The 53,610-nt window shown below is 68.5% G+C and carries 60 protein-coding genes, 1 tRNA gene and 1 riboswitch (1 of these 62 only partly in view); of the genes, 38 read left to right on the forward strand and 23 right to left on the reverse strand.

Annotation, left to right across the window (positions count from 1 at the left end):
- Positions 1-186 precede the first annotated feature (186 nt).
- On the forward strand, positions 187-1,002 hold the full coding sequence (locus tag K7W41_RS08695) for a DUF4384 domain-containing protein (RefSeq protein WP_224606974.1): 816 nt from the start codon (positions 187-189) through the stop codon (positions 1,000-1,002).
- 199 nt (positions 1,003-1,201) lie between these two features.
- On the opposite strand, the gene K7W41_RS08700 is transcribed toward K7W41_RS08695, so the two are convergent.
- The gene (locus K7W41_RS08700) at positions 1,202-2,431 is read right to left on the reverse strand and encodes a cytochrome P450 (RefSeq protein ID WP_224606976.1); all 1,230 of its coding nucleotides are present in this window, start codon (positions 2,429-2,431) and stop codon (positions 1,202-1,204) included.
- Positions 2,432-2,503: 72 nt separating this feature from the next.
- Between K7W41_RS08700 and K7W41_RS08705 the strand changes: the two genes are divergently transcribed.
- Complete coding sequence (locus tag K7W41_RS08705; RefSeq protein WP_224606977.1) at positions 2,504-3,157, forward strand: winged helix-turn-helix domain-containing protein; 654 nt, start codon at positions 2,504-2,506, stop codon at positions 3,155-3,157.
- 282 nt (positions 3,158-3,439) lie between these two features.
- Here K7W41_RS08705 and aguB read toward each other — a convergent pair whose 3' ends face one another.
- The gene (gene aguB, locus K7W41_RS08710) at positions 3,440-4,330 is read right to left on the reverse strand and encodes an N-carbamoylputrescine amidase (RefSeq protein WP_224606980.1); all 891 of its coding nucleotides are present in this window, start codon (positions 4,328-4,330) and stop codon (positions 3,440-3,442) included.
- 81 nt (positions 4,331-4,411) lie between these two features.
- Between aguB and K7W41_RS08715 the strand changes: the two genes are divergently transcribed.
- Positions 4,412-4,858 carry a hypothetical protein gene (locus K7W41_RS08715; protein ID WP_224606983.1) on the forward strand — a complete coding sequence of 149 codons (447 nt, stop codon included), beginning with the start codon at positions 4,412-4,414 and terminating at the stop codon, positions 4,856-4,858.
- A 43-nt stretch (positions 4,859-4,901) separates the two neighbouring features.
- Here K7W41_RS08715 and K7W41_RS08720 read toward each other — a convergent pair whose 3' ends face one another.
- The 4 genes from K7W41_RS08720 to K7W41_RS08735 all read right to left on the reverse strand — a co-directional run bounded on the left by K7W41_RS08720 (position 4,902) and on the right by K7W41_RS08735 (position 8,488).
- Positions 4,902-5,504, reverse strand: a complete 603-nt coding sequence (locus tag K7W41_RS08720) for a response regulator transcription factor (RefSeq protein WP_224606986.1) — start codon at positions 5,502-5,504, stop codon at positions 4,902-4,904.
- A gap of 97 nt (positions 5,505-5,601) precedes the next feature.
- Positions 5,602-6,714 (reverse strand): sensor histidine kinase, encoded by a 1,113-nt coding sequence (locus K7W41_RS08725; RefSeq protein WP_224606989.1) that lies wholly within the window; start codon positions 6,712-6,714, stop codon positions 5,602-5,604.
- A gap of 65 nt (positions 6,715-6,779) precedes the next feature.
- On the reverse strand, positions 6,780-7,589 hold the full coding sequence (locus tag K7W41_RS08730) for an ABC transporter permease (RefSeq protein WP_224606992.1): 810 nt from the start codon (positions 7,587-7,589) through the stop codon (positions 6,780-6,782).
- Entirely contained in the window at positions 7,586-8,488 is a 903-nt protein-coding gene (locus K7W41_RS08735) for an ABC transporter ATP-binding protein (RefSeq protein WP_224606995.1), read from the reverse strand. The genes K7W41_RS08730 and K7W41_RS08735 overlap by 4 nt, the downstream gene beginning before the upstream one ends.
- Positions 8,489-8,607: 119 nt before the next feature.
- Between K7W41_RS08735 and K7W41_RS08740 the strand changes: the two genes are divergently transcribed.
- From K7W41_RS08740 to K7W41_RS08750, 3 genes are all read left to right on the forward strand, one after another.
- On the forward strand, positions 8,608-9,582 hold the full coding sequence (locus tag K7W41_RS08740; RefSeq protein WP_224606996.1) for a potassium channel family protein: 975 nt from the start codon (positions 8,608-8,610) through the stop codon (positions 9,580-9,582).
- Positions 9,583-9,614: 32 nt separating this feature from the next.
- Positions 9,615-10,253 carry a DsbA family oxidoreductase gene (locus K7W41_RS08745; protein ID WP_224606998.1) on the forward strand — a complete coding sequence of 213 codons (639 nt, stop codon included), beginning with the start codon at positions 9,615-9,617 and terminating at the stop codon, positions 10,251-10,253.
- A 160-nt stretch (positions 10,254-10,413) separates the two neighbouring features.
- The gene (locus K7W41_RS08750; protein WP_224607000.1) at positions 10,414-11,298 is read left to right on the forward strand and encodes a VOC family protein; all 885 of its coding nucleotides are present in this window, start codon (positions 10,414-10,416) and stop codon (positions 11,296-11,298) included.
- A 261-nt stretch (positions 11,299-11,559) separates the two neighbouring features.
- Here the strand turns inward: K7W41_RS08750 and K7W41_RS08755 are convergent, their stop codons facing one another.
- Positions 11,560-12,723 carry a GNAT family N-acetyltransferase gene (locus K7W41_RS08755; RefSeq protein WP_224607002.1) on the reverse strand — a complete coding sequence of 388 codons (1,164 nt, stop codon included), beginning with the start codon at positions 12,721-12,723 and terminating at the stop codon, positions 11,560-11,562.
- Positions 12,708-13,766: an agmatine deiminase family protein gene (locus K7W41_RS08760; protein ID WP_224607004.1), complete on the reverse strand. Its 1,059-nt coding sequence runs from the start codon at positions 13,764-13,766 to the stop codon at positions 12,708-12,710. Before K7W41_RS08760 ends, K7W41_RS08755 begins: the two co-directional genes overlap by 16 nt.
- 113 nt (positions 13,767-13,879) lie before the next feature.
- Between K7W41_RS08760 and K7W41_RS08765 the strand changes: the two genes are divergently transcribed.
- Positions 13,880-14,344 carry a hypothetical protein gene (locus tag K7W41_RS08765; RefSeq protein WP_224607006.1) on the forward strand — a complete coding sequence of 155 codons (465 nt, stop codon included), beginning with the start codon at positions 13,880-13,882 and terminating at the stop codon, positions 14,342-14,344.
- Between the two features lie 9 nt (positions 14,345-14,353).
- Here K7W41_RS08765 and K7W41_RS08770 read toward each other — a convergent pair whose 3' ends face one another.
- The 3 genes from K7W41_RS08770 to K7W41_RS08780 form a co-directional block, all read right to left on the reverse strand.
- The gene (locus K7W41_RS08770) at positions 14,354-14,914 is read right to left on the reverse strand and encodes an orotate phosphoribosyltransferase (protein WP_224607008.1); all 561 of its coding nucleotides are present in this window, start codon (positions 14,912-14,914) and stop codon (positions 14,354-14,356) included.
- A 2-nt stretch (positions 14,915-14,916) separates the two neighbouring features.
- Positions 14,917-15,186, reverse strand: a complete 270-nt coding sequence (locus K7W41_RS08775; RefSeq protein WP_224607009.1) for a hypothetical protein — start codon at positions 15,184-15,186, stop codon at positions 14,917-14,919.
- Positions 15,187-15,386: 200 nt separating this feature from the next.
- Positions 15,387-16,772: a ribonuclease catalytic domain-containing protein gene (locus K7W41_RS08780; RefSeq protein ID WP_224607012.1), complete on the reverse strand. Its 1,386-nt coding sequence runs from the start codon at positions 16,770-16,772 to the stop codon at positions 15,387-15,389.
- Positions 16,773-17,087: 315 nt separating this feature from the next.
- Between K7W41_RS08780 and K7W41_RS08785 the strand changes: the two genes are divergently transcribed.
- The 4 genes from K7W41_RS08785 to K7W41_RS08800 all read left to right on the forward strand — a co-directional run bounded on the left by K7W41_RS08785 (position 17,088) and on the right by K7W41_RS08800 (position 19,345).
- Positions 17,088-17,972 (forward strand): DUF4097 family beta strand repeat-containing protein, encoded by an 885-nt coding sequence (locus K7W41_RS08785; protein ID WP_224607015.1) that lies wholly within the window; start codon positions 17,088-17,090, stop codon positions 17,970-17,972.
- Positions 17,972-18,208, forward strand: a complete 237-nt coding sequence (locus K7W41_RS08790; protein ID WP_224607017.1) for a hypothetical protein — start codon at positions 17,972-17,974, stop codon at positions 18,206-18,208. Before K7W41_RS08785 ends, K7W41_RS08790 begins: the two co-directional genes overlap by 1 nt.
- Complete coding sequence (locus K7W41_RS08795) at positions 18,205-18,876, forward strand: SHOCT-like domain-containing protein (protein WP_224607019.1); 672 nt, start codon at positions 18,205-18,207, stop codon at positions 18,874-18,876. Before K7W41_RS08790 ends, K7W41_RS08795 begins: the two co-directional genes overlap by 4 nt.
- A 115-nt stretch (positions 18,877-18,991) precedes the next feature.
- Positions 18,992-19,345, forward strand: a complete 354-nt coding sequence (locus K7W41_RS08800; protein ID WP_221091052.1) for a DUF2089 domain-containing protein — start codon at positions 18,992-18,994, stop codon at positions 19,343-19,345.
- Positions 19,346-19,463: 118 nt separating this feature from the next.
- Here K7W41_RS08800 and K7W41_RS08805 read toward each other — a convergent pair whose 3' ends face one another.
- Complete coding sequence (locus K7W41_RS08805; protein ID WP_224607021.1) at positions 19,464-19,994, reverse strand: GNAT family N-acetyltransferase; 531 nt, start codon at positions 19,992-19,994, stop codon at positions 19,464-19,466.
- Positions 19,995-20,209: 215 nt separating this feature from the next.
- On the reverse strand, positions 20,210-20,905 hold the full coding sequence (locus K7W41_RS08810) for a Crp/Fnr family transcriptional regulator (protein WP_221091054.1): 696 nt from the start codon (positions 20,903-20,905) through the stop codon (positions 20,210-20,212).
- A gap of 233 nt (positions 20,906-21,138) precedes the next feature.
- Here K7W41_RS08810 and K7W41_RS08815 point away from each other — a divergent pair, with 233 nt between their 5' ends.
- The gene (locus K7W41_RS08815; protein WP_224607023.1) at positions 21,139-22,971 is read left to right on the forward strand and encodes an acyl-CoA dehydrogenase C-terminal domain-containing protein; all 1,833 of its coding nucleotides are present in this window, start codon (positions 21,139-21,141) and stop codon (positions 22,969-22,971) included.
- Positions 22,972-23,031: 60 nt separating this feature from the next.
- On the opposite strand, the gene K7W41_RS08820 is transcribed toward K7W41_RS08815, so the two are convergent.
- Positions 23,032-23,697 (reverse strand): winged helix-turn-helix domain-containing protein, encoded by a 666-nt coding sequence (locus tag K7W41_RS08820; RefSeq protein ID WP_224607025.1) that lies wholly within the window; start codon positions 23,695-23,697, stop codon positions 23,032-23,034.
- Positions 23,698-23,773: 76 nt separating this feature from the next.
- Entirely contained in the window at positions 23,774-24,253 is a 480-nt protein-coding gene (locus K7W41_RS08825; protein WP_224607027.1) for a hypothetical protein, read from the reverse strand.
- Positions 24,254-24,397: 144 nt separating this feature from the next.
- Here K7W41_RS08825 and K7W41_RS08830 point away from each other — a divergent pair, with 144 nt between their 5' ends.
- The gene (locus K7W41_RS08830) at positions 24,398-24,874 is read left to right on the forward strand and encodes a GreA/GreB family elongation factor (protein ID WP_224607028.1); all 477 of its coding nucleotides are present in this window, start codon (positions 24,398-24,400) and stop codon (positions 24,872-24,874) included.
- A 101-nt stretch (positions 24,875-24,975) separates the two neighbouring features.
- Here the strand turns inward: K7W41_RS08830 and K7W41_RS08835 are convergent.
- Positions 24,976-25,051 (reverse strand) — tRNA-Ala (locus tag K7W41_RS08835).
- A 108-nt stretch (positions 25,052-25,159) separates the two neighbouring features.
- Here K7W41_RS08835 and K7W41_RS08840 point away from each other — a divergent pair.
- The 3 genes from K7W41_RS08840 to K7W41_RS08850 are packed head-to-tail and all read left to right on the forward strand — an operon-like array spanning position 25,160 to position 26,999.
- Positions 25,160-25,912 carry a hypothetical protein gene (locus K7W41_RS08840; RefSeq protein WP_224607030.1) on the forward strand — a complete coding sequence of 251 codons (753 nt, stop codon included), beginning with the start codon at positions 25,160-25,162 and terminating at the stop codon, positions 25,910-25,912.
- The gene (locus K7W41_RS08845) at positions 25,909-26,091 is read left to right on the forward strand and encodes a hypothetical protein (protein WP_224607033.1); all 183 of its coding nucleotides are present in this window, start codon (positions 25,909-25,911) and stop codon (positions 26,089-26,091) included. The genes K7W41_RS08840 and K7W41_RS08845 overlap by 4 nt, the downstream gene beginning before the upstream one ends.
- A gap of 20 nt (positions 26,092-26,111) precedes the next feature.
- Positions 26,112-26,999, forward strand: coding sequence for a TAXI family TRAP transporter solute-binding subunit (locus K7W41_RS08850; protein WP_224607037.1), 888 nt, complete (start codon positions 26,112-26,114; stop codon positions 26,997-26,999).
- Between the two features lie 60 nt (positions 27,000-27,059).
- On the opposite strand, the gene K7W41_RS08855 is transcribed toward K7W41_RS08850, so the two are convergent.
- From K7W41_RS08855 to K7W41_RS08865, 3 genes are all read right to left on the reverse strand, one after another.
- A complete protein-coding gene (locus K7W41_RS08855; protein WP_224607040.1) occupies positions 27,060-27,458 on the reverse strand; it encodes an excalibur calcium-binding domain-containing protein in 399 nt (132 codons plus the stop codon).
- 75 nt (positions 27,459-27,533) lie between these two features.
- Positions 27,534-27,971: a nucleotidyltransferase gene (locus K7W41_RS08860; protein ID WP_224607042.1), complete on the reverse strand. Its 438-nt coding sequence runs from the start codon at positions 27,969-27,971 to the stop codon at positions 27,534-27,536.
- A gap of 153 nt (positions 27,972-28,124) precedes the next feature.
- The gene (locus K7W41_RS08865; protein ID WP_224607045.1) at positions 28,125-28,442 is read right to left on the reverse strand and encodes a hypothetical protein; all 318 of its coding nucleotides are present in this window, start codon (positions 28,440-28,442) and stop codon (positions 28,125-28,127) included.
- Between the two features lie 59 nt (positions 28,443-28,501).
- Here K7W41_RS08865 and K7W41_RS08870 point away from each other — a divergent pair, with 59 nt between their 5' ends.
- Both K7W41_RS08870 and K7W41_RS08875 read left to right on the forward strand, forming a co-directional pair.
- The gene (locus K7W41_RS08870) at positions 28,502-28,744 is read left to right on the forward strand and encodes a ribbon-helix-helix domain-containing protein (protein WP_224607048.1); all 243 of its coding nucleotides are present in this window, start codon (positions 28,502-28,504) and stop codon (positions 28,742-28,744) included.
- Complete coding sequence (locus K7W41_RS08875) at positions 28,729-29,076, forward strand: type II toxin-antitoxin system PemK/MazF family toxin (protein ID WP_224607050.1); 348 nt, start codon at positions 28,729-28,731, stop codon at positions 29,074-29,076. The genes K7W41_RS08870 and K7W41_RS08875 overlap by 16 nt, the downstream gene beginning before the upstream one ends.
- Positions 29,077-29,171: 95 nt before the next feature.
- On the opposite strand, the gene K7W41_RS08880 is transcribed toward K7W41_RS08875, so the two are convergent.
- Both K7W41_RS08880 and carB read right to left on the reverse strand, forming a co-directional pair.
- Entirely contained in the window at positions 29,172-29,363 is a 192-nt protein-coding gene (locus K7W41_RS08880) for a hypothetical protein (RefSeq protein ID WP_224607053.1), read from the reverse strand.
- A 131-nt stretch (positions 29,364-29,494) separates the two neighbouring features.
- A complete protein-coding gene (gene carB, locus K7W41_RS08885; RefSeq protein WP_224607056.1) occupies positions 29,495-32,584 on the reverse strand; it encodes a carbamoyl-phosphate synthase large subunit in 3,090 nt (1,029 codons plus the stop codon).
- 124 nt (positions 32,585-32,708) lie between these two features.
- On the opposite strand from carB, the gene K7W41_RS08890 reads away from it, so the two are divergent.
- From K7W41_RS08890 to K7W41_RS08905, 4 genes are all read left to right on the forward strand, one after another.
- Complete coding sequence (locus K7W41_RS08890; protein ID WP_221091071.1) at positions 32,709-32,930, forward strand: DUF433 domain-containing protein; 222 nt, start codon at positions 32,709-32,711, stop codon at positions 32,928-32,930.
- Positions 32,927-33,280 (forward strand): DUF5615 family PIN-like protein, encoded by a 354-nt coding sequence (locus K7W41_RS08895; RefSeq protein ID WP_224607059.1) that lies wholly within the window; start codon positions 32,927-32,929, stop codon positions 33,278-33,280. The genes K7W41_RS08890 and K7W41_RS08895 overlap by 4 nt, the downstream gene beginning before the upstream one ends.
- A gap of 184 nt (positions 33,281-33,464) precedes the next feature.
- Positions 33,465-34,682, forward strand: coding sequence for an MFS transporter (locus tag K7W41_RS08900; protein WP_224607062.1), 1,218 nt, complete (start codon positions 33,465-33,467; stop codon positions 34,680-34,682).
- Positions 34,679-35,491, forward strand: a complete 813-nt coding sequence (locus K7W41_RS08905; RefSeq protein ID WP_224607065.1) for a DUF5984 family protein — start codon at positions 34,679-34,681, stop codon at positions 35,489-35,491. The genes K7W41_RS08900 and K7W41_RS08905 overlap by 4 nt, the downstream gene beginning before the upstream one ends.
- On the opposite strand, the gene K7W41_RS08910 is transcribed toward K7W41_RS08905, so the two are convergent.
- Positions 35,477-36,094 (reverse strand): LysE/ArgO family amino acid transporter, encoded by a 618-nt coding sequence (locus tag K7W41_RS08910; protein ID WP_224607068.1) that lies wholly within the window; start codon positions 36,092-36,094, stop codon positions 35,477-35,479. The two genes, K7W41_RS08905 and K7W41_RS08910, sit on opposite strands and share 15 nt — an antisense overlap.
- Positions 36,095-36,165: 71 nt before the next feature.
- On the reverse strand, positions 36,166-37,254 hold the full coding sequence (locus K7W41_RS08915) for a GGDEF domain-containing protein (RefSeq protein ID WP_224607071.1): 1,089 nt from the start codon (positions 37,252-37,254) through the stop codon (positions 36,166-36,168).
- 266 nt (positions 37,255-37,520) lie between these two features.
- Between K7W41_RS08915 and K7W41_RS08920 the strand changes: the two genes are divergently transcribed.
- The 16 genes from K7W41_RS08920 to K7W41_RS08995 all read left to right on the forward strand — a co-directional run.
- Entirely contained in the window at positions 37,521-37,997 is a 477-nt protein-coding gene (locus K7W41_RS08920; protein WP_224607074.1) for a hypothetical protein, read from the forward strand.
- Between the two features lie 299 nt (positions 37,998-38,296).
- Positions 38,297-39,541, forward strand: coding sequence for an argininosuccinate synthase (locus K7W41_RS08925; RefSeq protein WP_224607077.1), 1,245 nt, complete (start codon positions 38,297-38,299; stop codon positions 39,539-39,541).
- 2 nt (positions 39,542-39,543) lie between these two features.
- Positions 39,544-39,984, forward strand: a complete 441-nt coding sequence (locus K7W41_RS08930) for a DinB family protein (protein WP_224607079.1) — start codon at positions 39,544-39,546, stop codon at positions 39,982-39,984.
- Complete coding sequence (locus K7W41_RS08935; protein ID WP_224607081.1) at positions 39,981-40,466, forward strand: GNAT family N-acetyltransferase; 486 nt, start codon at positions 39,981-39,983, stop codon at positions 40,464-40,466. Before K7W41_RS08930 ends, K7W41_RS08935 begins: the two co-directional genes overlap by 4 nt.
- Positions 40,463-40,951, forward strand: coding sequence for a GNAT family N-acetyltransferase (locus K7W41_RS08940; protein ID WP_224607082.1), 489 nt, complete (start codon positions 40,463-40,465; stop codon positions 40,949-40,951). Before K7W41_RS08935 ends, K7W41_RS08940 begins: the two co-directional genes overlap by 4 nt.
- Positions 40,948-41,145, forward strand: a complete 198-nt coding sequence (locus K7W41_RS08945) for a hypothetical protein (protein ID WP_224607084.1) — start codon at positions 40,948-40,950, stop codon at positions 41,143-41,145. The genes K7W41_RS08940 and K7W41_RS08945 overlap by 4 nt, the downstream gene beginning before the upstream one ends.
- A gap of 7 nt (positions 41,146-41,152) precedes the next feature.
- Entirely contained in the window at positions 41,153-42,547 is a 1,395-nt protein-coding gene (gene argH / locus K7W41_RS08950; protein WP_224607086.1) for an argininosuccinate lyase, read from the forward strand.
- A 4-nt stretch (positions 42,548-42,551) separates the two neighbouring features.
- Entirely contained in the window at positions 42,552-43,037 is a 486-nt protein-coding gene (locus K7W41_RS08955; protein ID WP_224607088.1) for an HIT family protein, read from the forward strand.
- Positions 43,038-43,090: 53 nt separating this feature from the next.
- On the forward strand, positions 43,091-43,579 hold the full coding sequence (locus K7W41_RS08960; protein WP_224607090.1) for a GNAT family N-acetyltransferase: 489 nt from the start codon (positions 43,091-43,093) through the stop codon (positions 43,577-43,579).
- Positions 43,580-43,693: 114 nt separating this feature from the next.
- The gene (locus K7W41_RS08965; RefSeq protein WP_224607092.1) at positions 43,694-44,146 is read left to right on the forward strand and encodes a GNAT family N-acetyltransferase; all 453 of its coding nucleotides are present in this window, start codon (positions 43,694-43,696) and stop codon (positions 44,144-44,146) included.
- A 91-nt stretch (positions 44,147-44,237) separates the two neighbouring features.
- A complete protein-coding gene (locus K7W41_RS08970) occupies positions 44,238-44,765 on the forward strand; it encodes an N-acetyltransferase (RefSeq protein ID WP_224607095.1) in 528 nt (175 codons plus the stop codon).
- A gap of 50 nt (positions 44,766-44,815) precedes the next feature.
- On the forward strand, positions 44,816-46,489 hold the full coding sequence (locus K7W41_RS08975) for a hypothetical protein (RefSeq protein ID WP_224607098.1): 1,674 nt from the start codon (positions 44,816-44,818) through the stop codon (positions 46,487-46,489).
- A gap of 83 nt (positions 46,490-46,572) precedes the next feature.
- Positions 46,573-47,757, forward strand: a complete 1,185-nt coding sequence (carA, locus tag K7W41_RS08980) for a glutamine-hydrolyzing carbamoyl-phosphate synthase small subunit (protein WP_221090221.1) — start codon at positions 46,573-46,575, stop codon at positions 47,755-47,757.
- Positions 47,758-47,913: 156 nt separating this feature from the next.
- Positions 47,914-47,999, forward strand: a riboswitch (cyclic di-GMP riboswitch).
- Positions 48,000-48,258: 259 nt separating this feature from the next.
- Positions 48,259-50,253 (forward strand): DUF11 domain-containing protein, encoded by a 1,995-nt coding sequence (locus K7W41_RS08985; protein ID WP_224607101.1) that lies wholly within the window; start codon positions 48,259-48,261, stop codon positions 50,251-50,253.
- 147 nt (positions 50,254-50,400) lie between these two features.
- Positions 50,401-53,337, forward strand: coding sequence for a DUF7933 domain-containing protein (locus K7W41_RS08990; RefSeq protein WP_224607104.1), 2,937 nt, complete (start codon positions 50,401-50,403; stop codon positions 53,335-53,337).
- On the forward strand, positions 53,338-53,610 hold the beginning of the coding sequence (locus K7W41_RS08995) for a hypothetical protein (RefSeq protein ID WP_224607107.1). 4,572 nt of this gene lie beyond the right edge of the window; the window shows 273 of its 4,845 coding nt (coding positions 1-273); its start codon is at positions 53,338-53,340; its stop codon lies off the right edge, out of view.

Below are 53,610 nucleotides of genomic sequence, written 5' to 3' on the forward strand. Positions count from 1 at the left end.
TGGCCGCTGAGCACGCTCCCCCTCTCAGCCTCCCCCGCAAGGGGCGAGGGGCAAGAACAGCGTGGTCGTCGCGCCACTCTCTGCGCATTGCTCACCAGTCCCAACCGTTGACCAACGGCCCTTCCCTTAAGCCCAGCTGACCAGCCAGTCAGACTGGCGTCAAGCGGCGGCGTCAGTCTGCCCCTCATGAAAGTGTTCAAATTTTCCATTTCGCTGCTGCTGGCCCAGGCTGGAAGCGCTACCGCCGCGCCGCAACTCAGTGCCCAGAGCATCATCGTGAACCCGGCGCCGAGCGGTCTGCAGGTGAGCGTGCGCACCAACCGCGACCAGTCCGGCAACGGCACGCCCCAGTACCGCCCCGGCGACCAGCTGGAGTTCTACACCCGCGTGAACAAAAGCGCCTACGTGTACCTCTTCAACATTGACCCCCAGGGCCGGGTGAACCTGCTGGCGTCCAATGGCCTGCAGGCGAAGGGCAATTTCGTGAAGGCCAACACCACCCGCGTCTTTCCGCGCAAGGGCGACCGCTCCACCTTCCCGCTGACCCTGCCGCAGGGCCTGAACCGCGTGCTGGCGGTGGCCAGCCCCAAGCCGCTGAGCCTGGAGCAGATCGCGCAGGTGAAAGACACCCAGGGCGGCGCCGTGCCCCTGACCGTGACGGGGCAGCAGGGCCTGGCCCAGGCGCTGAGCATCGTGGTGACCCCGGTGCAGGGCTGGACCAGCGACGTGGCCCAGTATGAGGTGACCCGCCGCGCCCTGGGCACCCTGCCCGTGCTGGACCCCGCCGCGCGGCAGGCCCAGGTGCGCTTTACCAAGGACGCGCGCCTGAGCGAAATCTACGTGGCCTACGCTGATCGCCTGCGCGCGGCGGGTTACCGCCCCGTGAAGGCCCAGTACGGCGAGCACCGGGCCAGCGGCACCTTCGTGTCGGGGAGCCGCCAGCTCACGCTGGACGTGCGCAAGTCGGGCCAGCGCTTTGATGTGAAGCTGGTGCGCAAGTAAGGCGGGACTCACTTGATTGCACACCAGGCCGCGCCACGCGGTGGCCCCCTCACCCTTCCGTCGCTGCGCTCCTCCTTCCCTCTCCCACCAGGGGAGAGGGGGACACAGCAAGCGATCAGGTGAGCAGCAAGGCATTTGCAGCCCGGATAAGGGCAGCTTGATCAGACTGGCCCCTTCCATGCGAAGGGGCCGGTGTGCCTTAGCCCTCCAGCCACACCCGCAGCCGGGCCGGGCCGCGCAGGCCCGGATTGGGCTTGAAGGGCGGCGCCGGTTCCACCCGCAGGTGCGGAAACTGCTCGGCCAGGGCCGCGAACACCTCTGCGATTTCCAGCCGCGCGAGGCTGGCGCCCAGGCAGTAGTGTGGCCCGGCGGCAAAGGCGAGGTGGCGCGCACTGTTCGGGCGGTCCCAGTCCAGGCGGTCTGGCTCGGGAAAGACCTCGGGGTCGCGGTTGGCCGCCCCCAGCAGGAGCTGCGTGAACGCGCCCGCTGGGAGCGTCTGCCCCGCCACGGTCAGCGGCGCGCTCAGGGCGCGGCCATCCACCTGCACAGGCGAGACCACGCGCAGCAGTTCGTCGGCCACGCCGGCGTGGCGGGGCTGCGCGACCAGGGCCGCCCAGGCGTCCGGCTGGCGCGAGAGTTCCAGCAGGCCGCCCGGAATCAGGTTGCTGGTGGTTTCGTGCCCGGCGGTCAGCAGCAGCACCGCGTTGGCCAGCAGTTCGTCGCCGCTCAGGCGCTCGCCGCCGTCTTCCACCGCCGCCATCGCCGAGAGCAGACCCGGGCGGGGCCGGGCGCGCAGTTCGCCGGCCAGATCGCGGAAATACGCGCGCATCTCGCGGGCGTCAGCGTCAATGCGGGCCATCAGTTCGGGGCTCTGGCTGGCGCTGCCCAGCAGATCGGCCACCGACGCCGACCAGCGCACGAACCGCGCCTCGTCCTCGCCCGAGAGCCCCAGCATCCCCATGATCACGCGTGCGGGCAGCGGATTGGCCAGCCCCGCCACCAGATCGGCCCCCGGTCCCTGCGCCCGCAGCCCGGTCAGGAGTTCGGCGATCAGGGCGCGCACCAGTTCGCGCTGCTCTTCAATGACGCGCGGGGTAAAGGCCGCCGACACCAGCCCCCGCAGGCGGGCGTGCGCGGCGCCGTTGCGGAAGATCATCATGGGTTGCAGCAGCCGCAGCCCGTCCGAGAGCGCCACCGCCCCTTCCATCCCGCCGCCGCTGATCGCCCCAGGGAAACGCAGCACCGCGCTGTTCACCGCGTGGCCGGTAAGGTACAGGCCCACCCAGGTGCCGTGGTCCAGCCGCAGCACCCCGCCCTGGCTCAGGGCGCGCACCCGCTCGTAGGCGGGGTAGGGGTTGGGAATGTTGTCTGGGTGCCACAGCGCGGCGGCGGCGTCCTGAGCAGCGTGGGGCGGCGTGGGCTGGGTCATGGCCCCAGCGTGCGCCCTGTCTACTCGGCACACAAGGGCCGCTGCCGAGTAGAGGCGGCGTACCCTGAGGGCGTGACCCAGGTCTTCCAGCATGTCACCCACCCGGAAGCGGTCAAGGTGTTTCTCAACCTGACCTACCTGCCGGTGCTGGCGGCGCTGATGGCCCGCGAATGGACGGTCTCGGCGCTGGCCGCGCACCTGGGGCTGGCGGTGAACGCCACGCACCACCGGGTCCGGCGCCTGGTGGCCGTGGGACTGGCCCAGGAAATCCGGCTGGAAGCCCGGCGCGGGCGACCACTGCGCCATTACCGCGCGCCACCGGCGCTGCTGGTGCCCTACCACTGCACGCCGCTGGACACGCTCGAAGACCTGATTGGCCTGCACGAGGACAGCTTTCAGGTGGCTTTTCAGCGGGCGGTGGTGCGCGCGGGTCTGGCGCTGGTCGAGAACCGCAACGATATTGGCCTGCGCCTCTACCTGGACGGCGAAGAGGTGGTCTCGGACATCACGCCCACGGCCGGGGCCTTCAGTTTCCGCGACCTGCTGCGGCCCGACGCCCCCGCCCTGCTGGCCAACCGGGGCCTGCTGCACCTGACCCGCGAGGACGCCAAGGCCCTGCAAACCGAATTGAGCGAGGTGCTGACCCGCTACCTCCAGAAGACTGGGCCAGAGCCCTACCTCTTCCGCGTTGGTCTGGCGCCGGATCTGCCGGGCGGCGCAGGTTAGAGCGGTTGAGAAAAGAACCCCCTCACCCCTCGCTGCGCGAGGCCCTCTCCCACGAGGGGAGAGGGTCAAGAATCAACATCATCTTTATGTCAACTGCTCTAGGACGGCCCACCCTCACGGGGCCAGATTCACTGGGAGAGCCGGCACCTTCGCAGGACCAGCGAGGTCATCGCCTGCTTCACGCACCTTTGCAAACGCGTCCCAACGTCACCCCACACTGCGCGGGCAGCCAGAACGCCTTTCCCACTCCCCACTCCCCACTCCCCACTGCCCACTTCCCACTTACCCCCGGCGCGTCACGCCGTCGGTGGTCAGCAGGGCGCCGTACAACTCCGGGCGGCGGTCACGGAAAAACCCCATGCCAGCGCGGAACTTGCGGGCTTCGCGCAGGTTCAGGTCGTGCAGCAGTGGGCCTTCCTCGGTTTCGCCAAATTCGGCCACCAGTTCCCCGGTGTAGTCGGAAATAAAGGAGTGCCCGTAGTACGTCTGGGTCAGGTCGCCCACCGTTTCGGTGCCAATGCGGTTGGCGGCGCCCACGTAGCTGGAGTTGCTGACCGCGTGGCCGATCATGGCGCGCTGCCACATGTGATGGCTGTTGGGGGTTTCCACCTCGGCGGGCTCGGTGCCAATGGCGGTGGGGTACAGCAGGAAATCGGCGCCCAGCAGCATCATCACCCGGGCAGTTTCGGGGTACCACTGGTCCCAGCAGATGCCCACGCCCACACGGCCGTAACGGGTGTCCCAGACCTTGAAGCCGGTGTCGCCGGGGTTGAAGTAATACTTTTCCTCGTAGCCGGGGCCGTCGGGGATATGGGTTTTGCGGTAGTTGCCCAGCACGCGGCCGTCGGCGTCCAGGCACACCAGCGAGTTGTAGTGCGCCTGCCCGGCCCGCTCGAAGTACGACAGCGGCAGCACCACGCCCAGTTCGCGCGCCAGATTCTGAAAGCGGCCAATGAATGGGTGGCCTTCTTGCGGGTGGGCCAGGGCAAAGTAGTCCTCGCGCTCCACCTGGCAGAAGTACAGGTTCTCGAACAGTTCGGGCAGCAGGATGACCTGCGCGCCCTGTTTGGCGGCGTCCCGCACATGGGCCTCGGCGCGGGCCACGTTGTCGTCTAACTGGTCGGTGACGTGCATCTGCACGACGGCGAGTTTCACAGTCTCCGGGGTGCTCATGCGTCCCACGCTACCGGATGAAGGGGCAGGCAATGGTGGTGCGGGGCCTGGGCACCGGGCCGGGCCGCTTACAGTGGGGGCATGACCCTTGCCCTGGCCCGGCCCCTTGCCTTTCTGACCCTGCTGGGCAGTGCCCTGGCGTACGGGGGGGGCGCGCCCGGTGTGGCCCGCGCGGTGGACGTGGACGTGACCCAGCCGCAGACCACCGTGACCGTGCGCCCCGGCGACACCCTGCGCCTGCACCTGTTCGAGGACACCGTCGAGAGCCCGCTGACCTGGACCATCTGGATGGCCCCGGGGGCCGCCACCCCGCCGGCCCTGACCCTCCTGGACACCCAGCGCACCTCGGCCGGGGACCACGGCCCGGCCATGCTGCGCTACGACGTGGTGTACAGCTTGAAGGTGGGCCCGGCCGCCGGCCTGAGCGCGCCGCTGCTGTTCGTGCAGGACGCCCCCGCCCTGAACAGCGACCTGCGCCTGCGGTTTCCCCCGGTGCTGCGCACGGTGAACGTCCGGGTCGTGCGCTAAGTCAGCGGGCCGCGCCCTGGTCCCGGTTCTGCTCGGCCTGCCCCTACAGCCAGCCCTTCTCGCGTGCGGTGCGGGCCGCGTCCACGCGGTTCTCGGCGCCCAGCTTGCCAATGGCTTCAGACAGGTAGTTGCGCACTGTGCCTTCCGAGAGGCCCAGCGCGGCGGCGATGGCGGCGGTGCTGGCGCCTTCCTCGGCCGCGCGCAGCACCTGGCGTTCGCGCTCGGTCAGGGGGTCGCGCTCGCCCCAGGCTTCGGCGGCCAGCCCCGGGTCCACCGCCCGCCCCCCGGCATGGACCCGGCGAATGGCGTCGGCCAGGTCGCTGGCAGGGGCGTCTTTGAGCAGGTAGCCGCGCGCCCCCACCTCCAGCGCCCGGCGCAGGTAGCCGCCGCGCCCGAAGGTGGTCACGATGACCACCCGCGTCTGCGGGGCCTGCTGCGCCACCCGCGCCGCAAGGTCCAGCCCACTCAGGCGCGGCATCTCGATGTCCGTAACCAGCACGTCGGGGCCCAGGTTCTGCACCAGCGCCCACGCGGCCTCGCCATCGGGGGCCGCCCCCACCACCTCCAGGTCCTCTTCCAGCGACAGCAGCGCCGACAGGGCCCCGCGCACCAGGGCCTGGTCTTCGGCGAGGAGAACGCGAATCATGGGGCGCCTGCGGCGCGGTGATGGTTGAAGGGTAATGGTGGATGGAGGAGAGACGGGTGGTGATCCATCAACCATCTCCCATCACCTCTCAACCTCCTCACGCCGTCACCAATCCCCGGCCCGCCTCCGGCCCCCCCACGGGCCCAGGCAGGGTGGCCGTCAGCGTGGTGCCGGCCCGGCCGTCGCGGTGGAGGTGGCCGCCAATGGCGCGCAGGCGTTCGCGCATGCCGGTCAGGCCGCTGCCTTCGGGGCCAGCGCCGCCCACGCCGTCGTCGTGGATGGTCAGGCGCCAGCCGCTACCTGCCGGGTCCAGGCTGACCTGCACGGTGCGGGCGCGGGCGTGGCGCACCACGTTGGTGACGGCCTCGCGCAGCAGCAGGGCCGCCGTGTGTTCGGTCTCGGGGGGCAGGGGCGGCAGGGCGCCCAGCACCTGTAGCCCCACCCCCGCCGCGTCCAGCGCCACCTTGGCGCGGGCCAGTTCGGCGCCCAGGCCGCTGCCCTGGTAGCCGCGCACGGCGGCGCGGACCTCGTGCAGGGCTTCTCTGGAAATGCGCTCCACCTCGCGCATCTCGGCCCCGGCGCGTTCGGGGTCGCGGGTGGCCAGTTTGCCCGCCAGTTCGCTTTTCAGCACGATCACGCTCAGGGTATGGCCCAGCAGGTCGTGCAGGTCGCGGGCAATGCGCTCGCGTTCGGCCTCGGCGGCCAGGCGTTCCTGCTCGGCGTGGGCCTGGGCCAGGCGCACGTCCGCCACCCGGCGCCGGTAAGAGGCGTGGTTGCCGTAGGCCGCCACCAGGGTGAACAGGGCGTTGGGACCCAGCCAGGCCAGGTCGTCCACGTGGTAGGTGCTGTTCCACAGCGGCGCGGCCATGATCAGCACGTTCAGAAAGCTCAGCGACACGGTCAGGGCGGCGCGGTTCTGGTAGCCAATCAGGCTGCCGCCGTAAATCAGAAAGGCGCTGGCGGTGCCGCCAATGCGGGGCCACAGCAGGGCGTAGGCCAGCAGGCACACCCCCCAACCCACCACCGGCCAGCGCGCACTGGGCCGGCCCCAGAACACCCGCAGAAACACCGCCGTGAAGCCCAGCACCAGCCCCCAGAACAGCAGGCCGTCGCCCAGGGGCCGGGGGTGCTCCAAGAACCCCGTGACCGGGTAGCCCAGAAACAGCAGCCACACCAGTGGGAAGAACTTCCAGGCCGTCGTGTGCGCCATGCCCCAGCGTACTGCCAGGGACCGGGCTTGTAGGCCCAGTCCCTGGTTTGCCCCGCCGCCCGCGCTCATCCCTCGCGGGCTTCGTCGCGGCGCATGGCCCAGGCGGCGATGAGCCCGAAGACAGCGGCAAACGCGGCCAGCGTCAGCCAGTGCCCGCTCTCGCCCGCCGTCTGCCCCGCCACCGTGCCGCGCGCGATGGCCCCCAGGTGAGACGCGGGCAGGTACGGCGCCACCTTCTGAATAAAGGCGGGCATCTGGTCCAGGGGGGTAAACAACCCCGAGGCAAAGGACATCAGCACACTGACGATGTTCGCGGTGATCTGCGCGCCCGCCGGGGCCACCAGAAAGCCGATGCACAGGCCCAGGGCGATCAGCGGCACCATGCCCAGCAGCAGCTTGCCCAGCAGCGCCAGGGCCGTGAGAGCGGGAATGGTCACGCCGCCCGCCACATGCGCGAAGGTGTACAGGACGGTCAGGCTCAGGGCACTGAACAGCAGCGCGGCCAGCAGCTTGCCCGCAAAGTACAGCGCCGTGGGCATGGGCGAGGCGCGCAGCAGCCGCAGCCAGCCGCCCGTGCGTTCCAGCGCCACCGCCGACCCGAACGAGAACATGGCCAGCGACAGCAGCGAGTAAGCCCCGAAATTCACCAGGATCAGCGGGCCCACCTTCAGGCCCTGGCTGGTGGTCTCGTTCACGGCGCTCAGGCCGAACAGGGCGAAGAACATCACCGGAAAGCCGATGGTGCCCACCGCGAACATGGGGTTGCGCAGCATGCGGCGCAGTTCGGCCAGGGTCAGGGCGCCCAGGGCGGGCAGGGTGGCGGCGCGGCGGGTCTGGGCAGCGGGCGCGGGCAGGGTGACAGGGGCAACGGTCATGCGATCACGTCCTTGGCCCCGGCAGGGGCGGTCAGGCTCAGGAAAGCGTCTTCCAGGCTGGCGCGGCTGACTTCCAGGGCCGAAAACGGGGTGCCGCGCTCCACCAGGGCGCGCAGCAGGGCTTCCGGGGTGCGGGTGCGCAGCGCCGCGTGGCCCCGGGCGTCCACCTCGGCGGCGTCCACGCCGGGCAGGGCGCGCAGTTCGGCCAGCACCAGATCGCTGACAAAGCTCACCCGCGCGCCACCCACCTGCGCGCGCAGGGCCTCGGGGGTGCCGTCGGCCAGAATGCGCCCGGCGGTCATCACCACCACGCGGTCGGCGCTGCGCTCGGCTTCTTCCAGGTAGTGCGTGGTGAGCAGGATGGTGCGCCCGGCGGCCTTCAGTTCGGTCACGGCGGCCCAGAACGCCTGGCGGCTGCCCGCGTCCATGCCGGTGGTGGGTTCGTCAATCAGCAGCACGTCGGGGTTGCCCACGGCGGCCAGCGCAAAGGCCAGGCGGCGCTTTTGCCCCCCGGACAGGGTGCCGGCGCGCCGGGTCGCCACGCCGGTCAGGTCGGCCAGGGCCAGGGCCTGCTCCACCGGCAGCGGCGTGGGGTAAAAGCGCGCAAACAGGGCCACGGCCTCGCGCACCGTCAGGGCGGCGGGCAGGGCGCTTTCCTGGGGCATGCTGCCCATGCGGCGGCGCACGTCGTCGCGCCTGGGGTTGCCGCCCAGCACGCTCACCTGCCCACTGCTGGGCGCGGCCAGCCCCAGCATCAGGCTGATGGCCGTGGTCTTGCCCGCGCCGTTGGGGCCCAGCAGCGCCGTCAGCTCGCCGGCCCGCACGCTCAGGTTCAGGTCGTGCAGGGCGGTCACCCGCCCAAACGTCTTGGTAATGCCCCGAAGTTCAATCGCGTCCATGCGGGTATGGTGCGCCAAGGGTGACCGGCGTCCCAGTGTGGGGTGTCAGGTGGGCCGGGTGACAAGTGTCATGTCGGTGACACTTGGGCCCCCGCCGCCGGGCCTCTAGACTGGGCCCGATGGACCGCCGCCGCCTGGTCACGCTGCTGACCCTGATGCTGGGGCTGGTGGGCTTCGGGACGGTGGGCTACCGGGTGCTGGAAGGCTGGAGCTGGCTGGACTGCCTGTTCATGACGGTCATGACCCTGACCACCGTGGGCTACGGGGCGCCGGGCCCGCTGCACGAGAGCGGCAAGGCCTTCAGCATCTTTCTGATGCTGGTGGGCATTGGCCTGATGCTGTACCTGCTGACCCTGCTGGCCGAAACCCTGGTGCGCGCCGCCACCGACCCCGATCTGGCGCGGCGGCGCAAGGAGAAGCGAATCATGACCCTGAGCAACCACACGATTGTCTGCGGCTACGGGCAGGTGGGCGAGGCCGTCAGCGTGGCCCTGCGCGGCGCCCGGCGCGAGGTGGTGGTGATTGATCCCCGGCCCCAGCACCTGGACTGGGCCCAGACCCAGGGCCTGCACACCATCGTGGGCGACGCCACCGACGAGGACGTGCTGCGCCGCGCGGGGGTGGAGCAGGCCGCCTCCTTGGTCACGGTGATCAACAGCGACCCCAGCAACCTGTACGTGGTGCTCTCGGCCAAGGGCCTGAACCCGGCCATCCGGGTGATTGCGCGCGCCAGCGACGAGGCCGCCGCCCGCAAGATGCGCCGCGCCGGGGCCGACGAGGTGATCAACCCCTACCAGCTCAGCGGTAACCGCATTGCCGCCATGATGCTGGCCCCGCGCCTGAGCCGCCTGCTGAGCGGCGACGTGAGCAGCGAGCACTTCACCATCCGCGAACTGGGGGTGCCGCCCGCCCTGGTGGGGCGCACGGTGGCCGAACTGGGCCGCGACACCGGCGCGCTGGTGGTGGCGGTGTGGCGCGCGGGCCAGCCCATCCGCAGCCGCCCCGAAGAGGTGCTGCGCGAGGGCGACGCCGTGCTGGTGGCCGGCGCCGCCGCCGAGGTGGAAGCGGTAGAGACGTTGCGCGGAGGCGGCTAGGCGCCGGGCAGGGCGGGTGCTACCGTGCCCCCATGACCGACCTGTATTTCGATTTCCTGTGCCCCTACGCCTGGCGCGGGGTGGAGCTGGCCGCCGCCCTGCGCGCCGGGGGTGAACGGTTCCGGTTGCGCCACTACTCGCTGGTGGAAGGCAACCACCCCGGGAACGCCAGTGAGCTGACCTGGCGCCTGACCGAGCAGCCCCACGCAGAAGGCAGCGCCGCCCAGCAGGGGAGCCTGCGCGCCTTCGTGGCCTCGCATGCAGCGGCGGCGCAGGGCGAGGAGGGCCACTGGGCCTTCACCCTGGCCCTGTACCGCGCGGTGCATGAGGCCAAGCAGCCCCTGGAAGAGGCCACCATCATGGCCGCCGCCGAGACCGCGGGCCTGGACCTCGCGGCCTTTGAGAGGGCCCGGGCCGACAACGACGCCCGCCGCGCAGAGCTGCGCGCCGAACTGGACGCCGCCCGCGAGGTGGGCGTGTTCGGCACCCCCACCTTTGTCCTGCCGACCGGCGAGGCCGCCTACTACCGCTTTGAAACCCTGACCCGCGACCCCGCCACCGCCCGCGAGTGGTGGACCCTGTACCGCACAGTCCTGACCAGCGAGGCCGAGATTGGCACCATCAAGCGCGCGAAAAACCGCCCGCCGCGCAAGGGGGGCGTGAAGGCCTGAAGGGGCTATGGGCCATGAGCTTTGAGCCATGAGGAAAAGCGGCACCCATTGGCCCTCTGCCATTTGCTATCTGCCATGCGCCATCCGCCGCCCGCCTCCCCCAATGCCCCCTGAACCGCGCTCCCATCCCCCGGTGCCCCGCGCCGCCTAGCCTCGGCGCATGACGCTGAGTCTGACCCAGGCCCCCGCTGGCCCCTCGCCCATTCACGACCTCGCCGGCCTGACGCTGGAGGTCAACCAGCTGGCGCGGGGGGTGCGCTTTTATGGGCAGGTGCTGGGGCTGCCGCTGCTGCACCTGGATGAAGAGAGGCAGGTGGCCCAGCTGGCGGTGAACCGCGCGCAGACCCTGACCCTGTGGCGCCCGGTCACGCGCCAGCCCAACGAGCCGTGGCTGGGACCGCTGCGGGCCCGGGGCGGCAGCCATGTGCATTACGCCTTTCAGATTCGCCCGGAAGACCTGCCACGCTGCCGCGCATTGCTGGACGCCCACGGCCTGCCCTGGCAGGAGATCAACCTGGGCACGCCCGAAGCCCCCGACCCCACGCTGTACTTCTTCGATCCGTTTGGGCATGGCCTCGAACTGCGGGCCGTGAACCGCCTGGACGTGCGCCAGCCCGCGTGTCCGGTGCCCGAAGAACCCTTGCAGCCCCAGGCCCACGCCCTGCCGGTGCTGGGGCTGCGCGAGGTGGCGCTGGCCTTTGGTGATTACGGCGCCATGAAGGCCCGCCTGCCCCGTGCCTACGGCTTCGCGCTGGCCAAAGAGCAGCCGGACCGCAACTTCGCCCAGTTCACCCTGGGCCCCGCGCCCGAGCCGGACGGCAACGGCACGCCCCGCCGCTGGCTGTACGCCTGGGACCCGCAGGTGGGGCTGGCCGACATGCTGGGCGGTGACCACGCCCACGTCGCCTTTTACGCCGATGTGGCGGCGGTGGCGCAGCGCGCCCAGGCCGAGGGCCTGCCCTGCGTGACCCAGGCCGAGCGGCTGGCCGTGCGCGACCCCGAAGGCCACGTGTTCGAGTTCCGCCCATTGCCCCAGGAGCGGTAAAGGGAAGGGGCCCGCACTGGGCCCCTCCCGTTGACGGCCACTCGCCACCCGGACTTCTGTAGAGAAATGCCCAATGAACACAGCGCCTTACTCCTCCCCCCTTGTGGGGGAGGCTGGGAGGGGGGGTTCACGAGCTGAGCGGTCCAGACACTGTTCTTCTACTGGCCTCTTGCCCTGACTCAAAAAGTGTTCGTGTCAGTACACGAGCGTAAAGGGGCGCGGGGTGACGCTGGAAGCGTCTGGACTCAACCACCGCCTGCCCTATCCCCCTTCTGGCAGGCCCAGGCGCCGCGCCACCTCGCCGCTGGGTTGCCTCAGGCCGCTGCGCACGTCCATGTAGGCGCGGTACACCTCGTCGGCGCTGTGGATCAGCACCGCCAGCACGCCGTGTTCATCCACCTGCATGCCCTGCAGGCGGAAGCCAGCGCGCAGTTTGGGCACCAGCACGGCATTGTTGGTGAGGTGGTGGTGGCTGCGAATCAGGGGGTAGCCTTCGCCGTGCAGGGCCGCCATGACCAGCGGCAGCAGGCGGCGGTACACGCCCCGGCCCCGGTGCGCGGGCAGCAGCGCCGTGTTCACCATGTAGGCCGTGCGAGAGTCCCAGGCGCGGCTGGCCTGCCAGCCAGCCACCGTGCCCTGGTGGGCGATCAGCCACGCCCACAGGGGGCCACGCGGCGCCGCCGCTGCGGGAGACCCGGCCCAGTCGAACGACACCGTGCTGTAGGCGAAGGGTTCCAGCTGTCCGTACACCTCGCGGTACAGTTCCGGCGAGACGCGGTGCAGGCTGTACCCACCGCCCAGGTCGGTGCCGGGGTCGACCCCCGGCGGCAGGGGCAGAGCGGGGGCCTGGGGAGACGGCGGCGCAGCCACATCCGGCACCCCCAGGCGCCGCGCCGTCTCGCCCTGCGCGCGCTGAAAGCCGCTGCGCACATGCATGGCGTCCCGGTAGGTGTCATCCAGCGAGAGGGTCAGTGCCGCGTTCAGTCCGCCTTCGTAGGCATTCAGCCCCTGTAGAAAAAAACCGGCCCGCAGCTTGGGGACCAGCACCGCATTGTTCGTGGCGCGGTGGTGGCTCTGCACCAACGTGAAGCCCGCTGCCCGGAAGGCCGCCAGCAGGTGCGGCAGCAGCCGGGTGTACAGGCCCTGTCCCTGGTGGGCGGGCAGCAGCCCGGTGTCGGCCATGTACACCGTGCGTTCGTCACGGGCGTGGGCGTGGTGCCAGCCGATCAGCTCGTCGCCCCGGTACACCCCCCAGGTCCACGCGTCGCCCAGCGGCGGGGCCTCGCGGGTGGGCGGGTCGAAGGCGTACAGCGAGTTGCCGCCGAAAATCTGGCCTTCCAGGCGCGCGCAGGCGGCCCGGTACTCGGCCAGCGAGATGGGGCGGGCGTGATAGCCGCCGCCCAGGTCTACTATTCCGGCTTCCACGGCTGGCCTGCGGGCTGCTGCTGCGTCACGCAGTGGAACGAGCCGCCGCCCTCAATGATCGCGCGGCTGCTCAGGCCGATCACCTCGCGGCCGGGGAACAGCGGGGTCAGCACCTCCAGCGCGCGGGCGTCGTTGGGGTCGCCGTACTGGGGCACGGCCACAAAGCCATTGCCAATGTAAAAGTTGGCGTAGGTGGGCGGCAGGCGGCCCTCGGCGCCCTCCAGGCGGTGGGCGGGCAGGGGCAATTCCACAATCCGGAAGGGCTGCCCGCCTGCGTCTGTCATGGCCCTCAGGTCGGCCAGATTCTTGGCCATGACCGCGTGGTTGGGGTCGTCAGGATTGCTCTCCACGCTGGTCACAATGGTGCGCTCGTCGGTGAAGCGGGTGATGGTGTCAATGTGGCCGTCGGTGTGGTCGTTTTCCAGGCCGCCGTCCAGCCACAGCAGTTTGTCCACGCCCAGCATGTCGCTCAGCAGCAGGGTGTAGCCCTCTTCGGTCAGGCCGGGGTTACGGGTCTCGGTCAGAAAGCACGAGCGCGTGGTCAGGCCCACCCCGGCGCCGTTGACCTCCAGGCCGCCGCCTTCCAGCACAAAGGGCAGGGCCCAGCGGTGCACGCCCAGGTGCCCGGCCACGTAGGCCGGCACCCGGTCATCGTTGTGCCACTCGAACTTGCCGCCCCAGGAATTGAATTTCCAGTCGGTCAGGGCCACTTCCCCGCCGCGCTGCACGAAAATGGGGCCGTTGTCGCGCACCCACACGTCGTCCAGCGGCACGCGGTGAAAGGTCACGTCGGCGCCGTGCAGGCGGGCGCGGGCGTCCGTGTCGCTCTCCTCGTCGCGCACCAGCAGCTGCACGCGCTCAAAGCGGGCGATGGTGCGCACCAGCTCCGCAAATTCGCCGCGCACGGCCTTCAGGTGCCCAAACCACAGCTCGTCGTCGGCGGGCCAGCTCAGCCACGTGGCGGCGTGGGGGGCCCATTCGGCAGGCATGGCAAAGCCCAGTTCGCGCGGGGTGGGGTCCTGGGCCGGGGAGAGGTCAGACATGGGCGCAGGCTAGAGCAGGTTGTGGGTTGTGGGAAGTGGGGCTGGGCGTGGGCAGCGCCTGCGCTCCCTCAGGTGAGGCGGCCAGCAGTTGGGCGTCCTGCTAGGGTCAAGCGGTGAAGCGCTGGCTTTCCCTGTCCCTCTTCGCCTCTGTGGTCGCTGGTAGCGCGCAGAGTACTCCACCGGCCCCCACCGAGGCCCAGCTGTTGGCCGGCGCCAAGAGCTTTTTCGGCACGTACTTAGCCGCCCACCAGGCCAAGGATGCCGGGCGTATTGCGGCGCTTTACCACGACGCCGCGCGAATCATCGTGACGCGGCAGAGCGCGGCCAACGGCAGCCGAACACTTGAGTTTTCAGGCGTGCAGTACAAAAAACTGCTCCTGAGCGTGCCCCTGACCGAGGCCCCGGACCGTTACCTCAACCCGGCCTACCGGGTGCTGGGGGACGGCGCGGTGCAGATCACCAGCCAGCGGCAGAGCGTGAGCCGGGGCTACACCGCGCCCCATGTGCTGTTCCTGCGGGCCGATGCGGCGGGACGGTTCTGGATCATGGCGGAACAGGCCGTTCAGAAGGTGCCGTAAGCCCCGGCTTTACTCGCGAATGTTGGTGTACCGGGGCGGGCCCGCCAGCTGGGCCGGATGGGCGGCCCAGGTCTGAAACGGGGGCGGGGCCAGCGTGTGCAGTTGTTCGCCACCCAGGTCCGTGCGGCTGATCCACGCGCTGACCCCCAGAACCGTGAGGCCCTGCGCCCGCAGGAACGCGGAGGCGGTTCGCGCGTCCCTGCCCGTGCAGATCAGATCGTCCACGTACACCGCGCGGTGGCCAGGGGCCGGCACATGCATGCGGTGCCACGCGGGGGCTGGCTGCAAGGTCAAAAAGGCCACGGGGAGCCCCAGGTGCCGGGCCACAAACGCGGCCAGCACCGCCCCGCAGGCCGGGGCTCCTACCAGCAGCGTGGCCCCAGGAAACTGCCCGGCGATGGCCTGCGCCTGCCACGCGGCCACCCGGTCCAGCTGCGCCGGGTCGCGCATGATCTCGCCCTTCTCAATCCAGCCGTCACCCAGTAGGCCATTGCGAAAGTGGGTCAGGCCAGGGCGCAGGGCGCCGCACGCCTGCAACAGCGGCAGCAGGTCCCCGGAAACATCACTCACCGTCAGCCAATCAGGGGACTGTCGCCGTTGCCCGCCAGCGCGCGGAAGCTGGCGGCCTTCTGGCACAGGCCCATGCGGTCGTAGCAGCCCGCCAGTTTCAGGGCAAAGAACTCCACGGCGCGGCAGTCTTCACGGCGCTCGGCCGCTTCCAGGCAGGTGCGGTAGTGCAGCACAGCGAGGTGGTACTGGGCCGAGGCGGCGGCGTGTTCGGCACGGCAGTGGCTCATGCGGAGGGACACGATGTCGCTCGGAACGGTGCTCGCTGCGGACATACCCGGCAGTGTAGCCACACCCGGGCCAGGATGAATGCAAGATGAATCAGGTTTGCAGCGCCAGATTGTGCGTCCCGCACGCTGTTTTTCCGCTATAGCCGAAATGAGACGACGAGATTTTTTACACTGCTGGGTCATCTGTCCTGCTGCCGGGGGGCTTATTCATAAAAGGGCCGCGCCAAAAAAAGTCTCTTCCGGGCTCAGCCCACCACGCGGGCGCGTACCGTCAGGTCCGGCAGGTTCACGTCCGTTAGTTCCACCTGCACCTCCTGCCCGGCGGGCACGGCGCTGCTGAGGGCCACGTCATAGGCCAGTTCGGGAATCAGCAGGGTGGCCTGGGGGCCGCGCCGCTCCACCACCACGGCGGGCCACACGCGCCCCGGTTGCGCGGCCACAAAGCGCAGGGTGTGGTGGCGGCGGCTGAGGCGCTCGGCCTGCCGGGTGGCGTCGGCGTTCATCTGGGCCTGGGCCACGCGGGCGGCCACCGCTTTGCCGCTCAGGGGCTCGGCGCCGGTCAGGTGGGCGCGCAGCTGCTGGTGCACCACCAGATCCAGATAACGGCGCATGGGGCTGGTGGCCTGGGCGTACAGGTCCAGACCCATGCCTGCGTGTGGCCCCGGCGCGGGTTGAAAGCGGGTGCGGGCCAGGGTCTTGCGCCGCGCCCAGTGGGCGCTGAGGCTGTCGCCGCGCACGTCGCGGTGCGGGGGGTCCTGGGTGGCAAAGGGCAGGGCCAGTTCGTGGTCGTCAGCGTAGATGGCCGCCGCCCAGCCGGCCAGGGTCATGCACTCCTGTACCACGGCGCGCATGTCCGGCTTGGGCAGCGGGGTCACCACGGCGCCGCCCTCGTCGGCCTTCACACGCACCTCGGGCAGATCAATGGTCAGGGCCCCTTCGGCTTCGCGCAGGGCCCGGCTCTGGGCCGCCAGCCGCGCCAGCGTCACGAACGGTTCCTGCCCGGCGTCCAGCGCCGCCTGCGCCCCCGTGTAGGTCAGCCGGGTCACGCGCACGGTGGTCAGGGCCACATCCACGGCGTCGGCGTTGCCGTCCTGGTCCAGATCCAGGCTGATGCTCAGGGCGGGGGTAGTGGGGTGCAGGCCCAGGCCCGCCTGCGCCACCAGGGCGTCGGGCACCATGCCCACCGTCTGGTCGGGCAGGTACAGGGTGGCGCCGCGCGAACGCGCTTCCAGGTCCAGGTCGCTGTCGGGGGCAATCAGCGCCGCCACATCCGCCACATGCACCCACAGCCGGGTGCCGCCCCCCGGCAGGGGCTCCACCGCCACCGCGTCGTCGGGGTCGCGGTTGCCCTCGTCGTCAATGGCGTAGCTCTGCAACTGGGTCAGGTCCAGGCGCGGCTCCTCGGGAAAGGGCGGCACCGGCAGCGTCACGGGCTGCAGGGCCGCGCCCAGCCGGTCGGCGTAGGGCGTGCGCGCCTCATCCCACAGCCCCGCACGCAGCAGCAGGGCGTGGGCCGCCTGCGGGGTTTCCGGCAGTTTCAGGTCGCGCAGGGTGCGGCTTTTGTCCTGTTTGCCCCGGGCCAGCAGTTCCACTTCGGTGCGCTGGGCCGGTGTGAGTTCGGGCATGGTCATGCTTCAGAGGATAGGGGAGGAAAGAGGTGGACGGGATGGAAAGGGGAGGTTTCGCTTTAAGTAAGGCTGGGTTGTTAGGTCGGGCGACAAGGTGCAGAGCGGAAGCTGGGGTGGTTTCCCCTGTCAAATGGGCCTGCGGTGGAAAGAAGCTGTGCTGGTCGAATTATCTAGTCCTCCCAATTGCCCAGCCCTGCCAGGCCTCGTCCCCGGGCATGCCAGAGCTGCCCACCCCTCCGCCTCAAACTTGAGAGATATGGAAACTTGAATTTGACAATCCGTAAAATCTATGTTTCTATATCTTCCAAGGAGACGAGCATGAATGAACAGCATCCGCAGGACGACTTCCGTTCGCACGTTCAGCGTCTGGTGGCCGAAGGCAAACTCACCGCCGAGGAAGCCCGGGGGCTGCTCGAAGAGGCCGGCCCTGTCTCAGACCTGCCGCCGGTCAGCCCGGCCAGCGGCCCCGCCCTGCCCCCGCCCCAGGCCGAACACGCGCTGCACCTGCTGGTGAAGGGCTACAGCCTGACGGTGGTGCAGGACCCGGCGCTGGGCGCGCCGCACCTCAGCGCCAACGAGGAAGGGCGCCTGACCCTGGACCAGACCCCGCAGGGCTGGCGGGTGGCGCGCGTGCCCGGCTCCATGCACCACACCGGCCCCGGCCAGGGCAGCCTGAAGGCCATCCTGACCGTGCCCTTTACCCCGGGCCATGTGCGCGCCGAAGTGAACGGCGGCAACCTGACCCTGCCCGATCTGGCCGGCGACATGCGCGCCGAGGTGAACGGCGGCAACGTGCGCATGGGCCGCGCCGCCAGCCTGCACGCCGAGGTAAACGGCGGCAACCTGACCGCCGCTGAACTGGGCGGCCCCACCCACCTGCGGGTGAACGGCGGCAACCTTTCCCTGAAGGGCGCGCGCACCCTGGACGCCAGCGTGAACGGCGGCAACCTGAAGTGGGCGGGCATCCTGAGCGGCGGCGACCACCGCGTGGAGGTCAACGCGGGCAACGCCACCCTGTACCTGCAAGAAGGCAGCAGCGTGCGCCTGGACGCCAGCGTGACCGTGGGCAACTTCCGCGCCGACTTTCCCACCCAGCGCCAGGGCGGCTTTCTGAACACCCGCCACCACGGCCAGCTGGGCAGCGGCGACGCCACCCTGCACAGCAAAGTGGCCGCCGGCAGTCTGAAGGTGGTGACCCAGTGATGAAACTTCCCGCCCATCCGCTGCCGGTGGCGCTGCCGCCGGTCAGCACGGACGCCCGCGCGTGGCTGCGCCGCGCCTGGGCCCGGCTGGTGCGCCCGCCCAGTGCCGAAGACTGCCTCGCCCGGCAGCGCCTGCGCGCCGAGGTGCGGGCCGAGTACGACGCCCGGCTGGACCTGTATCTGGCGGCCACGCTGCGCAGCGCCCCCGCCCGTCACCCCTGGGGAGAGCGGCCATGAAAGAAAAGATCAAGCGCATTCTGGACCTGATCCGCGCCGGCAAGCTCACCCTGGACGACGCCGCGCCCCTGCTGGCCGCCCTGAGCCCCAAACTGGCCCTGACCGACAGTGACCGCGAGCTGCTGAGCGCCCTTCTCTCCCGCGAGGAACTGGACAGTGCCCAGGTGGCCGAACACCTGATGCTGCTGCGCGGGGTGCGCGACGCCGCGCCAGGCGCTCCCTTTCCGCCCCAGCCGCCCCGCCCCCCCTCCGGCCCGCGCGTGGTGGTGGGTGGCCGCCCCGGGCCCCGCATGGACCGCTTTGTGGACCGCCTGACTGGAGGCATAGACGCTATGGTCGAGAACATCACGTCTCAAGTTGAACGCGAGGTGTCGCAGTTCGAGCGCCACATGCACGGCGACAGCCCCCAGCCCGGCCCCAGCCGCTCGGCCCGGGTGCTGCGCATTCAGGTGGAATCCCAGCACGGCGACGAGTTCAGCGCCAACATTCCCGTGAGCCTCGCCGCCCACCTCGACAAGCTGATTCCGCCCCACGGCCGCGCCGCCCTGGAAAGCGCCGGCTTCACCCTCGAAACCCTGCAACTGCTCATCGAGGCCAACCCCGCCCCCGGCCCCCTGATTGACGCCGAGGACCAGCACGGCAACGAAGTCCACATTGCGCTGAAGTAAAGGGTTGACAGGTGATGGTTGATGGAGAAGCAGGTCTTTTTCCATCAACCATCAACCGTCTGCCATCACCGCCCCACGCTTGACCATCACCCAGGAACCATCAACCATGAACCCCATGCGCCCCCTGCCCCTGCCCTTTCCCGATGAAACCGAGGCCCCGCTGGTCACCGAGCTGCGTTTTCCCACCAGCGGCGTGACGGTGCGCGGGGTGTTTGAACTGAACGAATTTGCGGTGCTCAGCCCGGAAAACCTGGAGTTTCTGCGCCTGTACATCCGCGTGCGCGGCAACCTGAAAGAGGTCGAGCGGGTGCTGGGCCTGAGTTACCCCACCGTGCGCGCCCGCTTCGACACCCTGCTGCGCGCCATCGGCTACGAGCCGGAGCAGGCTGACCCCCAGGCCGAAGTGCTGGCCAGCCTGGAACGCGGCGAAATCACGCCAGACGAGGCCGCGCGCAAGCTGCGGCGGTAGAGGGCTTGGGCCATGAGCCGTGAGCCATGAGCCATGAGCCGTGAGCCATGAGCCATGAGCCATGAGCCATGAGCCATGAGCCATGAGCCATGAGCCATGAGCCATGAGCCATTTTCCCTCAGGGACCGGCGGCCACGGTGCTCAGGTCTGCCCACACCATCCGCACCTCGCGCAGTTCGCCGCCGGGGATGGGCTGCACCTTCTCGCCGGCCTCGGCCGCGCCCTGGCGGGCGTACCAGTGCCGCGTGGGGTTCACGTCCAGCACCCACAGGGCCATGCTCTGCGCGCCGCGTGCCTGCAGGGTGTCGGCCACGGCGCGCAGCAGGGCCCGGCCTGTGCCCCGTCCCTGAACGGCGCGGCGGCTGTACAGCGTGAACAGTTCGGCGTCGTAGCCCTCGTGATCGCGCGGGGCGCCCGCCGAGGCAAAGGCGATCACCGCGCCCGCGTCCTCGGCCACCAGCACGGCGTCCTGGCCCGCCGCGATGTTCTGGGCCCAGAAGGCGGCCCGGCGCCCACGCTGCGCGTCGTCGGTCATGCGCGCCAGAAAATCGGCGGGCATCAGCCCCGCGTAGGTTTCGCGCCAGCTCCCCGTATGAATGGCCGCAATGGCTGGGGCGTCCTGCAGCGTGGCCGGGCGGATGGTGGGCATGGGGCGAGTGTAGTGGGGAGGCGGGGCAAGCGGGGGCGAGGTTGCGCGCGGGGCGCTACGGGCAACGGCGTCGAGGGGTCGAGAAGTGGAGGAGTCGAGAGGGCACCGGCCCGCGCTGGGCGGCTGGGACGCCGAACATTGCGGGGAAGTTCCGCCCCTCTTTGACCCTTAGACCCTTCGACTCTTAGACCCTTTGACCAGCGCCCCAGCGCCCCTCAGCTCCCCTGCTCGATGTACCGCTTCAGCGCGTCCATCCGCACGATGATCGGCGTGCGGGCGCGGACAATCGCGCCGTCCTGTTTCAGCTTGCCCAGCGAGTGGCTGACCGTTTCGCGGGTGGCGCCCACCATGCGGGCGATGTCTTCCTGGTTCAGCTTCAGGTTCAGTTCCACGCCCTGGCTGTGAGGGCGGCCAAATTCACGCGCCAGGCGGTAGAGAAGGCTGGCGACGCGCTCCGGGGCGCTGTAGGCGCTTACCGTGGCGGTCCAGGCCTGCGCTTCAAAGAGGCGGGCGGCCATCAGGCGAATAAGCTTCATGGCCAGATCTGGCTTGCTGCCCAGCAGCTTTTGCAGTTCGCTGCGCGGCAGCACGATCAGGGTGGTGCGTTCCAGCGCCTCGGCCTGGGTGGGGCGGCGCTCTTCGGGTTGCAGCAGCAGTTCGCCAAAGGTGTCGTGCTGGCCGATGACGCCCAGAATCGCTTCCTTGCCGTTGGGAAACAGCTTGCTGATTTTCACCAGGCCGCTGCGCACGAAGTACAGCGCGTCGGCCGGGTCGTCCATACGGTAGATCACTTCGCCGGGCCCATACGAGCGGTAAGGCGTGCTGGCCGCCACGCGCTCCAGTTCGGCAAGTTCAAGGTCGGCGAACAGCTCCGTTCTCTTGAGGTGCCAGACCAGGCTCGGATAGTTCATGATTCTTCACAATACCCGAAAATGCGCCCCCCGCCCGGGGCTGCCCCCGACGCCAGGCAGCTGCATGAAGGGGCGATCAGCCCCGCCGCTCTGCCGGGGTGAGGGGAGGGCCACGGTGAGACAGCAGCCCACCTCACATGACATTCGCCCCGGAACGTTTTATACTCGGTTCAACTAACAGTGCCGGGTGGCGTCCCCCAGGGGCGAAACCCCACACACGGAGGACACCAACTATGCCCACCTACAAAGCCCCCCTGCGCGACATCAAGTTCCTGATGAACGAGCTGCTGGACGCCCCCGGCCAGCTGGCCCAGATGCCCTACTACGCCCAGAACGAGACGGCCGACGCCGATCTGCTGAGCCAGGTGCTGGACGAGGCCGCGCGCTTCGTGGAAAGCGAACTGGTGCCCCTGAACGCTGTGGGCGACAAGGAAGGCTGCACCCGCCACGAGAACGGCGACGTGACCACCCCCACGGGCTTCAAGGCCGCGTACCAGAAGTACACCCAGGCCGGCTGGTCCGCGCTGGACGCCGACCCCAACTACGGCGGCCAGGGCATGCCCCACCTGATCAGCAACGTGCTGGTCGAGATGATGAACTCCGCGAACGTGGCCTGGGCCATGTACCCCGGCCTGTCGCACGGGGCCTACTCTGCCCTGCACGCCGTGGGCAGCGACGAGCTGAAGAACCTGTACCTGCCCAAGATCGTGTCTGGCGAGTGGACCGGCACCATGTGCCTCACCGAGCCCCACGCCGGCACCGACCTGGGCATGATCCGCACCAAGGCCAGCGACAACGGCGACGGCTCCTACAGCATTACGGGCACCAAGATCTTTATCTCCGCCGGTGAGCACGACATGGCCGAGAACATCGTGCACCTCGTGCTGGCCCGCCTGGACGGCAGCCCCGAGGGCACCAAGGGCATCTCGCTGTTCCTGGTGCCCAAGTTCATCCCGGGCGCTGACGGCCGCGTGGGCGAGCGCAACGGCGTGGTGTGCGGCAGCCTGGAACACAAGATGGGCATTCATGGCAACGCCACGGCCGTTCTGAACTTCGACGGGGCCAAGGGCTGGCTGGTCGGCGAAGTGAACAAGGGCATGAACCACATGTTCATCATGATGAACGCCGCGCGACTGGGCACCGGCCTGCAGGGCCTGGGCCTGGGCGAGGTGGCCTACCAGAACGCCCTGGCCTACGCCAAGGACCGCACCCAGATGCGCCACGAGCCCCGCGTGAACCCCAGCGAGCAGGCCGACCCCATCATCGTGCACCCTGACGTGCGCCGCATGCTGCTGACCGGCAAGGCCTACAGCGAGGCCGGGCGCGCCATGGCGATGTGGCTGGCCCTGAGCCTGGACACCGAGCACCACCACCCCGACGAGGCCAAGCGCAAGGAAGCCGCCGATCTGGTGGCCCTGCTGACCCCCATCGCCAAGGCCTTTATGACCGACAACGGCTTTAACGTGGCGGTGCAGAGCCAGCAGGTGTTTGGCGGCCACGGCTACATTCAGGAATGGGGCATGGAGCAGTTCGTCCGTGACGCCCGCATCGGCCAGATTTACGAGGGCACCAACGGCATTCAGGCGCTGGACCTGCTGGGCCGCAAGGTGCTGATGGACGGCGGCAAGAAGCTGCAGAAGCTGGCCGGCACCCTTCAGGCCTTTGTGGAAGAGCACGAGGACGACGAGGCCATTGGCGAGTACGTGTCGCAGCTGGGCAAGGCCGCGCAGCAGCTGGGCTCGCTGACGATGGTTGTGGGCCAGAAGGCCATGCAGGAGGGCGGCGCCGACGAGGTGAACGCCGCCGCCGTGGACTACCTGCGCTTCTTCGGCCATGTGGTGTACGGCTACCTGTGGGCCCGCATGGCCAAGATCGCCCAGGACAAGATTGACGCCGGTCAGGACAAGGACGGCTTCTACCTCGCCAAGGTGCAGACGGCCCGGTTCTACTTTGCCAAGCTGTTCCCCGAGATCAAGACGCTGGCCACCACCATCAAGGCCGGCAACGAAACCCTGGCCGTGGACGACCGCGTGTTCGGCCTGGACAGGCAGCTCGTCGGCGCGTAAGCGGCAAGCAAGTGTATGGGGCCTGTCCATTGTGGCGGGCCCCTTTTCTTGGGCCGGGCGTCAGGCTGGGTCAGCGCCCAGAAAGCTGTTCACGGCACGCGACAGGCTGCGGTGGGGCGTGTCCTCGGCGCGGAAAGCCAGCACGGCCAGGGTGCAGGGCACCCCGCCGGCGCTGTGGCCTTCCGTCTGGGCTTCCTCCAGCAGGGCACTCAGGGCGCGGGCCAGCTGCCGGTATCGCTGTGGGCTCAGGTGCAGGGTGAGGCGGTCCAGATGGGCCGGGTGGCCCTCTGGGCTGGGGGCATCGGGCGGGGTCATGGGCGGGGCCGGCTGGTGGGCATCGCCAAAGCCATACACGTCCTCTTCACCGTCATGGACCAGGGCCCAGGACCGCTCGTAGGCGCGCAGGAAGCCGTCACTCAAGTCCTGCAGGTCAGCGGTGCCGTTGCCTTGCGCGTCGCCGGGCGGCAGCAGCGTCATGGGCACGCGAAATTCGCGGGCGGCCAGCTGAAAGTACACCCGTCCGCCTTCGCGCCGCTGCTCGAACAGCAGCCCGCAATCGGTCAGGCGCCGGGCGTGGTGGTGCACGAGGTTGGCCGCCATCCCCGCCCGCGCCGCCACCTCGCTGGGCGACTGGGGCTGGACGAACAGGCCCAGAAAAGCGTGATGCTGGCGCAGCGCGCGGGCCGCTGCGGGGTCGGTGATCTGCAGGGACGCCTGTGGGGTCATGCCCGCCAGTGTGAAGGGCCGCGTTTCAGTGGGCCAGGGGCAGGGCTGAAACGTGGCCGGTCTGGTTCCTGTGTGCTTAAAGGCCCGGAATCGGAACAGCCACCGGGCGGATGGGCTGCCCCTGATCCTGGGCGGTGTTCAGCAGCGTGTTCATGCGGCGGTTGAGGTCATGAATCCCGGCCTCGTTGAAGCGGCCCCGCTGCAGGTCACTCCCCACGGCCCCCAGGGATTGCCCGAAGCCGGGCAGCAGGGAACCAATCTTGTTCAGGAAGGGGTCTTTGGTGTTGCGCGTCATCTTGACGGCGGCGTTCACCTGATAGGCCGCAAAGGCCAGCGCCAGCCCGGCCTTGACGATATTGGCGCGCTGCCCGGGTGCGCCCACCTGAAACTTGTACTGGCGGTAGGGCTTCCAGACCCAGGTGTTGAAGGCGTAGTACGCCGCGCCCAGGTGAAAGACGAACTTGGCTTTTTCGGCCACGGTGGCCTGCGCCTGCTGAGCGGGGGCCGCCACCAGCAGCGCGCCAGCCAGCAGGACAGCTGTGCGGCGTCGGGTCATGCGGCCAGTCTGGCGGGCTGGGTGCCCGGCCCAGATGAACCGAACTTGCAGGGGGCTGAAGCTGCGCTTGCCAGGGTCTTCATGCAGCCCACCTGCCCCTGGCCCCCGTGGCACACTGCGCCCACGCCCCACCCAGAGGTGCCCATGCCCCACACCACCCAACTCACCCCGGAAGGCCACGAGCGCCTGCAGCGCCTGTTGCAGCAGGAGTACGCCCGCCTGGAAGAGGCCCGCCGCGTGGTGCAAGAGCAGCTGAGCGCCAACGACAACGAGAACCTGGGCCTCAGCGCCGCGCAGCAGGATCTGCTGGCCCTGCAAGAGCGCATCGCCGGGCTGGAAGACAGTCTGGCGCAGGCCACTGTGCTGGCGCCTGCCCCCGGTGCCCCCGACACCGCCCAGCTGGGCAGCCTGGTGACCTTGCAAGACATGGCGTCCGGGCGCGAACGGCGCTTGCAACTGGTGGCACCCCTGGAGGCTTCGGCAGTGGCGGGCGAGCGGCCACGGGTGAGCACCGAGAGCCCGGTGGGGCAGGCCCTGCTGGGGCGCCGGGTGGGCGAGACCTTCACGGTGAACCTGGGGTCCCGGAGTGCCACCTACCGCGTGCTGAGCCTGGACAGTTGATGGTGATGCCCAGCGCAGGTACGCAGAGAGAAGAGCGCCCCTTCCTGGCGGAGGCACGGCAAAAAAGACCCCCCGGAGGAATCATCCTTCCGGGGGTCTTCTGGTGGAGCTGAGGGGATTCGAACCCCTGACCTTCTGAATGCCATTCAGACGCGCTCCCAACTGCGCCACAGCCCCGAATTTCGGGCTCAGGAAAGGTAGCATTCCGGCGGCCAGCTTGTAAAGCCACCCGCCCGCGCCGCAACGGGCGCAACGCCGGGGCGCAATTGGGCGTATAAGAGGGGTATGAGCCAGCCCTTCCGGGACGAAAGCGTGATCGAACTGCGGCCCTCCACGCAGGCCCCGGCCAAGCGGCCGGTCACGGCAGGCAAACTCGCCCTGGTGACGGGCGGCGGGGTGCTGGCGCTCGCGGCCCTGGGCGGCGCGGCGATTGCGCTGTTCAACGTGGCACTGACCACCGTGACGCTGGGGGCCTTTCTGGTCGCCATTCTGGCTGTGATTTTCCTGATGCCGGCCCTGATTCTGGCGCTGAATGCCGGCCGGGTGCGCGCCAAAGAGGGCGTGGCGCGCGCCATGCCCCTGGAAACCCTGATTGTGCAGCGCAAGCAGTTTGAGCAGCTGATTGGCGTGAAAGCCCAGCAGCTGCAGGAGGCCAACGGGCATCTGGAAGACTTCCGGCGCCTGATCGAGAGCAACCGCGCCGACATGGACGCTGCGGACATCGCGCGCTGGGAGGGCGACCTGCAGGTCAGCCGCGACGCTTTTGCCCGCGCCCAGACCCACCTGACCGACCTGCGCGCCGATCTGGCCGAGTTCGACCGCCAGATCAAAAAGGCGCGCATTGACACCCAGCTGGCCCAGGCCAAGGGCAATGTGGCCACCGCCCTGCAGCAGGCCAAGCTGAGCGCCGAGGACCGCCACGTGACCGAGAGCGCCCTCTCCGAGATTGCCCGCCGCGCCGGGCGCAACGCCGCGTTGCTGGATCAGGCACTGGCGGCGGGTGAGGAAAGCCGCACCAAGCGCGGAGCCGGCGCATGAACCGCGCCGCGCGCATTGGCGCCCTGCTGGCCCTGATTCTGGTGGTGTGCGGCGTGGTGATCGTGCTGGACCAGCGCGGCGCCACCGCCAGCAGCCCTTCCGCTGGTCCAGCGGCCACCCCAGCCACCTCGGCCCCGGCCACCCCGCAGGACCCGGGCGGCTACGGCGGTCTCAAATAATCCCCTTTTCAGGAGTTCCTATGAAGCGACGCATGCTGTCTCTGGCGACCCTGCTGCTGTGCGCCCCCCTGAGCGGGGCCGCCACGCCCACCTTTCTGAACGTGGCGACGGGCAGCTCGACGGGCACCTACTCCACCATGTTCAAGAACATTGGCAAGGTGTGCGCCCAGAGCGCCTACCTGAAAGAACGCGGCACCAGCGGCAGCCTGGAAAACATTGACCTGCTGCTGGGCAACGAGGTGTCGCTGGCCTTTGTGCAGAGCGACGTGCTGAAGGCCAAAGAGCAGATTGACGGCGACGCCCGCGTGCAGAACATCAAGGCCCTGCTGCCGCTGCACAGCGAAGAAGTGCACCTCTTTGCCAAGCCGGTGGTGCAGAAGCGCGATCTTCTGGGGCGCGTGACCACCACGGGCGTGGGCACCTTCAACGACCTGAAGGGCAAGCGCGTGGCGGCCTGGGGCGGCAGCATCATCACGGCCCGGGTGCTGAGCGCCAAGCTGGGCGTGCCTTTTGCGGTGCTGTCGGTCAAGGACCGCGACTCCGCCTTTGCCCTGCTGCGCGCCAACCAGGCCGACGCGGTGCTGGCCGTGGTGGGCCAACCCGCCACCTGGGTCAAGGACCTGAGCGGCGTGAACCTGATTCCGGTGCCGTACGCGCCGGCCCTGCAGGGCATTTACACCAGCGCCAAGCTGCTGTACCCCACCCTGGGCGCGGGCAGCGTGCCCACCGTGGCCGTGCAGAGCGTGCTGGCCACCCGCGACTTTAAAACCCCCGAGAAGAAGGATCTGCTGCTGAAATACCAGAAGTGCGCCATGAGCAAACTGGTGAACCTGCAGGAAGACGAGGGCATGCACCCCAAATGGCAGGAAGTGACTTTTAAAACTTGGCCCTGGCCGCAGTACAAGTAAGGCGAAGGGAAAGGGGCGGAGATCACACATCCGCCCCTCTGCCTTTGGCTTGACTCTGGCTTACCGCTCGCCCAGCTCGCAGGCCCAGCCGTTGCGGTTCTGGTCCAGGCCCACGCGGTAGCCCACGTTGCCTATGCGCAGCGGGGCCACCCCAGCCCGGCGCATGGCCTGGCAAGAAGCGAAAAAGCGGGTGCCCTGACCGGCCAGCGGCGCGCTGCGCGGCACCGGGCGCAGGAGGCTGCGGGCCATGTAGCCGCCCCGGCCCTGGTACGTGGTGCGGCACCAGCTGCCCTGGCAGGCCACCGTCAGCAGGCGCCCCTGGGGGACCACCGCCACCACAGCGCCCGACATGGACGGCGCGCGGCGCAGGTTGGCGGTGGTCGTGGTGACGGCGGTGGCGGCCTGCGCCGCGCCCAGCAGCGCCAGAGCCAGGGCCGAAGCCCGAAGGATGTTCGTCATGCCCGGCAGCTTGGCACCCGCCAGCTGACGGCGAGTGAAGGGAGATTGAAGTGGGACAGCGTTTCCTTTCTAACCTTACGTTTCGGGAAGTTCCTCCAAGTCAGCCAAATCTTTGTGCCTGCCAGAGGCTTGTTTGTTCCGGCGCAAATCTGCCAATGAAATCAAAGGAATGCTCAGGTCATCCAAAGTCCATGCCACGCGGTTTGCCCAGGCCTGCGCAAAGGGCACCCCGGTGATCTCGCTCATAAATTCCACCATGACCGGTTTAACGCCCATGCGGAACATGACGTTCTCCTGGTCAAGCTTCTCAGGAGTGACGTTCAACCCGAACTCGGCCAGAGCGGCGGCCAGCCGCCGTGCGTTTTCTGCGCCTCTCCCATAAAACAGGTCAAGGTCACCGGTGTAACGTGGAAAGCCGTGGACTCCCACCGCATACCCACCGACCAGCACGTATTCAACGCCGTGGGCGTTCAATAAACTCAAGAGTTCTCTGAAGTCTAGGGGCAATTCCACCGGGGTACCTCTGCGAACGCAGGAACTCTATTTCAGCCAGGCGTTGCCGGGGTGTTTTCGCCCAGTTGGCTTCCCGGTCAGCGCGAGCTGCATCTTCACGGGATGTCAGAGTGAATGTCCTCTGCAACGGCATGAAACTATTATAGGACGGCTCTAGGCCCGCTGCCGTTCGTCCACCACCATGAATCCTGGCCCCAGTGCCACCCGCAGCCGGTCCAGCAGCGCCTCGGCCTGGGCCTGGAAGCGCCGCGTATCCTCGGCTGTCCACGGTGAGGACCCGCCGGGGTCGTTCCAGTCAATGCCGGTGTCCCAGAGGGCAATTAACCGTTCGGCCTCGGCCACCAGTTCGGGTGGGAGGGGGAGGGTCTGGGGGTCCACCGCCAGCCCGTACCGCGCCTCTGTGGCCGGATCACCCGCCCACAGGCAGATGCCGGAGCCGGTGTCGAAGAAAAAGCGCAGGCGGTAGGGCATAGGAGGACAAGGTACGCCACTCCTCAGTTCCTCGTTCGTATGAAGTTTAATATGCACTTATGGCATACGAATCTGCACAGCGGATCACTGCAAGTTTGCCGCCTCATCTCGCCGCTTTCGTGGACGAGTATCAGCAGCGCACAGGCACCAGTAAGAGCGAGATTATTGCCCTGGGGCTGCGTGCTTTGCAGGAACAACTCCTGGCCGAGGAATATGCCGCCTATGCGCAGTCTGGCGAATTTGTTGACCTGGAAGCGGGCGATGGATTGGACGATGAGGCGGCGCAGTGGCCAAAGGGCTGATTCGCCGGGGTGACATCTGTCTCGTTAATTTCGCTCCGGCGAGGGAGAACGAAGCAGACAACATCAGGCCAGCGGTCATTGTCACCAACAACGCCGCCAATGCTCAAAACGTTGTGGTGACCGTGATTCCGCTGACCACCAATGTTGAGCGCGTGTACCACTTTCAAGTGTTGCTTCCTAATCAGCGCACAGGTTTAGATCACGACAGCAAGGCCCAGGTTGAGCAGATTCGCAGTGTGGCCCTGAGCCGGGTGAGGAAACGGCTTGGACAAGTGCCAGCCGATCTCATGGCGGAACTGGACGACAGGATTCGGCTGCATCTGGCTCTGTAGGGTAGGACAACGGGCGCTGTTCAGAGGTGCAGCCACCGAAAGAAACGCAGGCAGCCAGTTCTGGCCCACCTGCGTTTCTTCTGTCCTTTCCCACTTCAGTTCTCCTGGGGCCCAGAGCGTTCGCCGCCGTCACTGACCTCTGAAGGCTCGCTCCCCGTTTCGTTGTTGCCCGGCGTGCCGGTGCTACCTGCGCCCCCCGCACTGGTTTTGCCGGTCTGGCGCTCGTGTTCCTGGCGCTGGGCGTAGGCGTCCTGCATCTGCTCGGCTTCGTTCCTTTTATCAGTCATGGGCGAAGGGTAGGCGAGAGGCTGTGAAGCGGCGTGTGTACTGCGTAATGGCAGAGTCATTAGAGAAGGCAGGGCATAAACGGACGAGAACCCGGAGACGCGTTCGCCCCGGGTCCTTGGCCTCTACAGATTCAATCAGCCGCGACGTTCTGGCCTTGCCACTCCTGCAAGCTCTGCACGCCCAACATCTCACCCTTCACGGCCGCAATCGCCTTAGCCGTCCACTCGGCGCCTTCTTGCGTGCTGACAATCGGCACGCCGCGTTCCAGGGCGGTGCGCAGCAGCTCGCTTCCCGTGGTGTCAATCAGCAGGGCGGGCAGGTCGTCGCCGTTGCGCTCGCGGATCACGTTCAGGCCGGCCTCGGTCAGTGTCTGGGCCACCTCGTCCAGCCCCTCGCCCAGGACCAGCGCCGTGCCTTCGGTGGGCAGGTAGTTCTTCGCGCCAATCTGCGCGCGGTAGAAGGCGCGGTAGGGGTCGGCGTCAATGCCCATGCTCTCGCCCGTGCTCTTCATTTCGGGGCCCAGCACCGGCAGCACACCCTTGAACTTCAGGAAGGGCAGGTGCACCTCCTTCACCGAGTACATGCCCGGCGTGGGCGTCTGCGTGAAGCCAATCTGCGCCAGCGTGTGCCCCACGGCAATGCGCGCCGCACTCTTGGCGAGGGGATGGTTCACGGCCTTGGACACGAACGGCACCGTGCGGCTGGCGCGCGGGTTGGCTTCCAGAATGTACGCGGTGCCGTCCTTGACCGCCCACTGCACGTTCATCAGCCCCTTCACGCCCAGTTCCAGCGCCAGACGCTCGGTGTCGGCCTTCACGCGGGTCAGCAGCTCCGGGCTCAGGTTCACGGGCGGCAGGATGCAGGCGCTGTCACCGGAGTGCACCCCAGCGGCCTCCACATGCTCCATGATGCCGGCGACCACGGCGGTCTCCCCGTCGCACAGGGTGTCCACATCCAGCTCCAGCGCGCCTTCCAGAAACTGGTCCAGCAGAATGCTGGGCTGGCCTTCCACAGCGGCGTACACCTCGTTCAGGTAGGTGGTCAGCTCATCCATGGAGCGGACCGTGCGCATGGCGCGGCCCCCCAGCACGTAGGAGGGCCGGGCCATCAGCGGAAAGCCCAGTTCGGCGGCCAGCTCCGTGGCCTGCTCGGGGGTCTGCGCCACCTTGCCCCTGGGCTGGGGCAGGCCCAGACGCTCGCACAGGGCGTTGAAGCTGGCGCGGTCCTCGGCCTCGTGGATGGTTTCGGGGCTGGTGCCAATGATGGGGGCGCCCGCGTCGGCTAGGCGCTTGGCCAGCTTCAGCGGCGTCTGCCCGCCCAACTGCACGATCACGCCCACGGGCTGCTCGTGCTCCACGATGTTCATCACGTCTTCAAAGGTCAGCGGCTCGAAGTACAGGCGGTCGGCGGTGTCGTAGTCGGTGCTGACCGTTTCGGGGTTCGAGTTGACCATGATGGTCTCGTACCCGGCTTCCTGCAGGGCCCACACGGCATGCACGGTGGCGTAATCGAACTCCACGCCCTGCCCAATGCGGTTGGGCCCGCTGCCCAGAATCACGACCTTGGGCTTGTCGGTGCCGCGCACCTCGTCTTCCCACTCGTAGGTCGAGTAGTGGTACGGCGTAAAGGCCTCGAACTCGGCGGCGCAGGTGTCCACGGTCTTGTAGACGGGCGTGGCCTTGGCGGCCTTGCGCAGGTCACGCACCTGCAATTCACTCAGGCCCACGATCTCACCAATGCGGGCGTCACTGAAGCCCAGGCGCTTGACCTCGCGCCAGATTTCGTATTTCCACTCGGCAATGGGGCCCAGGTCGGTCAGTTCCTTTTCGGCGTCCGTGATTTCCTTCAGCTGCGACAGGAACCAGGGGTCAATCTTGGTGGCGTCAAACAGCGCCTTCACGCCCTCGCCCCGGCGCAGCAGTTCCAGCACGGCTTCCAGGCGGCGGGGGTTGCCGTACAGCAGGCCGCGCAGCCCCTCATCACTCATGGCGGCGTAGGCGCCGCGCACGTCGGATTCGATGCTCCGCAGCGCCTTTTGCAGCGATTCCTTGAAGGTGCGGCCAATCGCCATCACCTCGCCCACGGAGCGCATCTGGGTGCCCAGCGCGTCGGGCGTGCCGGGGAACTTCTCGAAGGCGAAGCGCGGAATCTTGGTCACCACGTAGTCAATGCTGGGCTCAAACGACGCCGGGGTGGAGAGCGTGATGTCGTTCTTCAGCTCGTCGAGGTGGTAGCCCACCGCCAGCAGCGCGGCAATCTTGGCGATGGGGAAGCCAGTGGCCTTGCTGGCCAGCGCCGAGGAACGGCTCACGCGCGGGTTCATCTCAATGACGATCACTCGGCCGTCCTTGGGGTTCACCGCAAACTGGATGTTGCTGCCGCCCGTGTCCACGCCAATTTCGCGGATGATCGCCAGAGACTGGTCACGCAGGCGCTGGTATTCCACGTCGCTGAGCGTCTGGGCCGGCGCCACGGTGATCGAGTCACCCGTGTGCACGCCCATGGGGTCAAAGTTCTCGATGGACGTGATGATGACCACCGTATCGGCGTGGTCGCGCATCACCTCCAGCTCGTATTCCTTCCAGCCCAGGATGGACTCTTCGAGCAGCACACTCGTGACCGGGCTGTCGCGCAGACCGCCCTCGGTGATCGCCAGAAACTCCTCGTAGGTGTGCGCGATGCCGCCGCCTGTGCCGCCCAGCGTGAACGAAGGCCGGATGACGATGGGCAGGCCGATCTCTTTCTGGTACTCAATGGCTTCTTCCATCGAGTGCACCATCTGGCCCTTGGCGGTCTCCACGCCAATTTTCTTCATGGCCGCCTGGAATTCCTCGCGGTCTTCACCCTTCTTGATGGCCGCCGCGTTGGCGCCAATCAGCTCCACACCGAACTCGTCCAGCGTGCCGTTGTGGAACAGGTCCATCGCCAGGTTCAGCGCCGTCTGGCCGCCCAGGGTGGGCAGCAGGGCGTCGGGGCGCTCCTTTTCAATCACCTTGCGCACGAATTCGGGCGTCAGCGGCTCTAAGTACGTCGCGTCGGCCAGATCGGGGTCGGTCATGATGGTCGCAGGGTTGCTGTTCACCAGCACCACGCGGTAGCCCTCCCCCTTGAGCGCCTTCAGCGCCTGCGTGCCCGAATAGTCGAACTCGGCCGCCTGCCCAATCTGAATGGGACCGCTGCCGAGAATCAGGATGGTCTGGAGGTCAGTACGCTTAGGCATTCCAGAGAACGAGCGTAACACGCCCGGGGGGGTCTGAAGGTAAGCCCGGTGCAAACTTATGCAGGCATGCGGGACAGGTGGTAGGGTGACCGTCTGCGTCACTTGGGCCCGGTATGCTGGACCCATGTCGCTGCTGGAACGGGTCACTGTCAATCCCCTGCAGTGTGGTGGACGCCCCTGCCTGCGAGGCATGCGGATTCGCGTGTCCGACGTGCTGGACCTGCTGGGTGCCGGGGTCAGCATTGAAACGGTGCTGGAAGACTACCCCGACCTGGAACGTGAGGACATCTATGCGGCCCTGCTCTGGGCGGCGCGTTACATCGACCATCCTCGCCTGAGTGCATGACTGGGCGGGCCTACTGGCTGGACGCCCAGTTGCCGCCGTCTCTCGCCCCCTGGCTCACGGTCACGTTCGGCGCTGCTGCCTACAGCGTGGGTTATCTGGGGTACAGAGATGCGGAAGACGAGGTGATTTTTCAGGCGGCGCGGATGGCAGGTGCGGTGGTGGTGTCCAAAGACGCGGATTTTCTGGAAAGGGTCCGGCGTCTGGGCACGCCTCCGCAATTGCTGTACGTCACCTGTGGCAATACCAGCAAGGCGCGCCTGATAGCGGTGTTCGAACGTCACTTTGCCCAGGCCCACGCGCTGCTTGAAGCGGGCGAACCCGTCGTAGAACTAGCAGACGCTTCATCCTGAGCCACCTGGCCTATCGCGCCGGTCCCCGCGCCGCCGGTATGCTCCGCCTATCCCGACCCCGGGGCGTGATTCACCATGTCAACCCTGAACTGACCCCTTCCATTTCAGACGCTGCTGCGGGCCGCCTCCGGCCACGCGCCGCCCCACGTTGACACGCTGAACATTCACTCCCCGAGGTTTTTCCATGCTCCATTCCTCCCGCGCGTTGCGGGTCTATCTGGTCACAGAGGCCGTCATGGCCGCTGCGTTTGCCCTGGCGTACACGCTGCAAGGGCTGTATTTCGTTGGCACGGTGGGCCTCACGCCCTTTCAGTTGCTGCTGGTGGGTGCGGCGCTGGAACTGTCCGCGTTTCTGCTGGAGGTGCCCACAGGGGTGCTGGCCGACGCCTTCTCGCGCAAGTGGTCGGTGGTGCTGGGCTGCGCGGCGCTGGGCGTGGCCATGGTGCTGGTGGGTTCGTTTCCGGTGTTCGGCGTCATTCTGGCGGCGCAGGTGGTGAGTGCTCTGGGCTACACCTGCCTCAGCGGCGCGCAGGAAGCGTGGCTGGCCGACGAACTGGGTGAGGACCGGCTGGGCGGCGCCCTGCTGCTGGGCGGGCAATACGCCCGCGTGGCCGGGGTGGGGGGCATTCTGGGCGCAGCGGGGCTGGCGGCCTTGGGCGGCCCCGCGCTGTGCATCGTGGTGGGTGGGGGCACGCTGCTGGCGCTGGCGGCGTTCCTGGCGCTGCGGATGCCGGAACAGGGCTTTGTCCGCGCGGCCCCCGGCGAGCGGTCCACCTGGGCCAGTCTTACGGCCCCGCTGGTGCAGGGCGCGCGTGAAGTGCGGGGCCGCCCGGTGCTGACCCTGCTGATCGCGGCGGCGGCCCTGTATGGCGCCAGCACCGAGGCCCTGGACCGCCTGAACGAGTTTCTGCTGCTGCGCGAAACCGGCCTGCCGGGCGGGCTGAGCCCCGAGGGCTGGTTTATTGCCCTGGCCCTGGCCGGGTCGCTGCTGGGCTGGGCGGTGCTTGAACCGCTGCGCCGCCGCCTGAACCTGAGCCAGCCCAGGCAGGTGGCGCGTACCCTGCGCGTGGTGCTGGGCCTCAGCGTGGCGGCGCTGCTGGCCTTCGCGCTGGCCCCCAGTTTTGGGTGGGCGGCGGGCGCCCTGCTGCTTCACGGCGTGCTGCGCGGCCTGTACGGCCCGCTGTATTCGGCGTGGCTGAACCAGGGCCTGCCCAGCGGCTCGCGCGCCACCATCAATTCCTTCGCCTCGCAGGCCGACGCCCTGGGGCAGGTGAGCTGCGGGCCGCTGTTCGGGCTGGCGGGCAACCTGTGGGGCGTGCGCGCGGCGCTGGCCCTGGCGGCATTGGTGCGCCTGCCCACCCTGGCCCTGCTGAGCCGCGCCGGGAAGGGTGAACTGCGGTGAGCCCGCTGTTCGGCTTCCGGTTACAGCCCCTGCCCGCCTTGATTCAGGCCTGGGAAGCCGGCGGTTTTGACCCACAGGTCTACCTGCGCAGCTGGTACTGGCTGTCGTTCGGGTGGTACTGGCTGACTACGCCAGACGGGGCTGTGCCGACAAATCATCCGGCTTTCAACGCCGCCTTTGGCCTGCCGCCAGACCCGGAGCCGCATCTGGACTATCAGGTGGCGCGCCTGTGGCTGGATCTGGACGAGAGAGTGCCGCGCGTGCTGGAGCCGCTGCCGCCAGCCCTCGCCAGCGTGCTCGCCTCGGGCCGCTGGGCGGAGTGGAAAGCGCAGGTGTCGGCCTGGCAGCACGCGCGGCCGGATGAGCAGGCAGACTGGGACCTGTGGTCGACCGCCACCGGTTGGGAGAACGCGCGCGTGCTGGATATGGGATATCTGGCGGCGCCGCCGGTTCTGCGGTTCTGGCGGGAGGGGGAGACCGTCACCGTGTCGTGGGACACGAGAAACAAACGGGTGGACGGCCACCTCTGTTGGGCAGAAGCCCAGGGCCAGCAATGCCTGGGTGTAAGTGCTTTTCAGGCCGAGGTGGAGGACTTTCGCGCCCGGCTGAACAGGGCGATGGGCGAACGCCTACAGGAGGTCGCTTCACTGGGCCGCCTGAGCGCCGCCGAGCTGACCTCGTTGTGGCAGCAGCATCAAGCCACCCTGTTTCCCCCACCTCCGGCCACTGACCCGACCGACTGGGCCGCTGTTCTGGAGGCTATCGGGGGGCTGGAAGCGGGCTCGGGCCTCTCGTTACTGTCCCCTTAACCCCAGCAGCAAGCCTGCCGCCGTGAGCAGCAGCGTCAGGCCGATCAGGGTGTCCAGCACCCGCCACGCCTGGGGCCGGGCCATCAGCGGGGCCAGGGTGCGCCCGGCCAGGGCCAGCGCGAAAAACCACAGCCACGACGCCAGCACGGTGCCGCCCAGAAACGCCAGACGGGCACCCGTGCCCAGCCCGGCGCTGGCCCCGCCGATCAGTACCACCGTGTCCAGTAGGGCGTGCGGATTGAGCAGGCTGAAGCCCACAGCGGTGCCGATCACCTGCCGGGCGGTCAGGGGGGCTTCCCCCGCCGCCTCTAACCCCGGCCCGCCCCCCACCCAGGCCGAGCGTAGCGCCCGCAGGCCGTACCACGCCAGGAAGGCCGCGCCGCCCAGCGTGCCGGCCAACACCAGTCCCGGGCTGCGGGCCAGCAGGCCGCCCACGCCCAGCACGCCAGCGGCAATCAGGGCCGTGTCGCACAGGGCGCAGGCCAGCGCCGAGAGCAGGGCCCGCTGCCGGGTAAGGCCCGCGCGCAGCACAAAGGCGTTCTGCGGGCCAATCGCCACGATCAGGGACAGGCCCAGCAGCAGGCCACGGAAGAAGGGGGGCACGCCCGGCAGGGTAGCGGGTTGTGCAGGGCAGCACGGCGGAAGGGCCAGCAGTTCCTGGCTGGGCGCGGCCCTTAAGCGGCCAGTTTCACCGTGTTGCGCCCGGCGTGCTTGGCGCGGTACAGGGCCTCGTCGGCGCGGCGCAGCAGGGGGTCCAGCGGCTCATGCAGCGCGGCCTGCGCCACCCCACAGCTGATGGTCACGGGACCCACCTGCGCCAGCCCCTCGCGGCTCAGGGCCTCGCGCACCCGTTCGGCCACGGCCAGCGCCGCCCCCGCGTCGCCGTCCACCAGAATCAGGAACTCCTCGCCGCCCCAGCGCCCGGCGCGGTCGCGCTGGCGCACGCAGCGGCGCAGCACCTGGCCCACCAGCTGCAGGGTCTGGTCGCCCACGTCGTGCCCGTAGGTGTCGTTCACGCGCTTGAAGTGGTCCAGGTCAAACAGCACCACGCTCAGCGGCTGGTGGCTCACATGGGGCAGGGCGTCTTCCAGCCACGAGGTCAGCTGGCGGCGGTTGGGCAGCCCGGTCAGGGCGTCCTGGCGGGCCAGGGTGGCTTCGTGGCGGGCGTTCACCAGCGCCTGGATGTAGTGCTGAAGCAGCCGCTGCTGCAGGGCCAGGAAGGCAATAAACGTGGCGTGCACCAGATAGGTCTGCAGCAGGGTGTTGCCCAGCGCCGCGCGCAGCACCGGATGACTGCGTGGGTCCAGGCTGAACCCCAGCCCCACCAGCAGCAGGCCCCCAAACTGCACCAGACTGACCGCCAGCGCCGCGCGGGTGGGCAGTACCAGAAACGCCGCCAGATAGGTCACGATCATCCAGGGGGCGTAGCCGCCCAGCCCATTCATGCTGGGCGGGCTGTGCAGCGTGACATGCAGCCGGTAGATGGCCGCCACGATTTCCAGCAGCAGTTCGGTCAGGCCAATCGCCAGAAAGTGGCGGGGCCGGCGCCACAGCCAGACCATAAAGCCCACGTTCTTCAGGATGATCACGCTCAGCGCCATCCGGTCGGTGTCGCTGAAATCGTCGCCCACCTGCGCCAGCAGGGTAAAGGCACTCACGAACAGGCCGCAGGCCAGCAGCGCCAGCAGGCCGCCGCGCCGGTAGGCGAATTCGGCCGGGTCGGCCACTGGCCGCGTGGGCCACAAAGGCGGGGGGCGGCTCATGGGATGTCCGGGATAGCGGCGAAGGGGTGCGCGCGCAGGGCAACGGCAGGGAAGACGCACAGACCAGACAGCCGCCGGCCCACCGGGGGGAGGCTGGGGCACATGGCGGCACTGTAGCGCCGCGCACCTGACAGTGGCCTCACCGCTGGGCGTGTAAATTCTCACGCACACTGAGCATGAACCTAAAGGTTTTCTAAAGTTTGCCTGCAGGCTTGGCCATGCCGGGTCCATCCTGAACTGTGACCAATACCCCTATGCTGCGGGGCATGAAGAAGACCCTGTTTGGCCTGCTCGCCCTGAGTGCCGTCTCGACCGCTGCCGCCGCCACCTCGGTGGGCGGTTCAGTGGGTTCCGGGGCGACCCTGCACCTCCAGAACGACCTGACGTCCTCCTCGGCCATGCGCTACAGCCTGAATCTGAGCGCGACCGGCTTCAACTTCAACCGCCTGTCTGTTGGGGGCAGCGTGGATTACCTCGCCGACTTCGGCGCGAGCGACGCCAGCCTGGGTGGGCTGACGCCTTACTACGGTCTGGGGCTGGGCGCTGGGGTGTTCCTGGGTTCGGGCGGCGGCATTCTGCTCTACCCCCACGGGACCCTGGGCCTGCGCTACAACGTCACTGACCCCCTGAGTGTCTTCGTGGAAGGTGACATTGGCCCGGCTGTCTACGTGGGCGGCGTGGCCAGCAGCACGGTGGGCATTGGGGCCAGCGCCCGTATTGGCCTGAACTACCGCCTGCCCTGACCTCCCAGCTGAACCCCCGCAAGACCCAGCCGCCGCGCTGGGTCTTTTTGCGACTGTGCCGGCCACCCGGCGCACCTTTCGCCTGGACAGCGTGCTTGACCGCCCCCCTCCCCCTTGCTACCCTCTGTGCATAGCTATGCGTTACCGACGCATATCCATACAGATAAACACCATGCCCACCCTGCCTGCCCGACGTTGACCCTGCCCGAGCGCCCCCGACTGCGGGGACGTTCAGAGCGGCGTGGTCTCGCCGGGCGCAATCTGGCGCGGCCTTCACACAAACAGGAGACAATCACCACATGGCAAACGAACAGCAGCGGGACAAGATCGTGCTGGCCTACAGCGGCGGCCTGGACACCTCGATCATTCTGAAGTGGCTCCAGACTGAGCAGAACTACGACGTGGTGTGCTTTACCGCCGACCTGGGCCAGGGCGACGAGGTGGAAGAAGCCCGGGTCAAGGCGCTGAATACGGGCGCTGTGGCCGCTTACGCCCTGGACCTGCGCGAGGAGTTCGTGCGCGACTACGTGTTTCCCATGTTCCGCACCAGCGCGCTCTATGAGGGCTTTTACCTGCTGGGGACCTCGATTGCCCGCCCGCTGATTGCCAAGAAGATGGTGGAAATTGCCCAGAAGGAGGGCGCCGTGGCCGTGTCGCACGGGGCCACCGGCAAGGGCAACGATCAGGTGCGCTTCGAGATGACCGCCTACGCCCTGAAGCCCGACATCGTGACCGTGGCGCCCTGGCGCGACTGGACCTTCCAGGGCCGCGCCGATCTGGAAGCCTTTGCCCACGAGCACGGTATTCCGGTCCCCACCACCAAAAAGGACCCCTGGAGCACCGACGCCAACCTGCTGCATATCTCCTATGAGGGCGGCATTCTGGAAGACCCCTGGGCCGAGCCGCCCGCCCACATGTTCAAGCTGACCGCCGATCCCCAGCAGGCCCCCGACGAGCCCGAATACGTGGAAGTGGAGTTCGAGGCTGGGAACCCGGTGGCGATCAACGGCGAAGCGCTGTCGCCGGCTGCGCTGCTTCAAAGGGCGAATGAGATCGGCGGACGCCACGGCGTGGGCCGCCTGGACCTCGTGGAAAACCGCTTCGTGGGCATGAAGAGCCGGGGCGTGTACGAAACGCCCGGCGGCACCCTGCTGTACCACGCCCGCCGCGCCGTGGAGAGCCTGACCCTGGACCGTGAGGTGCTGCACCAGCGCGACCAGCTGTCGCCCAAGTACGCCGAACTGGTTTACAACGGCTTCTGGTTCGCCCCCGAACGCGAGGCCCTGCAGGTGTACTTTGACCACGTCGCCAGCCGCGTGACCGGCACCGCGCGCCTGAAGCTGTACAAGGGCAGTTGCACCGTGGTGGGCCGCAAGGCGCCGCAGAGCCTGTACGACAAGGACCTCGTGTCCTTTGAAGCGGGCGGCGACTACAACCAGCACGACGCCGGCGCGTTTATCAAGCTCAACGCCCTGCGCATGCGGGTGCAGGCGCGCGTGGCCGCCAAAGCAGAGCAGGCCCCCCAAGAGCCCGCCCAGGTCTGAGGATGGCAGGCTTGGCCGAGGTCGTGCAGGGCCACCTGGGCGCGCTGCGGGGAATCAGCGAGGCCCAAGCGTCGCACAAGTCTGCCGCGGAGGTCTGGAGCGCCAAGGAGATTCTGGGGCACCTGCTGGATTCCGGCGTGAACAACCACGCCCGCTTTGTGCGGGTCAGCCTGGACAGCGGCCTGAGCCTGCCGGGCTACGACCAGACTGCCTGGGTGCAGGCCGGCGCCTACGCCACGCGCCCCTGGGCCGAGCTGGTCGAGCTGTGGGCGGCGTACCAGACGCAGCTGGCGCACCTGATCGCCGCGCTGCCCCCCGCCAGCCTGGACCACACAGTGCAGATTGGCAGCGGCGAGCCGGTGACCCTGCGCTTTTTGACCGAAGACTATGTGGCCCACCAGTTGCACCACCTCGCCCAGATTCCCGGGCGGGTGGGGCCATGACGCCCTCCGGTTGGACCATTCGACAGGCTGGACCGGACGACGCGGCGGTGATCGCCGCCCAGCGCGCGCAGATGTTCGTGGATATGGGGGACCTGACGGCCGACGCGGCGCAGGCGCAACTGGGCCTGTGGACCGACTGGCTGCGCGGCGCGCTGGCGAGCGGCGACTACGTGGGCTGGGTGGCCGAGCATGACGGCCAGCCCCTGGGCGGCGCGGGGCTGATGTTTCATCCCAAACCCCCTACGGCCGAGGACCCCGCGACCCTGCGCGCCTACGTGCTGAACGTGTACGTGGCGCCCCAGGGCCGCCGTCAGGGCGTGGCCGAGGCCCTGATGCGCGCGGTGCTGGCCGACGTGCAGGAGCGGGGGCTGCGCACCGTGACCCTGCATGCCTCGGCCCAGGGCCGCCCCATTTACGAGCGCCTGGGCTTTGTGGAAAGCCCCCACCCCGAACTGCGCCTGACCCTGGGGGCCGCGCCGTGACCCTGCGCCCAGTGAACCCGGACGACATCGCCGCCTTTCACGCCGTGATGATGGCGGCTGGCATGGATCCCCGCAGCAGCTGGAGCCGGGTGACGCCCGCTGATCTGGAACGCTCTCTGTTTTCACCGGGCGCAGGCGGATTTCTGGCGCTGGGGGAGGGGGGCGAGGCGCTGGGCTGTGTGGGCTACCGCCCGGACGGCGAGGCCACCCTGACCCTGAACAAGCTCGCCACCCGCCCGCAGGCGCGCGGGCAGGGGCTGGGCCGGGCGCTGGTGCGCGAGGTGGAGCAGGTGGCGCGCAGGGGTGGCTACGCGCGGGTGCTGCTGGCCGTCAGCCAGTACAACCTGGACGTGCTGCCGTTTTACGAGCGCCTGGGCTACAGGCCCAGCGACGAGCCGTATGCCCACGCCCACCCGGCCAGCCCGCCGCCCGTGGTGCTGGTGAAGGACGTGCGCGGGGAGCAGGAGGCGGGGTGCGGTGAATGAACATCTTTTCTCCGCTCCTGCTCCTGGGGTTCCTGCTGCTGGGCACCCTGCCTCTGGGTCTCATTGCCGCGCTCTTCGTGGTGCGGGGCACCCGGGCCTGGCTCTGGCGACTGTTGTTGCTGCTGGCCCTGGCACTCGACCTCTGGCTGCTCAGCGCCCTGTGGCGCGTGGCCTCTACATTCACCCTGGACTGAAGGATGTATGACCCAACACGATAAAAAACTCTGGGGCGGCCGTTTTGCCGAGGCCACCGACGGCCTCGTGGAACTGTTTAACGCTTCTGTCGGCTTCGACCAGCGCTTGGCCGAGCAGGACATTCAGGGCTCGCTGGCCCATGTGGCGATGCTGGGGCAGGTGGGCATTCTGAGTGCCGAGGAAGTCGCGCAGATTACGGAGGGGCTGCACGCCGTCCTGGCCGACATCCGCGCGGGCAGCTTCGAGTGGCGCCTGGACCGCGAAGACGTGCATATGAATGTAGAAGCCGCTCTGCGTGACCGCATTGGGCCGGTGGCGGGCAAGCTGCACACCGCGCGCAGCCGCAACGATCAGGTGGCGGTGGATTTCCGCCTGTTCACCAAGGAAGCCTCGCTGAAGCTGGCCGACCTGACCCGTCAACTCCGGGCCGTGATGCTCGCTGAAGCCGAAAAGCATCTGCCGGGTGAGGTGATTCTGCCCGGCTACACCCACCTGCAGGTGGCGCAGCCCATTCTGCTATCGCACTGGTTCATGGCGTACGTGGCGATGCTGGAACGCGACGAGGGCCGCCTGCGCGACGCCGCCGCGCGCATGGACGAGTCGCCGCTGGGCTCCTCGGCACTGGCGGGCACGCCGTGGCCCATTGACCGACACGCCACCGCCGCCGCGCTGGGTTTTGCGCGCCCCACCGCCAACAGCTTGGACGGCGTGGGCAGCCGCGATTTCGCACTGGAATTCCTGAGCGCCGGCGCGATTCTGGGGGCGCACCTCTCCCGCCTTTCGGAAGAACTGATCCTGTACTCCACCTTTGAATTCGGCTTTCTGACGCTGCCGGACAGCCACACCACCGGCAGCAGCATCATGCCGCAGAAGAAAAACCCGGACGTGTCCGAGTTGGCCCGGGGCAAGGCGGGGCGCCTGTTTGGCAACCTGATGGGCCTGCTCACGGTGGTCAAGGGCACGCCGCTGGCCTACAACAAGGACCTGCAGGAGGACAAGGAAGGCGTGTTCGACTCCTACGACACCCTCAGCATTGTGCTGCGGCTGTACGCCGATATGCTGCCAAAAACGGTCTGGCACGCAGACGTTACCCGCGCCGCCGCCGCCCGGGGCTACTCCACCGCCACCGATGTGGCCGATTTCCTGGCCCGCGCGGGCGTGCCCTTCCGCGAGGCGCACGAGGTGGTGGGCGGTCTGGTGGGGCTGGCCAGCCGCTCCGGGCGCCAGCTGTGGGACCTGACCGACGCCGAACTGAAGGCCGCCCACCCGCTGCTGAGCGCCGAGGTGGCGGGCAAACTGACCGTCGAAGAGAGCGTGCGGGGCCGCGCCAGCTTTGGGGGCACGGCGCCCGAACAGGTCCGGGTGGCGATTCAGCAGGCCCGCCGGGCCCTGGAGGACTAAGGCCATGGACGTGACCGTGACCCTGAACGGCACCCTGCTGCCCGCCCGGAAACAGGAATGGGCCGGGTATCTGGCCGCGCCGCACGAGAATCCGCTGCTGCCCGACGAGCACGGGCAGCTGAACGGCAACGGCTTCACCCTGCAGAACGAGCTGTGTGTGTACAGCCAGCTGAAACCCGAATACGCCGAGGGCCTGCCCTACTCCGGAATCATCGTGACCAAGCGGCCCTGTGAGACGGTCTTTGACCTGACCCCCGCCGAAGCCAGCGCCGTCCATGCCCTGCTGGCCGAGGTCCGGGCGCACCTGGACGCCACCGTGAAGCCCGACGGCTACACCGTGGGCTGGAACGTGTATCCGGCGGGCGGGCAGCACATTCCCCATGTGCACTTGCACGTCATTCCGCGCTGGGCCACGGACGCTTCGGCCGGGGCGGGGGTGCGGTACTTCCTCAAAGCGGCGGCCAGGGCGGATCAGGAACGACGACGATGACGGTTTCTGTCGCCCGTCCCCACCCGCCCCCTGCCCCACCCCCGGAGTCCCCCATGACCCTGACCGATATGCACGTCAAACTGCGCCAGGCGCAGCCCGAAGACTTTTCCACCATTCTGGACCTGCTCACCCGCTGCGGGCTGCACACTTCCAGCGTCACGCCCCAGGGCAGCACCTACTGGATTGCCGACCTGAACGGCACCCCCGGCGGCTGCATTGGCCTGGAACACGGCGAGGGGGTCAGCCTCATCCGGTCCACCGCCGTGCTGCCAGAGGCCCGCTCGCAGGGCCTGGGCCGCGCGCTGGTGCGCAGCGCGCTGACCCACGCCACCCTGCGCGGCGACGGCCAGGTGTACCTGTTCAGCGAGGAAGCGGGTGACTACTGGCGCCGCTTTGGCTTCGTGCCGGTCACTGCCGCCGAGATCAGCGCCGCGCTGCCTGAAGCCCCGCAGGTGCGCAGCGGCCTTACCAAGGGCTGGATTCACGACGAGCAGGCCTGGCGACTGGACGTGCAGCCCAGTGGGGGAGAGGAGGGGGTGTGACCCAGACCCGGCACCGCTTCCACAGGGCTTTGCGCTATGCTGCCGCCACGCACAACCCCTGTTTTCCGGCGGTCCCCGTGACCCCGGCCGAGTCTCGTTCACAAGGAGCATTCCATGACCGATTCCAGCGTTCAGATTCGACTGGCCAGCCCCACCGACAAGGACACTGTCTGCCGCGTGTTTCACGAAGCGGGCCTGGACACCGACGCCGCCCTGGCCGAGGGCACCACGTACTGGGTGATGGAACGCGGCGGGCAGCCGGTGGGGGCCATTGGCCTGGAACACGGTCAGGGGGCCTCGCTGCTGCGCGGGGCGGCGGTGTTGCCCGAAGCCCGGGGCGGCGGCCTGGGGCGGCGGCTCATCATGAGCGCGCTGGAGTACGCCCAGGGCCGGGGCGACCGCACGCTGTACCTGTTTTCCAAGGGCGGCGACTGGAGCAACTTCGGCTTTCAGCAGGTGCCCCTGGCCGTGGTGATGGGCGACATCCCCGACGCACCCCAGATTCAGGCCTACCGCGCGCGCGGCGAGCGCCCCGGCGGCACGACCTGGATGCGCACGCTGGGGTAAGACGGTTAGTGGTGAGTGGTGACTGGTCAGTGGAAAAAGCTCTTCCACTTCCCACACCCCACTGCCCACTTCCGGCCCCGAAGGGGCCCCAATGACCCTCGCCCTCGATTCCATCGCTGTGCCGGACCTGCACCCGCAGGCGCCGCTGGCCACGCGCAAGGCGAAGCTCTCGGACATCGAGGCGATTCACGAGCTGATCGGCTACTGGGCGGCGCGGGGGCTGATGCTGGTGCGGTCCCGCGCCCTGCTGGCGGAGACCATTCGGGATTTTCATCTGGTGGTGGCCGAGGCCCACGAGGGCAAGCCCGGCGGGCTGGCGGGCGTGTGCGGGCTGCACCTGCTGGCCCCCGACCTGGCCGAGGTGCGCGGGCTGGCGATTCACCCGAACATGCAGGGCCGGGGGCTGGGCAAGCAACTGGTCGAGGCCTGCGAGGCCGAGGCCCGCGCCATAGACCTGCCCGCCCTGTTTGCCTGGACCTACCAGCAGGGCTTCTTCGAAAAGTGCGGTTTCGTCCGCATAGACAAGACGAACCTGCACCCCAAGGTGTGGTCGGAATGCCAGCGCTGCGCCTTTTTTGAAAACTGCAACGAGATCGCCATGTTCAAGGCGCTGTCGTGAGCGGGCATCTGCGGCCTGCCGCTGACTGGCGGCCAGTTACGATGGGTGGCATGAAGCGAACTGTCACCCTGTTCTCACTCACGACCCTTGCCCTCAGTCTGGCTGGCGCTGCTGGCGCCCAGACGGCCCAGAAGCCGCTGAGCGCCTCGCTGCCCGCCGGCGCCCTGCTGACGCTGGAAACGAAGAATGCCGCGCCTGCCCTGCAGCGCTTTGGCGGGGCCCTGAACCGCGTGCTGGCCGCCGCCGACCTGGGCGAGGACAGCCCGAGCGAGATGGTGAGCGGCTTCCAGGCCATCGCCACCGACCTGCTGGGCCGCGAGGGCGTGGCGGGCGTGTTTGCGGTGCAGGGCAAGGGCGGCACCTTTACCCCCGAACTGCTGGCGGTGGCCCGCGCGGGTGAACTGTCGCGTGAGATGTTCACGGGCAAAAAAGCCACCGCGCGGGTGGGCAACTTCACCTTTGCCCGCGACGGCGACGCGTTCGTGGGCCAGAGCGGGGGGCTGCTGTACGTGTCCACCGACAAGGCGCTGCTGATGTCGTACCTGGGGCGCCTGAGCGGCAAGGCGGCGCCCACGCTGGCAGCCTCGGCGCCGTACGCGGCGGCCACGCGCGCAGCGGGCGCCAACGAACTGGGCCTGTACGCCAACTTCAGCGCCGCTGCCAAGGTGATTCGCTCGCAGCTGTCGCAGGTGTTCCTGCCCCGCCTGCTTTCGCCCGTGGTGGACGCGATTGACACGCTGGGGCAGGTGGCCGGGGGCTTCACCACCACCGCCAGCGGCCTGACCACCTCCTCGGCCCAGGTGGTCAACCCCGAGGGCAAGGACGCCCCGCTGCGCCGCCTGCTGACCGCCACCAGCGATTTCAAGGTGCAGGACATCATTCCGGCCACCGCCGAGGCCGTGCAGGCCACCGCCTGCGCCCCCGAATCCGGCGCCTACCTGGGCCGCTGGCTCACCCGCGTGGACCTGTTCGAGCCCTTTGGTTTCCTCACGGACAGCCAGCTTGCCAGTCACCTGGAGCGCTCGGGGGGGTACCTGGGCGGCGAATGCGCGCAGGTGACCCTGGCGGGCGGCACCAAGGCTGGCCTGAACCAGAATGATCCCCTGGCCAGCCTGCGCTACAGCGTGAGCTACCAGCGCGTGACCGATCAGGCGGCGGCCGAGGCCCATCTGCCCGAGTACGCCCGCAGCGTGAACGCCGCGATCCAGGGCGTGCGCGCCAACCTGAAGAATGTGCAGGACCAGACCATGAAGCGCGTCATGGGCGACATGGACGAGGACATGATGGCCGAACTGGGCGGCGCGGGGCTGGCCGGTCTGGGCATGATGGGCGAGAGCTTCAAGCAGCTCGATACCCTGCTGGCCGGCATGAAGATGGTCTACGGCTTCCGCGACGGCTACCTGGTGACCGCCTGGAGCGACGAGGCCCTGCGCGCGGCCCTGCGCGAAGGCGGCGCCACCCTGGGCCAGAGCGCGGCCTTCCAGGGCGCGGGCCTGACGGGCAACGCGGGCTTTGGCTTTACCCCGGATCTGCCTGCCCTGAGCGGCAAGGACCTGATGGGCAGCCTGCCGGCCGAGCTGCAGGACGAGGAACTGGAAGAACTGCTGGCCCCGGCCATGAACGCGGCGGCCGACCTGATCAACCGCTTTGACGGCATGACCTCACAGCGCAGCGTGACCGGGAATGTCATCATCGGCAAGGCGAGCGTGCGCTACCGCTGGTAAACCCGTGACTGGGCAAGCCAGGATGGACCGCGCGGCGCCCGGCCATGAAACGCGTCCAGCGAGGCGCGAATGGAGGGACACACATGATCAGAAAAGAGCGGGCCATCCTGGCCCTGGAAGACGGCACCGTGTACCGGGGCTACGCCTTCGGACACCGGGGCGAAACCGTGGGCGAGGTGGTGTTCAACACCTCCATGACCGGCTACCAGGAGATCATGACCGATCCCTCGTACAACGGGCAGATCGTGACGATCACCTACCCGCATGTGGGCAACTACGGCGTGGCGATCTACGACATGGAGAGCAACAAGCCCTACGTGCGCGGCTTTATCTCGCGCGAGTTCTCGGGCGAGTACTCCAACCACCGCGCCCAGCAGTCGCTGGAAGCCTTTATGCAGCAGTACGGAGTGGTGTCCATTCAGGGCATTGACACCCGCGCGCTGGTGCGGCGTCTGCGCGAAGGCGGCGTGGTCAAGGGCGTGATCGCCCACCGCTCCTACACCCACCCCGAAGATTCCTACGGCGAGTTCACCCCCGCCGAGGAACAGGTGTATGTGCAGCGCGCCCGCGACCACCAGGACATTGACGGGCACGACATGACCCGCGAGGTCACCACCGCCCTGCCCTACGCCTTTCCCACCCTGCGGCACGGCAAACGCGTGGTCCTGATGGACTTCGGGATTAAGCACACCATCATTGAGCGGCTGGCCGAGGTGGGCATTGAGCCTATCGTGGTGCCCGCCCATACCACCCCGGCGCAGATCATGGCGCTGCAGCCGCACGGCCTGTTTCTGTCCAACGGCCCCGGCGATCCGGCCCCGCTGGAATACGCCCACAAGACCGCCTGGGAACTGATGGGGCTGCTGCCCACCTTCGGCATCTGCCTGGGCCACCAGATTCTGGGGCTCGCGGCGGGCGGCAAGACCTTCAAGATGAAGTTCGGCCACCGGGGCGGCAACCAGCCGGTGAAGAATCTGTTAACGGGGAATGTGGAGATCACGTCGCAGAACCACGGGTACGCCGTGGACATTGATTCGATTCCCAATGGGGCCTTCGTGGCCACCCATGTGAACCTGAACGACGGCACCCTGGAGGGCATGGCGCACGCGCGCTACCCGGTGTTTTCGGTGCAGTACCACCCGGAAGCCAGCCCAGGCCCGCACGACAGCCGCTACCTCTTTGACCGCTTTATTGAAGAGATAGACGCCTTTGATGGGGGAACTGGTACCCCCATTGCCAAAGCGTCATCCGGCCGCCTTGGGGTTTGACAACCCCCCCCAGGCCCGGGATGATACGGGTGGACGTACGGAGTGAGAAAGTTCATAGTGACGCCTGAGTCAGACATGAAGGTGTCAGTCCTCTGAACCCTCGCTTGCGTGCCTGTCCGGAGAGACCCCGGCGGCTTTCGCCCCCTGATTGCACAACCTGAGTTCTGAAGCGATGAATCACCTGGCGCAGACGGGCGCTTATGTCAGGTGAGGAGCGAGTGGCGCGACCGACAGAAGGCGGAACTGTTCCGCAGGCTGTCGGTCAACTCTTTGTTCTCGGAGGTGTGTTCTGATGCTCAAGCTGCCCGCGCTTTACCCCGCCACGGTCACCGCTTCATGCGGGGGCCGTGGCCGTTGTGGTTTGGCGTGGCGGCGCGCGGTGGCCCGCACCGCCGCGCGGCCCCAGACCCCCGCCTCCTGCCCGGACCAAACGCGCAGATGACCCCCGCGCGTGACCGTCACCTGAGAAGCTTTCGCCCCCTGCTCCCCGGAGGAAACGACATGAAGAGATCCTGGACCATCTGCACCCTGCTGGCCGCGCTGGCCGCCGGCACCGCCTCCGCTGCCGGGACCCCGGCCGGCACCGTGATCACCAACACGGCCGAGATCGTGTTCACGCCTGAAGGCGGCACCACCCCCAACCCCCCCATTCCCTCCAACCCGGTGACCACCACCGTGCTGCCGGTGCCCAGCTTCACCATCACCCCCAACGACGGCAGCGCCGACCGCACTGTCCCCGACTACACCCGCCCCGGGCAGAGTGCGACCGCGCGCCCCGGCGACACCGTGAGCTTCGCCTACACGCTGACCAACACCGGCAACGTGCCGGGCGAAGCCTACGACCTGACGAACACCCCCGACCCCGCCGGGACCGTGAAGACCCCGGACAACATCCGCTTCTTCCCCGCCAGCGCCGACACCAACAACGACAACACCCTGAGCGACGCCGAAATTGCGGCGGCCACCGCCATCACCTCCATCTCGGGCGTGGCCATTGACCAGAGCGTGAAGTTCTTCCAGGTGTACACGGTGCCCGCCGCCGCCGCCAACACCGACCGCTACGGCGCCGACCCCACCGGCAACCGCCGCGACAACCCGGCCTTCAACAACGACCCCAGCGTGCCCCGTGACGCCAACAACTCCAACGTCACCACCGTGGCCCGCAACGACTCGGCGCTCATTGGGCCCAAGAATGACCCGGACGGCAACGGCAACCCCGTGACCCCGCCCTACGCCAGCCCCGAGGGCATCACCATTACCCCCAGCGCGAGCGACACCCAGACCGCGCAGGCGATTGCCACCACCACGACCATCACCTTCACGAACACCGTGCAGAACACCGGTAACCGCCCCGACGTGCTGGACATCACCACCAGCCTCGCGGGCTTCCCGGCCGGCGCGACCGTGACGCTGCTGAAGCCCGACGGCACCCCGCTGCCCGACACCGACGGCGACGGCACCCCCGATGTGGGCACCGTGGCCCCCGGCGCCACCGCCGACGTGCTCGTGCGCGTGACCTTCCCGGCTGGCGGCGCGCCCACCAACCCGGTCAACGCCCCCACGGTCACGGTGGTCACCACCTCCAGCAACGACCCCAGCAAGAGCGACGCCACGCGCGACATCGTGAACCTGCCGGGCCTGTCCTTCGGCAACCCCACGCCCACCCCGGGCGGCAACCCCGGCATCCCCGGCACCCCCGAAGCGGGCCAGCCCGGCAACCCTGGTTCGCCCGTCATTCCGCCCAGCACCTGCACCAGCGCCACGGCGCCCACCCGCACCTCCATTGGCATGGAAATTGCCAACCTGGGCAGCGCCACCGACACCTTTGATGTGAGCGGCACCGCGCCCATCAAGCTGGTGGACGGCAGCACCGTGACCGTGAACGTCGCGTACTTCCGCGACAACAACGGCAACAAGGTGTTCGACGCGGGCGACACCGCCCTGACCGACACCAACAACAACGGCGTGGCCGACACCGGCCCGCTGGCGCCCGGCGCCGAACTGAAGCTGGTGGCCGTGGTGGACGTGCCCTGCGCCGCTGCCGCGCAGACCATCACCCTGACCCAGCGCGCCACCTCGCCCACGACCGGCGTGTCGGTGCCCGACACCAACGACACCATTGTGGTCGGCAAGACCCCGGTGGGCGCCCCCACCAAGACCGTGGACAAGGCCGAAGCCAAGCCCGGCGAGCGCCTGACCTACACCATCGTGGGCAAGAACACCTCCAACGCCAACGTGACCAAGGCGTTTATCCGCGACACGCTGCCGGCCAACACCCGCTACGTGAGCTTCAGCGCCACGAGCACGGCCGCCGGCACGGTGCTGTACTCCACCAACGGCACGAGCTGGAGTGCGGCCCCCATCGCCGCGCCCCAGAACGACGGCGTGACGGTGTACGCGGGCGTGGACACCAACGGCAACGGCACCATTGACACCGGCGACATCCTGGCCCCCGGCCAGACCATCACCGGCACCTTCATTGTCGAAGTGAAGTAAGCCTGAGCACGGGCGCGCACTGGGCCACGCGGCCTGGGCGCGCCCCCTCCCCCTGGGGGAGCCCCGACCGCTTTCTTTTTTCGCTCCCCCTGCGGCCCTCAACACGAGACTGTGTTCTTTCCCCACCCCTTTTCCCTGGGAGGCAACGTGCGCAACAACCCTTCGGTGCTCAACACGCTCGCGGCGCTGGCGCTGACCCTGCTCAGCCCGGCGCAGGCGGCCGGCACCCCCGCCGGTACGGTGATTGAAAACCAGGCCACCCTGGAATTCACCCCCGAGGGCGGTCCGCCCACTTCGATTCCGACCCCGCCCGTCACGACCGTGGTGCAGCCGATCTGCGCCGTGAGCGTGGTGCCCAGCGGCACCGTGGCCCAGCCGGGCCAGAGCTTGAGCCTGCTGCCCGGTGAGGGCGCGACCCTGCGCTACACCCTGACCAACGCGGGCAACGCCACCAACACGGTCAGCCTGCGCGCCGCCGTGGAGGCTGCCTCGCAGTTCACCCCTGGCGGCCTGGGCATCCGCACCGACAGCAACGGCAACGGCCAGCTGGACGACGGCGACGCGGCCGTGCAGAGCGTGACCCTGGCGGCCGACGCCAGCGCCACCCTGTTTGTGCCCGCCACCACGCAGAGCAGCAACCGGGGCGACGCTTTCGTCAACCTGATCGCCAGCTGCGCCACGAACACCTCGGGGCGCCCGGGCGAGACCGACGACGACAACGTGGGCCGCATTCGCCTGAGCGAGCCGCCCGAACTGACGCTGACCAAGACGTTCCGCACCACGAAGTCCTCAACGGTGCAGTCGCTGCCTTCCTCCGCACCGCAGGCCCAGGCCACCCCCAACGCCACCGAGCTGCGCCCTGGCCAGGAGACCGAAGTCACCCTGACCGCCCGCAACATCGGCGCTGGGGCCTCACGTCCGGTCACGGTGAGCGACTTCCTGAACACGCCCGACATGCGCGACTTCGTGTTCATCAGTGGCAGCGCGCGCGTGCAGGGCAGCGGGGTGCTGGAATACAGCGCCGACGGCACGGCCTGGACCGGCACGGAAACCACCCCCGTGGCCGCCATCCGCGTGCGCACCGAGAGCCTGGGGCCCGGCGAGACGCTGACCCTGACCTTCCGCCTGCGCGCGCCGCAGGACGTCACCGGCACCCGGCGCAACGTGGGCCTGCTGCGCAGCGGCGACATCGCCGTGGACGCCCCGGCCGACGTGACCCTGCGCTACACCCCCGCCATCGCCCTGGGGCCCATTGGCAACCCGCAGGCGCTGCCGGGCGGCGAACTCAGCGAGGACGACAAGCAGACCAAGCAGGTGGCCCTGATCGGGCAGGAGGTGTGCTTCCCGCACACCGTGCAGAACCTGGGCGACCGCCCCGACACCATCACGGTCACCGGGCGCGCCGTGCGCGGGCAGGCCACCATCCGCTTTACCGAGCGCGACGGCACGCCCATCACCGAGCCCTTCCGGGTGCCGGACCTGGCCCCGCAGGCCACCAAGGACTTCAACGCCTGCTACCTGATCCGCAGTGGCAACATCAGCTCTGCGCTGGAGGACCTGCGCATTGAGCTGCGCGCCCAGAGCAGCCGCGGCGCCCCCGACAACCTGACCATTGACGTCGTGCTGAGCGTGGCCCAGAACCTGCTGAGCCCGGTCAAGACCGGCAGCGCGGGCAGCGGCCTGGTGGCCCCGGGGCAGGAGATCACCTACACCCTGAGCTTTACCAACGCCCAGAACTTCGCGCTGAACAATGTGGTGATCCGCGACAACCTGCGCAACCTGCGCATTCTGGACGCGGGCGGCAACCTGATCCGCACCGACGCGCTGGAATTCATCAGTGCTGACCAGGGCGGGGTGCTCGAAGGCGATACCGTGGTGTGGCGCTTTGCCCGCCTGAACCCCGGCGAGGCCGTGACCCTGACCCTGCGCGCCCGCGTGCCCCAGAGCACGCCCGACGGCGCCCTGGTCGTGAACACCTTCACGGTGACCAGCGCCGAGGTGCCCGAGCCCACCGAATCGAACCCCGTGCAAAACGGCGTGTTCAACCAGGCCAACCTCACGATGGTCAAGACCAGCAGCCCCGAGCAGGTCGCCTACGGCCAGACCATCACCTACACCTTCACGGTGACCAACCGCAGCACCACCGCCGCCCTGCAGACCATCCGCGTGCAGGACACCCTGCCGGCCGGCCTGGTGTACATCGAGGGCAGCAGCCGCCTGAACGGCACGCCGATTGTGCCGGCCGTCTCGGGCCGCACCTACGTCTGGGAGATTCCGGGCCTGGCCCCGGGCGCCAGCGCCGTGATCACCTTCGACGCCGAGGTGACGCCGGAGGCCGGCACCCAGATCCGCAACAGCGCCATCGCCACGGCCATCAGCAACAACGGCCAGACCCAGACGCCGATCAGCAGCGCCGTGAACCGCATTGATCCGCTGATCTTCGGGCGCAACACCGCCGACGTGGTGGGCTACGTGTTCCTGGACACCAACCGCAACGGCATCTATGACCGGGGCACTGACATTCCCTACCAGAACGCCCGCGTCGTGCTGGCCGGTGGCCGCATCGCGCTGACCGACGCCCAGGGCCGCTACCACTTCCGCAACCTCGTGGAGGGCACCCAGGCCCTGCGTCTGGACCCCAACTCGGTGTGGGCGCAGAACCTCTCGGTGCCCCAGGATGCGGGGCGCCCCGGCAGCCGCCTGGTGTACGTCCGCAACCTCACCAGCGTGGACTTCCCACTGGCCCCCGACTACGGCGAGATTGCCGTGATCCGCGACACCACCCTGCGCGTGGCGGCCGGGCTGCCGCTGCAGACCCCGCAGACCCTGACCATCCGCAAGCAGGTCTTTGCGGGCGAGGTGGCCGGCGAGTACCGCGTGCAGCTGATCCTGAGCAGCAGCGCCGACCTGAACGCCGTGCGCATTGACGATCCGCTGCCGGCTGGCGCCGAGCTGATTGACGGCCAGAACGTTCTGACCTACGACATCCTGCCGGGTGGCGAGCGAGCGGTGACCTACCGCTTCCGCTGGACCGGCGACCCCAAGGGCGCCGTCACCGACCCGACGGCGAGCTGGAGGTACTGAGTGAAACGCGCCATCACCACCCTGACGGCGGCCCTCCTCGGCTCGGCCGCAGCGCAGGAAATCGCCACCTCTCTTCCCCTGACCTCGGTGGGCAACAAGCTCATGTGGACCGTGGGCGACCAGGACCTGCGCCTGATCGTGGGCGTCAGCTCCCGCGTGCAGCTCGACGTTTACGGCGCCCAGTTCGACCCCGCCGACTACCGCACCCCCGACCAGTACGGCGACGAGAACTACGACACGGGCACCCCCAAGGCCCCGGTCAGCTCCACCTTC

Origin of the sequence: Deinococcus multiflagellatus, from assembly GCF_020166415.1 — a bacterium.
GTDB classification, from domain to species: domain Bacteria; phylum Deinococcota; class Deinococci; order Deinococcales; family Deinococcaceae; genus Deinococcus; species Deinococcus multiflagellatus.

What these genes read in the sequence shown, in the direction of transcription:
- K7W41_RS08695 (WP_224606974.1), top strand. Translation starts at nt 187, where the DNA reads ATGAAAGTGTTCAAATTTTCCATTTCGCTGCTGCTGGCCCAGGCTGGA.
- K7W41_RS08700 (WP_224606976.1), bottom strand. Translation starts at nt 2,431, where the DNA reads ATGACCCAGCCCACGCCGCCCCACGCTGCTCAGGACGCCGCCGCCGCG.
- aguB (WP_224606980.1), bottom strand. Translation starts at nt 4,330, where the DNA reads ATGAGCACCCCGGAGACTGTGAAACTCGCCGTCGTGCAGATGCACGTC.
- K7W41_RS08715 (WP_224606983.1), top strand. Translation starts at nt 4,412, where the DNA reads ATGACCCTTGCCCTGGCCCGGCCCCTTGCCTTTCTGACCCTGCTGGGC.
- K7W41_RS08720 (WP_224606986.1), bottom strand. Translation starts at nt 5,504, where the DNA reads ATGATTCGCGTTCTCCTCGCCGAAGACCAGGCCCTGGTGCGCGGGGCC.
- K7W41_RS08725 (WP_224606989.1), bottom strand. Translation starts at nt 6,714, where the DNA reads ATGGCGCACACGACGGCCTGGAAGTTCTTCCCACTGGTGTGGCTGCTG.
- K7W41_RS08730 (WP_224606992.1), bottom strand. Translation starts at nt 7,589, where the DNA reads ATGACCGTTGCCCCTGTCACCCTGCCCGCGCCCGCTGCCCAGACCCGC.
- K7W41_RS08735 (WP_224606995.1), bottom strand. Translation starts at nt 8,488, where the DNA reads ATGGACGCGATTGAACTTCGGGGCATTACCAAGACGTTTGGGCGGGTG.
- K7W41_RS08740 (WP_224606996.1), top strand. Translation starts at nt 8,608, where the DNA reads ATGGACCGCCGCCGCCTGGTCACGCTGCTGACCCTGATGCTGGGGCTG.
- K7W41_RS08745 (WP_224606998.1), top strand. Translation starts at nt 9,615, where the DNA reads ATGACCGACCTGTATTTCGATTTCCTGTGCCCCTACGCCTGGCGCGGG.
- K7W41_RS08750 (WP_224607000.1), top strand. Translation starts at nt 10,414, where the DNA reads ATGACGCTGAGTCTGACCCAGGCCCCCGCTGGCCCCTCGCCCATTCAC.
- K7W41_RS08760 (WP_224607004.1), bottom strand. Translation starts at nt 13,766, where the DNA reads ATGTCTGACCTCTCCCCGGCCCAGGACCCCACCCCGCGCGAACTGGGC.
- K7W41_RS08775 (WP_224607009.1), bottom strand. Translation starts at nt 15,186, where the DNA reads ATGTCCGCAGCGAGCACCGTTCCGAGCGACATCGTGTCCCTCCGCATG.
- K7W41_RS08780 (WP_224607012.1), bottom strand. Translation starts at nt 16,772, where the DNA reads ATGACCATGCCCGAACTCACACCGGCCCAGCGCACCGAAGTGGAACTG.
- K7W41_RS08785 (WP_224607015.1), top strand. Translation starts at nt 17,088, where the DNA reads ATGAATGAACAGCATCCGCAGGACGACTTCCGTTCGCACGTTCAGCGT.
- K7W41_RS08790 (WP_224607017.1), top strand. Translation starts at nt 17,972, where the DNA reads ATGAAACTTCCCGCCCATCCGCTGCCGGTGGCGCTGCCGCCGGTCAGC.
- K7W41_RS08795 (WP_224607019.1), top strand. Translation starts at nt 18,205, where the DNA reads ATGAAAGAAAAGATCAAGCGCATTCTGGACCTGATCCGCGCCGGCAAG.
- K7W41_RS08800 (WP_221091052.1), top strand. Translation starts at nt 18,992, where the DNA reads ATGCGCCCCCTGCCCCTGCCCTTTCCCGATGAAACCGAGGCCCCGCTG.
- K7W41_RS08805 (WP_224607021.1), bottom strand. Translation starts at nt 19,994, where the DNA reads ATGCCCACCATCCGCCCGGCCACGCTGCAGGACGCCCCAGCCATTGCG.
- K7W41_RS08810 (WP_221091054.1), bottom strand. Translation starts at nt 20,905, where the DNA reads ATGAACTATCCGAGCCTGGTCTGGCACCTCAAGAGAACGGAGCTGTTC.
- K7W41_RS08815 (WP_224607023.1), top strand. Translation starts at nt 21,139, where the DNA reads ATGCCCACCTACAAAGCCCCCCTGCGCGACATCAAGTTCCTGATGAAC.
- K7W41_RS08820 (WP_224607025.1), bottom strand. Translation starts at nt 23,697, where the DNA reads ATGACCCCACAGGCGTCCCTGCAGATCACCGACCCCGCAGCGGCCCGC.
- K7W41_RS08825 (WP_224607027.1), bottom strand. Translation starts at nt 24,253, where the DNA reads ATGACCCGACGCCGCACAGCTGTCCTGCTGGCTGGCGCGCTGCTGGTG.
- K7W41_RS08830 (WP_224607028.1), top strand. Translation starts at nt 24,398, where the DNA reads ATGCCCCACACCACCCAACTCACCCCGGAAGGCCACGAGCGCCTGCAG.
- K7W41_RS08840 (WP_224607030.1), top strand. Translation starts at nt 25,160, where the DNA reads ATGAGCCAGCCCTTCCGGGACGAAAGCGTGATCGAACTGCGGCCCTCC.
- K7W41_RS08845 (WP_224607033.1), top strand. Translation starts at nt 25,909, where the DNA reads ATGAACCGCGCCGCGCGCATTGGCGCCCTGCTGGCCCTGATTCTGGTG.
- K7W41_RS08850 (WP_224607037.1), top strand. Translation starts at nt 26,112, where the DNA reads ATGAAGCGACGCATGCTGTCTCTGGCGACCCTGCTGCTGTGCGCCCCC.
- K7W41_RS08855 (WP_224607040.1), bottom strand. Translation starts at nt 27,458, where the DNA reads ATGACGAACATCCTTCGGGCTTCGGCCCTGGCTCTGGCGCTGCTGGGC.
- K7W41_RS08865 (WP_224607045.1), bottom strand. Translation starts at nt 28,442, where the DNA reads ATGCCCTACCGCCTGCGCTTTTTCTTCGACACCGGCTCCGGCATCTGC.
- K7W41_RS08870 (WP_224607048.1), top strand. Translation starts at nt 28,502, where the DNA reads ATGGCATACGAATCTGCACAGCGGATCACTGCAAGTTTGCCGCCTCAT.
- K7W41_RS08880 (WP_224607053.1), bottom strand. Translation starts at nt 29,363, where the DNA reads ATGACTGATAAAAGGAACGAAGCCGAGCAGATGCAGGACGCCTACGCC.
- carB (WP_224607056.1), bottom strand. Translation starts at nt 32,584, where the DNA reads ATGCCTAAGCGTACTGACCTCCAGACCATCCTGATTCTCGGCAGCGGT.
- K7W41_RS08890 (WP_221091071.1), top strand. Translation starts at nt 32,709, where the DNA reads ATGTCGCTGCTGGAACGGGTCACTGTCAATCCCCTGCAGTGTGGTGGA.
- K7W41_RS08895 (WP_224607059.1), top strand. Translation starts at nt 32,927, where the DNA reads ATGACTGGGCGGGCCTACTGGCTGGACGCCCAGTTGCCGCCGTCTCTC.
- K7W41_RS08900 (WP_224607062.1), top strand. Translation starts at nt 33,465, where the DNA reads ATGCTCCATTCCTCCCGCGCGTTGCGGGTCTATCTGGTCACAGAGGCC.
- K7W41_RS08915 (WP_224607071.1), bottom strand. Translation starts at nt 37,254, where the DNA reads ATGAGCCGCCCCCCGCCTTTGTGGCCCACGCGGCCAGTGGCCGACCCG.
- K7W41_RS08920 (WP_224607074.1), top strand. Translation starts at nt 37,521, where the DNA reads ATGAAGAAGACCCTGTTTGGCCTGCTCGCCCTGAGTGCCGTCTCGACC.
- K7W41_RS08925 (WP_224607077.1), top strand. Translation starts at nt 38,297, where the DNA reads ATGGCAAACGAACAGCAGCGGGACAAGATCGTGCTGGCCTACAGCGGC.
- K7W41_RS08930 (WP_224607079.1), top strand. Translation starts at nt 39,544, where the DNA reads ATGGCAGGCTTGGCCGAGGTCGTGCAGGGCCACCTGGGCGCGCTGCGG.
- K7W41_RS08935 (WP_224607081.1), top strand. Translation starts at nt 39,981, where the DNA reads ATGACGCCCTCCGGTTGGACCATTCGACAGGCTGGACCGGACGACGCG.
- K7W41_RS08945 (WP_224607084.1), top strand. Translation starts at nt 40,948, where the DNA reads ATGAACATCTTTTCTCCGCTCCTGCTCCTGGGGTTCCTGCTGCTGGGC.
- argH (WP_224607086.1), top strand. Translation starts at nt 41,153, where the DNA reads ATGACCCAACACGATAAAAAACTCTGGGGCGGCCGTTTTGCCGAGGCC.
- K7W41_RS08955 (WP_224607088.1), top strand. Translation starts at nt 42,552, where the DNA reads ATGGACGTGACCGTGACCCTGAACGGCACCCTGCTGCCCGCCCGGAAA.
- K7W41_RS08960 (WP_224607090.1), top strand. Translation starts at nt 43,091, where the DNA reads ATGACCCTGACCGATATGCACGTCAAACTGCGCCAGGCGCAGCCCGAA.
- K7W41_RS08965 (WP_224607092.1), top strand. Translation starts at nt 43,694, where the DNA reads ATGACCGATTCCAGCGTTCAGATTCGACTGGCCAGCCCCACCGACAAG.
- K7W41_RS08970 (WP_224607095.1), top strand. Translation starts at nt 44,238, where the DNA reads ATGACCCTCGCCCTCGATTCCATCGCTGTGCCGGACCTGCACCCGCAG.
- K7W41_RS08975 (WP_224607098.1), top strand. Translation starts at nt 44,816, where the DNA reads ATGAAGCGAACTGTCACCCTGTTCTCACTCACGACCCTTGCCCTCAGT.
- carA (WP_221090221.1), top strand. Translation starts at nt 46,573, where the DNA reads ATGATCAGAAAAGAGCGGGCCATCCTGGCCCTGGAAGACGGCACCGTG.
- K7W41_RS08985 (WP_224607101.1), top strand. Translation starts at nt 48,259, where the DNA reads ATGAAGAGATCCTGGACCATCTGCACCCTGCTGGCCGCGCTGGCCGCC.